This is a genomic window from Youngiibacter multivorans (genome assembly GCF_017873395.1).
Classification (GTDB): domain Bacteria; phylum Bacillota; class Clostridia; order Clostridiales; family Clostridiaceae; genus Youngiibacter; species Youngiibacter multivorans.
In genome coordinates this window covers 1-57,671 of sequence record NZ_JAGGKC010000003.1, presented here as the reverse complement: position 1 = coordinate 57,671, position 57,671 = coordinate 1, and the positions used below count along the sequence as shown (strand labels likewise).

General features: G+C 46.2%; 57 protein-coding genes and 1 other RNA gene (1 of these 58 running past the window's edge). 11 read left to right on the top strand and 47 right to left on the bottom strand.

Annotated features, from left to right (window positions below; translation table 11 throughout):
- The 17 genes from J2Z34_RS02840 to J2Z34_RS02760 all read right to left on the bottom strand — a co-directional run.
- Window positions 1-630, bottom strand: the 5' portion of a protein-coding gene (locus tag J2Z34_RS02840; RefSeq protein ID WP_209458344.1) for an amino acid ABC transporter ATP-binding protein. 111 nt of this gene lie to the left of the window's left edge; 630 of the gene's 741 nt are visible here — the first part of the coding sequence; the start codon lies at window positions 628-630; its stop codon lies beyond the left edge, outside the window.
- Between the two features lie 14 nt (window positions 631-644).
- Window positions 645-1,412, bottom strand: coding sequence for an amino acid ABC transporter permease (locus tag J2Z34_RS02835; RefSeq protein WP_209458343.1), 768 nt, complete (start codon window positions 1,410-1,412; stop codon window positions 645-647).
- 63 nt (window positions 1,413-1,475) lie between these two features.
- The gene (locus J2Z34_RS02830) at window positions 1,476-2,294 is read right to left on the bottom strand and encodes a transporter substrate-binding domain-containing protein (RefSeq protein WP_209458342.1); all 819 of its coding nucleotides are present in this window, start codon (window positions 2,292-2,294) and stop codon (window positions 1,476-1,478) included.
- A gap of 220 nt (window positions 2,295-2,514) precedes the next feature.
- An RNA gene (gene rnpB / locus J2Z34_RS02825) (RNase P RNA component class A) lies at window positions 2,515-2,856 on the bottom strand.
- A 23-nt stretch (window positions 2,857-2,879) separates the two neighbouring features.
- Window positions 2,880-3,692: a Nif3-like dinuclear metal center hexameric protein gene (locus J2Z34_RS02820; protein WP_209458341.1), complete on the bottom strand. Its 813-nt coding sequence runs from the start codon at window positions 3,690-3,692 to the stop codon at window positions 2,880-2,882.
- Entirely contained in the window at window positions 3,683-4,381 is a 699-nt protein-coding gene (locus J2Z34_RS02815) for a tRNA (adenine(22)-N(1))-methyltransferase (RefSeq protein ID WP_209458340.1), read from the bottom strand. The genes J2Z34_RS02820 and J2Z34_RS02815 overlap by 10 nt, the downstream gene beginning before the upstream one ends.
- 32 nt (window positions 4,382-4,413) lie before the next feature.
- On the bottom strand, window positions 4,414-5,301 hold the full coding sequence (locus J2Z34_RS02810) for a PH domain-containing protein (protein ID WP_209458339.1): 888 nt from the start codon (window positions 5,299-5,301) through the stop codon (window positions 4,414-4,416).
- 81 nt (window positions 5,302-5,382) lie between these two features.
- The gene (rpoD, locus tag J2Z34_RS02805; RefSeq protein WP_425348033.1) at window positions 5,383-6,612 is read right to left on the bottom strand and encodes an RNA polymerase sigma factor RpoD; all 1,230 of its coding nucleotides are present in this window, start codon (window positions 6,610-6,612) and stop codon (window positions 5,383-5,385) included.
- 4 nt (window positions 6,613-6,616) lie between these two features.
- A complete protein-coding gene (gene dnaG, locus J2Z34_RS02800; protein WP_209458338.1) occupies window positions 6,617-8,356 on the bottom strand; it encodes a DNA primase in 1,740 nt (579 codons plus the stop codon).
- A 51-nt stretch (window positions 8,357-8,407) separates the two neighbouring features.
- Entirely contained in the window at window positions 8,408-9,433 is a 1,026-nt protein-coding gene (locus J2Z34_RS02795) for a deoxyguanosinetriphosphate triphosphohydrolase (protein WP_209458337.1), read from the bottom strand.
- 217 nt (window positions 9,434-9,650) lie between these two features.
- A complete protein-coding gene (locus J2Z34_RS02790; protein WP_209458336.1) occupies window positions 9,651-9,860 on the bottom strand; it encodes a hypothetical protein in 210 nt (69 codons plus the stop codon).
- Window positions 9,861-9,879: 19 nt separating this feature from the next.
- A complete protein-coding gene (locus J2Z34_RS02785; protein ID WP_209458335.1) occupies window positions 9,880-10,128 on the bottom strand; it encodes a hypothetical protein in 249 nt (82 codons plus the stop codon).
- Window positions 10,125-11,141: an ABC transporter ATP-binding protein gene (locus J2Z34_RS02780; RefSeq protein WP_209458334.1), complete on the bottom strand. Its 1,017-nt coding sequence runs from the start codon at window positions 11,139-11,141 to the stop codon at window positions 10,125-10,127. Before J2Z34_RS02780 ends, J2Z34_RS02785 begins: the two co-directional genes overlap by 4 nt.
- Window positions 11,134-12,147, bottom strand: a complete 1,014-nt coding sequence (locus J2Z34_RS02775) for an ABC transporter ATP-binding protein (RefSeq protein ID WP_342453083.1) — start codon at window positions 12,145-12,147, stop codon at window positions 11,134-11,136. The genes J2Z34_RS02780 and J2Z34_RS02775 overlap by 8 nt, the downstream gene beginning before the upstream one ends.
- Window positions 12,148-12,343: 196 nt before the next feature.
- Window positions 12,344-14,134 (bottom strand): ABC transporter permease, encoded by a 1,791-nt coding sequence (locus tag J2Z34_RS02770; RefSeq protein ID WP_209458332.1) that lies wholly within the window; start codon window positions 14,132-14,134, stop codon window positions 12,344-12,346.
- Between the two features lie 18 nt (window positions 14,135-14,152).
- Window positions 14,153-15,139 (bottom strand): ABC transporter permease, encoded by a 987-nt coding sequence (locus J2Z34_RS02765; protein WP_209458331.1) that lies wholly within the window; start codon window positions 15,137-15,139, stop codon window positions 14,153-14,155.
- A 128-nt stretch (window positions 15,140-15,267) separates the two neighbouring features.
- On the bottom strand, window positions 15,268-17,592 hold the full coding sequence (locus tag J2Z34_RS02760; RefSeq protein ID WP_209458330.1) for an ABC transporter substrate-binding protein: 2,325 nt from the start codon (window positions 17,590-17,592) through the stop codon (window positions 15,268-15,270).
- A 536-nt stretch (window positions 17,593-18,128) separates the two neighbouring features.
- Between J2Z34_RS02760 and J2Z34_RS02755 the strand changes: the two genes are divergently transcribed.
- A complete protein-coding gene (locus J2Z34_RS02755) occupies window positions 18,129-18,407 on the top strand; it encodes a DUF1294 domain-containing protein (protein WP_245250484.1) in 279 nt (92 codons plus the stop codon).
- 58 nt (window positions 18,408-18,465) lie between these two features.
- On the opposite strand, the gene ppdK is transcribed toward J2Z34_RS02755, so the two are convergent.
- From ppdK to prmA, 16 genes are all read right to left on the bottom strand, one after another.
- Window positions 18,466-21,102, bottom strand: a complete 2,637-nt coding sequence (ppdK, locus tag J2Z34_RS02750) for a pyruvate, phosphate dikinase (protein WP_209458329.1) — start codon at window positions 21,100-21,102, stop codon at window positions 18,466-18,468.
- A 226-nt stretch (window positions 21,103-21,328) separates the two neighbouring features.
- Window positions 21,329-21,628, bottom strand: a complete 300-nt coding sequence (locus J2Z34_RS02745) for a hypothetical protein (protein WP_209458328.1) — start codon at window positions 21,626-21,628, stop codon at window positions 21,329-21,331.
- A gap of 11 nt (window positions 21,629-21,639) precedes the next feature.
- A complete protein-coding gene (gene recO, locus J2Z34_RS02740; protein ID WP_209458327.1) occupies window positions 21,640-22,284 on the bottom strand; it encodes a DNA repair protein RecO in 645 nt (214 codons plus the stop codon).
- Entirely contained in the window at window positions 22,285-23,169 is an 885-nt protein-coding gene (gene era / locus J2Z34_RS02735) for a GTPase Era (protein ID WP_209458326.1), read from the bottom strand. It abuts the gene before it with no gap.
- Window positions 23,162-23,584 (bottom strand): cytidine deaminase, encoded by a 423-nt coding sequence (locus tag J2Z34_RS02730; protein WP_209458325.1) that lies wholly within the window; start codon window positions 23,582-23,584, stop codon window positions 23,162-23,164. The genes era and J2Z34_RS02730 overlap by 8 nt, the downstream gene beginning before the upstream one ends.
- Before the next feature lie 11 nt (window positions 23,585-23,595).
- Window positions 23,596-24,297, bottom strand: a complete 702-nt coding sequence (locus J2Z34_RS02725) for a diacylglycerol kinase (protein ID WP_209458324.1) — start codon at window positions 24,295-24,297, stop codon at window positions 23,596-23,598.
- Between the two features lie 5 nt (window positions 24,298-24,302).
- Complete coding sequence (gene ybeY / locus J2Z34_RS02720) at window positions 24,303-24,806, bottom strand: rRNA maturation RNase YbeY (protein ID WP_209458323.1); 504 nt, start codon at window positions 24,804-24,806, stop codon at window positions 24,303-24,305.
- Window positions 24,803-26,866, bottom strand: coding sequence for an HD family phosphohydrolase (locus J2Z34_RS02715; protein ID WP_209458322.1), 2,064 nt, complete (start codon window positions 26,864-26,866; stop codon window positions 24,803-24,805). The genes ybeY and J2Z34_RS02715 overlap by 4 nt, the downstream gene beginning before the upstream one ends.
- Before the next feature lie 64 nt (window positions 26,867-26,930).
- Window positions 26,931-27,911 (bottom strand): acrylyl-CoA reductase family protein, encoded by a 981-nt coding sequence (locus J2Z34_RS02710; RefSeq protein WP_209458321.1) that lies wholly within the window; start codon window positions 27,909-27,911, stop codon window positions 26,931-26,933.
- Between the two features lie 134 nt (window positions 27,912-28,045).
- Window positions 28,046-29,974: a flavocytochrome c gene (locus tag J2Z34_RS02705; RefSeq protein WP_209458320.1), complete on the bottom strand. Its 1,929-nt coding sequence runs from the start codon at window positions 29,972-29,974 to the stop codon at window positions 28,046-28,048.
- A 193-nt stretch (window positions 29,975-30,167) separates the two neighbouring features.
- Window positions 30,168-30,623, bottom strand: coding sequence for a GatB/YqeY domain-containing protein (locus J2Z34_RS02700; RefSeq protein ID WP_209458319.1), 456 nt, complete (start codon window positions 30,621-30,623; stop codon window positions 30,168-30,170).
- A 21-nt stretch (window positions 30,624-30,644) separates the two neighbouring features.
- Window positions 30,645-30,821 carry a 30S ribosomal protein S21 gene (gene rpsU / locus J2Z34_RS02695; protein ID WP_003357777.1) on the bottom strand — a complete coding sequence of 59 codons (177 nt, stop codon included), beginning with the start codon at window positions 30,819-30,821 and terminating at the stop codon, window positions 30,645-30,647.
- Window positions 30,822-30,937: 116 nt separating this feature from the next.
- Window positions 30,938-31,279, bottom strand: a complete 342-nt coding sequence (locus J2Z34_RS02690; protein ID WP_209458318.1) for a histidine triad nucleotide-binding protein — start codon at window positions 31,277-31,279, stop codon at window positions 30,938-30,940.
- Window positions 31,280-31,295: 16 nt separating this feature from the next.
- A complete protein-coding gene (gene mtaB / locus J2Z34_RS02685) occupies window positions 31,296-32,594 on the bottom strand; it encodes a tRNA (N(6)-L-threonylcarbamoyladenosine(37)-C(2))-methylthiotransferase MtaB (RefSeq protein ID WP_209458317.1) in 1,299 nt (432 codons plus the stop codon).
- On the bottom strand, window positions 32,595-33,329 hold the full coding sequence (locus tag J2Z34_RS02680) for an RsmE family RNA methyltransferase (protein WP_209458316.1): 735 nt from the start codon (window positions 33,327-33,329) through the stop codon (window positions 32,595-32,597).
- Window positions 33,322-34,266: a 50S ribosomal protein L11 methyltransferase gene (prmA, locus tag J2Z34_RS02675; RefSeq protein ID WP_209458315.1), complete on the bottom strand. Its 945-nt coding sequence runs from the start codon at window positions 34,264-34,266 to the stop codon at window positions 33,322-33,324. Before prmA ends, J2Z34_RS02680 begins: the two co-directional genes overlap by 8 nt.
- A 176-nt stretch (window positions 34,267-34,442) precedes the next feature.
- Between prmA and J2Z34_RS02670 the strand changes: the two genes are divergently transcribed.
- A complete protein-coding gene (locus tag J2Z34_RS02670) occupies window positions 34,443-35,342 on the top strand; it encodes a hypothetical protein (RefSeq protein WP_209458314.1) in 900 nt (299 codons plus the stop codon).
- Window positions 35,343-35,439: 97 nt separating this feature from the next.
- On the opposite strand, the gene dnaJ is transcribed toward J2Z34_RS02670, so the two are convergent.
- The 9 genes from dnaJ to pgmB all read right to left on the bottom strand — a co-directional run bounded on the left by dnaJ (window position 35,440) and on the right by pgmB (window position 44,560).
- Complete coding sequence (gene dnaJ, locus J2Z34_RS02665; RefSeq protein WP_209458313.1) at window positions 35,440-36,582, bottom strand: molecular chaperone DnaJ; 1,143 nt, start codon at window positions 36,580-36,582, stop codon at window positions 35,440-35,442.
- Between the two features lie 84 nt (window positions 36,583-36,666).
- The gene (gene dnaK / locus J2Z34_RS02660; RefSeq protein WP_209458312.1) at window positions 36,667-38,511 is read right to left on the bottom strand and encodes a molecular chaperone DnaK; all 1,845 of its coding nucleotides are present in this window, start codon (window positions 38,509-38,511) and stop codon (window positions 36,667-36,669) included.
- A 17-nt stretch (window positions 38,512-38,528) separates the two neighbouring features.
- A complete protein-coding gene (gene grpE, locus J2Z34_RS02655; protein ID WP_209458311.1) occupies window positions 38,529-39,143 on the bottom strand; it encodes a nucleotide exchange factor GrpE in 615 nt (204 codons plus the stop codon).
- Entirely contained in the window at window positions 39,136-40,191 is a 1,056-nt protein-coding gene (gene hrcA / locus J2Z34_RS02650; RefSeq protein WP_209458310.1) for a heat-inducible transcriptional repressor HrcA, read from the bottom strand. Before hrcA ends, grpE begins: the two co-directional genes overlap by 8 nt.
- A 192-nt stretch (window positions 40,192-40,383) precedes the next feature.
- Window positions 40,384-41,457, bottom strand: coding sequence for a DUF4236 domain-containing protein (locus J2Z34_RS02645; RefSeq protein WP_209458309.1), 1,074 nt, complete (start codon window positions 41,455-41,457; stop codon window positions 40,384-40,386).
- A gap of 100 nt (window positions 41,458-41,557) precedes the next feature.
- On the bottom strand, window positions 41,558-42,250 hold the full coding sequence (locus J2Z34_RS02640; protein ID WP_209458308.1) for a FadR/GntR family transcriptional regulator: 693 nt from the start codon (window positions 42,248-42,250) through the stop codon (window positions 41,558-41,560).
- Window positions 42,251-42,355: 105 nt separating this feature from the next.
- Complete coding sequence (locus tag J2Z34_RS02635) at window positions 42,356-43,153, bottom strand: ribonuclease H-like domain-containing protein (protein ID WP_342453074.1); 798 nt, start codon at window positions 43,151-43,153, stop codon at window positions 42,356-42,358.
- Between the two features lie 18 nt (window positions 43,154-43,171).
- Window positions 43,172-43,900 carry an HAD-IB family hydrolase gene (locus J2Z34_RS02630; protein WP_209458307.1) on the bottom strand — a complete coding sequence of 243 codons (729 nt, stop codon included), beginning with the start codon at window positions 43,898-43,900 and terminating at the stop codon, window positions 43,172-43,174.
- Window positions 43,901-43,915: 15 nt separating this feature from the next.
- Window positions 43,916-44,560 (bottom strand): beta-phosphoglucomutase, encoded by a 645-nt coding sequence (pgmB, locus tag J2Z34_RS02625; protein ID WP_209458306.1) that lies wholly within the window; start codon window positions 44,558-44,560, stop codon window positions 43,916-43,918.
- A 232-nt stretch (window positions 44,561-44,792) separates the two neighbouring features.
- Between pgmB and J2Z34_RS02620 the strand changes: the two genes are divergently transcribed.
- From J2Z34_RS02620 to J2Z34_RS02610, 3 genes are read left to right on the top strand one after another with little or no spacing between them, the layout of a single operon-like run.
- Window positions 44,793-45,020 carry a FeoA family protein gene (locus tag J2Z34_RS02620; RefSeq protein ID WP_209458305.1) on the top strand — a complete coding sequence of 76 codons (228 nt, stop codon included), beginning with the start codon at window positions 44,793-44,795 and terminating at the stop codon, window positions 45,018-45,020.
- Window positions 45,017-46,765 carry a ferrous iron transport protein B gene (feoB, locus tag J2Z34_RS02615; RefSeq protein WP_209458304.1) on the top strand — a complete coding sequence of 583 codons (1,749 nt, stop codon included), beginning with the start codon at window positions 45,017-45,019 and terminating at the stop codon, window positions 46,763-46,765. Before J2Z34_RS02620 ends, feoB begins: the two co-directional genes overlap by 4 nt.
- 9 nt (window positions 46,766-46,774) lie before the next feature.
- On the top strand, window positions 46,775-46,936 hold the full coding sequence (locus J2Z34_RS02610; RefSeq protein ID WP_209458303.1) for a FeoB-associated Cys-rich membrane protein: 162 nt from the start codon (window positions 46,775-46,777) through the stop codon (window positions 46,934-46,936).
- A 39-nt stretch (window positions 46,937-46,975) separates the two neighbouring features.
- Here J2Z34_RS02610 and J2Z34_RS02605 read toward each other — a convergent pair whose 3' ends face one another.
- Both J2Z34_RS02605 and argS read right to left on the bottom strand, forming a co-directional pair.
- A complete protein-coding gene (locus J2Z34_RS02605; RefSeq protein WP_209458302.1) occupies window positions 46,976-47,209 on the bottom strand; it encodes a DUF1653 domain-containing protein in 234 nt (77 codons plus the stop codon).
- A complete protein-coding gene (gene argS, locus J2Z34_RS02600) occupies window positions 47,209-48,894 on the bottom strand; it encodes an arginine--tRNA ligase (RefSeq protein ID WP_209458301.1) in 1,686 nt (561 codons plus the stop codon). Before argS ends, J2Z34_RS02605 begins: the two co-directional genes overlap by 1 nt.
- A gap of 215 nt (window positions 48,895-49,109) precedes the next feature.
- Here argS and J2Z34_RS02595 point away from each other — a divergent pair, with 215 nt between their 5' ends.
- From J2Z34_RS02595 to J2Z34_RS02580, 4 genes are all read left to right on the top strand, one after another.
- The gene (locus J2Z34_RS02595) at window positions 49,110-50,666 is read left to right on the top strand and encodes a Ppx/GppA phosphatase family protein (protein WP_209458300.1); all 1,557 of its coding nucleotides are present in this window, start codon (window positions 49,110-49,112) and stop codon (window positions 50,664-50,666) included.
- A 113-nt stretch (window positions 50,667-50,779) separates the two neighbouring features.
- Window positions 50,780-51,685 (top strand): DUF2156 domain-containing protein, encoded by a 906-nt coding sequence (locus J2Z34_RS02590; protein ID WP_209458299.1) that lies wholly within the window; start codon window positions 50,780-50,782, stop codon window positions 51,683-51,685.
- A gap of 24 nt (window positions 51,686-51,709) precedes the next feature.
- Window positions 51,710-52,204, top strand: coding sequence for a thiol peroxidase (gene tpx / locus J2Z34_RS02585; protein WP_209458298.1), 495 nt, complete (start codon window positions 51,710-51,712; stop codon window positions 52,202-52,204).
- Between the two features lie 151 nt (window positions 52,205-52,355).
- Window positions 52,356-52,700 carry a DsrE family protein gene (locus J2Z34_RS02580; protein WP_209458297.1) on the top strand — a complete coding sequence of 115 codons (345 nt, stop codon included), beginning with the start codon at window positions 52,356-52,358 and terminating at the stop codon, window positions 52,698-52,700.
- A 25-nt stretch (window positions 52,701-52,725) separates the two neighbouring features.
- On the opposite strand, the gene J2Z34_RS02575 is transcribed toward J2Z34_RS02580, so the two are convergent.
- The 3 genes from J2Z34_RS02575 to hcp form a co-directional block, all read right to left on the bottom strand.
- The gene (locus J2Z34_RS02575) at window positions 52,726-53,115 is read right to left on the bottom strand and encodes a hypothetical protein (protein ID WP_209458296.1); all 390 of its coding nucleotides are present in this window, start codon (window positions 53,113-53,115) and stop codon (window positions 52,726-52,728) included.
- 4 nt (window positions 53,116-53,119) lie between these two features.
- The gene (trmB, locus tag J2Z34_RS02570) at window positions 53,120-53,752 is read right to left on the bottom strand and encodes a tRNA (guanosine(46)-N7)-methyltransferase TrmB (RefSeq protein ID WP_209458295.1); all 633 of its coding nucleotides are present in this window, start codon (window positions 53,750-53,752) and stop codon (window positions 53,120-53,122) included.
- Between the two features lie 232 nt (window positions 53,753-53,984).
- A complete protein-coding gene (hcp, locus tag J2Z34_RS02565) occupies window positions 53,985-55,616 on the bottom strand; it encodes a hydroxylamine reductase (RefSeq protein ID WP_209458294.1) in 1,632 nt (543 codons plus the stop codon).
- A gap of 147 nt (window positions 55,617-55,763) precedes the next feature.
- Between hcp and J2Z34_RS02560 the strand changes: the two genes are divergently transcribed.
- Window positions 55,764-56,411 carry a hypothetical protein gene (locus tag J2Z34_RS02560; protein ID WP_209458293.1) on the top strand — a complete coding sequence of 216 codons (648 nt, stop codon included), beginning with the start codon at window positions 55,764-55,766 and terminating at the stop codon, window positions 56,409-56,411.
- Window positions 56,412-56,636: 225 nt separating this feature from the next.
- The gene (gene rocF / locus J2Z34_RS02555; protein WP_209458292.1) at window positions 56,637-57,578 is read left to right on the top strand and encodes an arginase; all 942 of its coding nucleotides are present in this window, start codon (window positions 56,637-56,639) and stop codon (window positions 57,576-57,578) included.
- Window positions 57,579-57,671: the final 93 nt, after the last annotated feature.

Sequence of the window (57,671 nt, the reverse complement as noted above, 5' to 3'; positions counted from 1 at the left end):
TACCACCCTGTCGGCAACCTCCTTGGCAAACCCCATCTCATGGGTTACCACCAGCATTGTGAGCCCTGATTCAGCAAGCTCCTTCATGACCTTCAGGACCTCTCCGACCATTTCAGGGTCAAGCGCTGAAGTTGGCTCATCAAAAAGCATGACATCAGGCTCCATTGACAGTGCCCTTGCGATTGCAACCCTCTGCTTCTGTCCGCCTGAAAGCTGTCTCGGTTTCGCATTCACATATGCATCCATTCCAACAACAGAGAGATATTTGAGAGCGACCTTTTCAGCCTCCTCCTTGCTTCTCTTGAGGACCTTCATCTGGCCTACCGTGCAGTTAGCCAACACGTTATGGTTGTTGAATAGATTGAACTGCTGGAATACCATTCCAAGCCTCGTTCTGTACATGTATATGTCGTGCTTGTCATCGAGGATATTCTCCCCGTTGTATATTATTTCTCCTCCCGAGGGCTTCTCCAGGAGGTTTACGCATCTTAGAAGAGTTGACTTCCCTGAACCTGAAGCTCCAATTATACATACGACCTCTCCTTTGTTAACCGAGAAGTCGATGTCCTTCAGTACTTCATTGGCACCGAAGCTCTTCCTGAGATGCTGTATCTCTATGACTTTAGTCATCTGATTTTCCTCCCTTACTGTCCATGGCTTTTTCTTGCCATATCCTCGGGTCTTTCGACCTGCATCTGGTTACCGCTGAGGTTAAAGTTCTCCGGACCATCCATAAGCCTCTCGAGGAACCTCAGTATCCTTGTGACAGAGAAGGTCATTATGAAATATAGTACGCAGGCTACTGCAAATGACTCAAAGTATCTGAAGTTATTTCCTGCAACTGACTTCGTCTGGAAGAACAGCTCGGATACAGCGATGACATTAAGGACTGATGTATCCTTTATGTTTATGACAAACTCATTTCCGGTGGCAGGCAGGATATTCCTTATTACCTGCGGAAGGACTACATTCATCATTGTCTGCACATGCGTCATTCCCACTGCGCTGGCAGCTTCGAACTGGCCCTTGTCAATTGAGACTATGCCTCCTCTGACGATCTCCGCCATATATGCTCCGGTATTTATAGACACTATGAATATGCCTGCGGCAAGCTTGTCCATGTCGATTCCGAAAGCCTGGGCTGATCCATAGTATATGACCATTGCCTGCACGATCATCGGGGTTCCCCTGAAAAACTCGATGTACCCGGACAGCAGTCCGTTTGTAACCTTCAAGGCTGCTCGCCTTGCACCCCTCTCTGGTATAGGTATGGTTCTGATTATTCCTATCAGAAGTCCTATAAGGGTGCCAAGTATCGTTCCGATTATTGAAATGTACAGGGTAACCCCTGCTCCTCTTAAAAACATGGGGCCATTAGAGACTATTATTTTTTGCACCCATTCAAGACTCATATCCATTCTCCTTATTGCATGGGAAAACCGACTGGCTCATAAGCCGTCGGTCTTCAAGATTTGTTATTTTGCAGATGGCTGGTTCTTTATTGCAGCATCCATGATGCTGATTCTTTCGTCCTCTGAAATCTTTGCCAGTATCTCATTTATTTTCGAGGTGAGGTCGTATCCTTTTCTTACTCCAACTGCTATTGCAGTGTCGTCCTCTGATGTAACGAAGCCTTCAGTGAAATCCACGAATGCGAAGTTCTCATTTGCTGAGCTTGCACTTACGCCTTCAGGTCTTTCCGATACATATCCATCGATTATTCCTGATTCAAGGGCAACCCTCATCGCCGGGAAATCGCTCATTGCAGTTTCCTTGCTTACTCCAGGTATCTGGTCGATTACGCTGTAGTGGAATGTGTTCAGCTGTGCGGTTACCTTGGCTCCTGTGAAATCCTTGAGAGTCTTTGCATTCTCATATGCTCCGCCCTTCTTCACCACCATGATGAGATCCGATTTGTAGTAGTTAGCTGAGAAATCTATGGTTTTCTTTCTCTCTTCGGTAGGAGACATTCCAGCTATTATGGCGTCTATCTTGTTTGATGTCAGCATCTGGACAAGTCCATCCCACTCAACCTTCACAATAACAAGCTCCTTGCCAAGCCCTGCTGCCAGCTTCTTTGCAATTTCAACATCATAGCCGCCGGCATACTCGGAAGCTCCATCTATCTTTACAGCTCCGTTTTTATCATCCATCTGGGTCCAGTTGAAAGGTGCATACCCTGCCTCCATTCCAACCCTGAACTGTTTTGAAGTGTCAGTCTTCGAAGCGCATCCGGCAAGCACAGAAACAGCAAGAACAAGAGTCATCAGGATTGAACCTATTTTTCTTCCCATATCAACAAATCTCTCCTCTATCTTTACATTAGGCATCAAGCTTTCCCGGCAAAATACCCATATTAATGTGTAATTTTAACATTAATATAGCTATTTTTCAAGTGCTATTGTATAACTATCAAATTATCTGAAGATTTATGCATTTTAAGTTCATCAATAATATCATTGTCCCTATATTATTCTCTCTTCGCGCAAAAAGCACCGGCAATGCGGTGCTTTTTGCGCGAGTAAGTCTGTAAGCCGAGTTCTGTATTAAACAGTCATCTATCTAGGCCGTATATTTCTATACGGCTCAAGCGGCGCACCCGGGGACGGAACGGGCAGCTCCAAAAGTCCCTCTATTCGGCCTTGCTCCAGGTGGGGTTTACATAGCCACAAAGTCGCCAATGTGCTGGTGAGCTCTTACCTCGCCTTTCCACCCTTGCCCCGCTTTCGCGTGGCGGTATCTCTCTGTTGCACTTTCCTTAAGGTCACCCTCACTGGGAGTTACCCAGCACCCTGCCCTATGGAGCTCGGACTTTCCTCTCCTGACAAAGTCAGCAGCGACTGTCTGGCTTACTCGCTTTGTCATGATAGCAGATAAAATCATTTTTGTCCAGTGAATATGGTGTAAGGGTCCTTCTCGGTTTCACTGAAGAAGATGGGTACGTTCTTCTTGGCTGTTATTTCTGATGACAGCTCCTTCATGATAAGGTTGAATACCGCCCTCTCTGAAGCAAAATGCCCTGGATCTACAACACATACATCCATCTCCTCAAGCTCCAGCACTTCATGGTAGCTTGTATCTCCTGTAAGTATGCAGTCTGCCCTCATTTCGATGGCTTGTTTGAAAAAGCTCTGGCCGCTTCCGTTTATGATTGCAATCCTCTTTAGTTTCTTGTTAAGCCTTCCCGAAAACCTTATGGTATCCGTACCGAGAATTTCAGCAGTCTTCTTAAGGAAGCCTTCAAGCGTGATGATGCTTCTCACATACACCAGTCTTCCGATGCCACTGTCGTAGTCGAACTCGCATTGCTCCATGATGTCCACTTCCTTGAATCCGAACATCTTTACCAATCTGTCGTTCATCCCGTTCTTAACCGAATCCAGGTTGGTATGAGCGGAGTATACGCTTATCCCGTGCTTAACAAGGTCAATTACCTTTTTACCCTGTACAGTTCCTGTGGTTATGCTGGATGGCTTGTTGAACATCATCGGGTGATGGGAAATTATCAGGTTCGCTCCCTTTTCACGGGCTTCCTCTATCACCTTCAGTGTGGTATCCAACGAAAACAGGATACCCTTTACCTCTGCAGCCTCATCGCCAACCATCAGACCTACGTTGTCGTAACCTTCCCTGTACAGGACAGGAGCATGGGATTCCATGATTCCAATGACATCTTTGACAGTCAAAGCCATTTCTCAATCTCCTTCAACTTGAATATTTTTTCCTCCAGGGCTGTTTTTTTCGCCCTTGCGTTGTCCGAATTCAAATCTAGCTTCAATATTATGCCTTCTGCCTCTCTAAGCTTTTCCCCGATAAATCCGGAAAGAAGCGGATGTCCATTCTTCAGAAGAAAAGGGCTCACCTCGTATCCCAGAGGAGCCTCCATCTGTTCAGATACCTTGCCTGTATGCCTGACCATGATGTATTCGTAGTATCTTCCGTCATCTTCCATGACCAGATCCTCTGAAATTATCTCATATGGTCCGTTATACAGATATTCCCTTATGACCTCAGGGTTCTGAGCCGGCTGGATAATCAGGAAACCAAGGGATCTTACCACATCCATGGAATCTATGAGGATATCCTTGACAAGGTTTCCACCCATCCCTGCTATTACCGCCCCATCTACTTCATGAGGCCTTACTGTTGTAAGCCCGCTTCCCATCGCTATGCTTATCCTGTCAGAGAGTCCTTCCTCAAGGATATTCATTTCAGCTATCTTCAAGGGCCCCTTTCTGACATCGGAAGCAATTGCCCTTTCAGCTTTCCCTGCTTTAATGACACCAATTGGCACATAGCCATGGTCCGTGCCCACATCAACCATAGAAACGCACTTGGGTACCATTTCTATGAGCCTCATTATTCTCTTGCTTGTTTCCATATAAATCCTCGCATTGTGACTTTGACTATATTTTACCATACCAGAACAGGAATTAGCACATTAACCATCAAAACCATTATCGCAAGCGTCATCACCAAAGGCGCATAAAGAAGCCTGTAATAGTAAATGGTATCCACCTTCATATAGTACCTGGAGGTGGCTGCTGCTGCAGCCAGAATTACCGCATTAATACCGCAGAATAAAATATGGTCTCTTAGATATGCTTCTGTCGGCATGAATGATGCACGGGCTCCCCCGGAAAAAATCTCCGGTACGTAAGGAGGAAGAAAACCGGCACTTCGTGCCAGAAATGGCAGAGCAGAAGCCAAAGCAAGGACTATGCATACGTACCTTAGCAACTGGCGGAACCGCCTTTCGCTCCAGGCATGGTCAGAATTGCTGCTGTACTCCAGCTTTTCGACAAGCGGAATCTTCAGGTCATCCATATGCGCAGAGAATGCCAGCGGCGCTTCAGGAGAGATACCGAATATACCGAAGTCCGTACCGATATAAATGGAGGTTTTGGAGCTTGTAATATACATCTTGACGTTTCCAACTCCATCTACGAAGGAGGACCCGATGTAGTATTTGCGTACAATATATCCCATGAGACCGTTCTTGCTTATAAGAGTGATCCTTCGTGTATACCCTCTTATGCTGGCAGCAGGTATCTCCTCATGGACAAGTCCAAACAGACCTTCAATATGGAGAGTGTCATTTGTAAACCTGTACTGCAGCGTCCTTATAAGGGTCACATAATATGTGCCCATCATTGCGGAAACAAGCATCAGCATGGCAAACACAGTCTTTAGGACTGCAATCTGGGAAATGTTGAAGAGAACAGAAAATAGTGCCAAAGCAGCAATTGATGCAATAAGCATCGAGTCTCCCATGCTGCTGTTTTCAGCCTTGTATACCATAAATCAGTCCTCCCTTCTCCTCAAATTGATTATACAACAAAAAAAGGGCGGTGAAGCATACGATATGCCTCACCGCTCATTTCAATCGAGATAATCCTTGAGCTTTTTGCTTCTTGAAGGATGTCTGAGCTTTCTCAGTGCTTTTGCTTCAATCTGCCTTATTCTTTCCCTGGTGACATTGAATTCCTTGCCAACTTCCTCGAGAGTCCTCGCCCTTCCGTCGTCAAGACCGAACCTGAGTCTCAGGACCTTCTCTTCCCGTGGGGTCAGGGTATCAAGGACGCTTATGAGCTGTTCCTTCAGCATCGTGAATGCTGCGGCTTCGGCTGGCGCAAGAGCATCGTCATCCGGAATGAAGTCTCCGAGATGACTGTCCTCTTCCTCTCCTATTGGAGTCTCAAGGGATACAGGCTCCTGGGCGATCTTCATGATCTCCCTTACCTTTTCAGGCGGCATCTCCATCTGCTCTGCAATCTCTTCAGGCTGAGGCGCTCTTCCGAGTTCCTGCAGCAGCTGTCTCTCAATCCTAATCAGCTTATTAATTGTCTCAACCATATGGACTGGAATTCTAATGGTCCTTGCCTGGTCTGCTATGGCCCTTGTAATAGCCTGTCTTATCCACCAGGTCGCATAGGTTGAGAACTTGAAGCCTTTGGTGAAGTCGAATTTTTCGACTGCCTTGATAAGGCCAAGATTTCCTTCCTGGATCAGGTCAAGGAAAAGCATTCCTCTTCCCACGTACCTCTTCGCGATAGATACGACTAGTCGCAGGTTAGCTTCAGCAAGCTGCTTCTTTGCCTGCTCGTCTCCCTGTTCTATCCTCTTCGCAAGTTCAACCTCCTGCTCTGATGACAGAAGAGGCACCTTTCCTATCTCCTTGAGATACATCCTTACAGGATCATCTATCGCAATTCCTTCAGGGACGGTAAGGTCTACTTCGGTCTCTTCAGCATCTGCATCGGAGATATCTCCCATGATTTCTATGCTGAATCCTTCAAGTGTCTCATAAATCTTGTCGATCTGTTCTGGATTCAGGTCGATCTCCTGAAGCTCGTCAAGAACTTCCTTCTCAGTTAGCGTACCTGACTTTCTTCCTCTTTCAATAAGCCTTCTTACAATTACAAGCTGGCTTTCCCTTTCCGTTAGCTTTGGCTGAACCACTTTGTCCTCAGTGATTTCGACGGACTCCATGCTGATTTCAAGTGAAGAACCTTGTTCCTCCTTGTTTTCCTCGTTAGCCGCCTTTGCTGCCTTGGTGGATTTTGATGATTTAACTGTCCTTGTTGGTTTTTTCTTATCTGATTCTGCCATACCGCTACCTCCCTGAAGCCTTCTGCAACTCGATTAGTTCCTTTGCGAGTTCCAGCGACTCCTTCAATAATCCTTTTTCTTCAAATTCCTTGATTTTCTTTTGCATTGCCCTTTTCTTCGATTCCATTTCATAATGTCTTATTGTCTTAAGGTAATCCTCGGCTAGTATTTCCTTGTCTATGTCCGAAGGCACCTCAACCTGACTTGTTATTATAGCCCATTCCTTGCTTGACTCAACATCAGTGCAGCCTGATTCGACATGCTTCCAGATTCCTTCTTTCGGTCCCTGGTAACCTTCTACAAGCGACCATATGCGCTTGTGGCTGGGAAGCACCATGTCGCTCTCAGTCAGCCTTTCACGAAGTATCAGGTCTCCCTCGGCCAGCAGCCTCAGAAGATTCCTTTCAGCCTTGACATGGGCCTGTTCAATGAAGGATTGCATCTCATTGCCTGGGGTTGCCTCTGATTGCTCCCTGCCTTTGTTACCCTTAAGCATGTCCATGAGGGCATTCTCTGATATCCCTGAATCTTCACTGACCTTCCTGATATATACATCCTTTTCAATGGGATCAAGCTCTTTAAGTATTTCCGTCGCTCTCCTGGCATATGCTATCCTGTCCTCTTCCTTCGACATGCTGAGATTACCTTTTGCATTCTCAAGCCTGTAATCTATAAGAGGCAGCGCATCCGCCGCAATATTCCGGAATCCCGCTTCGCCATGCTTCCTTACATAATCATCCGGGTCCTTACCATCAGGGACCCTTATGACCTTCACGTCAAAACCCTCTTCCCTTAAAATTTCAAGTCCCCTGAGCGTCGCAGCCTGACCTGCCGTATCTGCATCATACGAGATAAGTATCTCCTCACAATATCTTCTCAGAAGCTTTGCCTGCACCTTTGTAAGTGCGGTTCCGAGTGATGCCACCACATTTGTTATCCCAGCCTGGTGAAGGCTGATGAGGTCCATATAGCCTTCGACTATTATGTACTGTCTTTCCTTGCCTGCCTTCAGAGCGAAATTAAGCCCGTAAAGGTTCGTACCCTTGTGGAAAATAGGTGTCTCAGGCGAATTCAGATACTTGGGTTTTGAATCATCAAGAACCCTGCCTCCAAAGCCAATTACGCGTCCTCTTGCATCGAAAACAGGAAACATCAGTCTGTTCCTGAAGCGGTCATAGACCCTTCCCTCCTTGCTCTTCAAGGCAAGGCCGTTTTCAACTATATCATCCTGTTTGAAATTCATAGCCTTCAGGTATTTGAGGAGCGAATCCCAGGAATCCTGGGAATAGCCAAGGCCGAAATGCCTTATGGTCTTCTCCGAAATTCCTCTTCTGTAGAGGTACTCCCTGACATTTTTGTTCAGGGTAAGGTTTCTGAAATAGAACCTGGCAGCTTCTGTATTCATCCTGTAGAAGACTTCCCTCTTCTCTGTCTCGTTCTTTCTGCCTTCATCCTCGCCGATATCGATGTTAGCTCGGTCTGCAAGGTATTTCAAGGCCTCATGAAAAGGAAGGTTTCTGGTCTTCATTACAAATGTTATTACGTTTCCGCCCTCACCACAGCCAAAGCACTTATAAAACTGCTTGTCCGAGGACACATTGAAGGACGGTGTCTTCTCACTATGGAACGGACAGAGTCCTGTCCAGCTCCTGCCAGCTCTCTTGAGCTTTACTCTCTCTGAGATGACATCAACTATGTCGTTGGATTCCTTCACTTTTTCTATGATATCCTCTGAAAATGCCACTGGTTTTACCACCTCAAAAAGTCGTACCAAAATTGAATTATATCATACCTGCTAGAAGAATACAAACTTCGGAACATAAATCCTGTGGAAAGAAGCAATGGCATAATCATCAGTCATTCCTGCCAAAAAGTCGGCAACCGCTCTCGTCACTCCCTCTTCTTCGGCAATCTTTCTGTATAGCTCAGGCATATCCTCCACCTTTTCCTCGTAATGGTCGAAAAGCCTGTGAAGGACGAACTTTGCTTTGTCCCTTTCAGCTCTTAGCTGCTCTCCAGTATAGATATCACGGAACATGAAATCCCTGAGACCTGACATTGCCTTGCCCACAGCTCCTGAGAGTGATACCTTCCTGACGCCATCTGCAAGATTCGCATTGGTCGTTTCAACTATGTCCCGCACCAGAGTATCTATCCTCCTGGAATGCGTCTCCCCAAGCACGTCCGTGAATTCCCTTGGTATCATATCAGTACTCAGGATCCCTGCCCGAATTGAATCATCGATGTCATGGTTCACATAGGCTATCTTGTCTGAATACCTTGCTATCTGCCCTTCGATCGTCGAAGCTGAATCCGTTGCATCAGAGAATCCGCTGTGGTGAAGCACGCCATCCAGCACTTCCCATGTAAGGTTGAGACCGAGACCGTCCTTCTCAAGCTTCTTAAGCACCCTGATAGACTGCTCATTATGCCTGAATGCACCGAGCCTTTCCTCCAGCACCTCTTCGCCATTATGGGCAAAAGCCACATGTCCGATGTCATGCCCCAGAGTGATCGCCTCAATCAGGTCTTCATTGACTGACAGTCCCCTGCCGATGGTCCTTGCTATCTGCGAAACTTCAAGGGTGTGTGTAAGCCTTGTCCTGTAATGGTCTCCGGAGGTCCTTATGTATACCTGTGTCTTGTGCTTGAGCCGTCTGAAGGATTTGGAGTGAATTATCCGGTCCCTGTCATGCATGAAGCATGTCCTGTAGGTGTCCGGCTCCTCATACCTTTCCCTCCCTCTCGAGTCTCTTGAAAAAAAGGCTTCCCTGATGAATACCTTGTCTTCGTTTGACTCGATCATTTCCCTGATGTTCATGGAAAACACCTCCGTATTATTGATTATTCCACACAGATTCATTTAATCCTTTATTTGCTGCTCCAATTATTAAAATGTTGTGAAGAATTGTGTATATTGTACAGAATTCTCTGCTATAAGCACATAAAACAAGTGCCCTAAAGTATTGTGCTGAAATCGGGATGAAAAAAACATCTCCGGACCGATGAATCGTTCCGGAGACTGATAATTTGATCTGTCAAAGATTTGTTGCTATGAATATTATGGCTGCCAAAGCAAGTATTACGATTGTTGCTATCATCCTTATCCTTCTGACCTTATCCGGATCAAGAGGTTTATAGGAATAGCCCTCTAGCTCGCCGTGGCAGAACGGGCATTCAGTCATGTGGTCGAGAACGTCCTTTCCGCAATGCGGACACCTGACCATGTGCCTTTTGAATTTTGACATATCGCTGTCACTCATTATATTACCTGAACCAGATCAAGAGCGAGAACAATATGAACAGGAAAAATGCCAGTATGAAAACAAGAGCAATTGCAAGGCCCGCAAGTGTAGCGTACTTCATCATGCGAAAGGTTTCCCTTGGATCTGCCGGAGAGCCGTCCCCGATAAAAACATCCTGCTTCCTTTTTTTCTTCTCATACCATGGAGCACCTTCGAAATTCATATCGGCAACAACTCTGCCGTCATCCTCGAACGATCTGTCCTTCTTCATTTTTTCTCTCCTGTATATAGATGGCAGGCCACATGATGGCCTTCTTCGATCATCAGCATCTCAGGAACTACAGTCTTGCATACTTCCATGCAGTATCTGCACCTTGTATGGAACTTGCAGCCTGAAGGCGGATTAGCCGGAGATGGTATGCTGCCCTCAAGTATAATCCTCTCAGTCTTCACATCAGGATCCGGTATCGGAATCGCACTGAAGAGCGCAGAGGTATATGGATGCAGCGGGTTCTTGAAAATGGAATCCTTGTCCGCATATTCGACCAGGTTTCCAAGATACATTACTCCAACCGTGTCTGAAATATGCTCGACAACCGAAAGGTCATGAGATATGAACAGGTAGGTCAGCTTGTACTTGTCCTGAAGGTCGTTTAAAAGGTTTATTATCTGCGCCTGAATTGAAACATCGAGTGCTGATACCGGTTCGTCGCAGACAATGAATTCCGGATTGAGTGCGAGAGCTCTCGCAATGCAGATCCTCTGCCTCTGTCCGCCTGAAAACTCATGCGGATACCTGTCCTTGTGGTATACCTGGAGTCCGCAGTCTAGCATAATCTGGGAAATGTAGTCATCAAACTGGTCCTCTGGTACGAGCTTCCTCTCCCTTACTGCCTCTCCGATGATCTCACCGACAGGCATCCTTGGAGAAAGGCTCGAATATGGGTCCTGGAAAATTATCTGAATCCTTGGTCTCAGGGCTCTCAGGTCCTTTTTGCTAAGGGCATGGATATCTATACCTTCAAACTTGACTGATCCGCTTGTTATCTCATTAAGCCTCAGGATCGTCTTGCCAATGGTTGTCTTGCCGCAGCCGGATTCTCCGACCAGCCCCATAGTAGTGCCTCGCTTTATGCTGAAGCTGACGTCATCCACAGCCTTGACATATCCCTTGACCTTTGAAAACATTCCACCTGAAATCGGGAAGTATTTCTTAAGGTTCTTTACCTCTAAGAGGATGTCTTCATCCGCTAATTCATCTGGTTTCCTTATTGCTTCAGACATCTTGACCCTCCTTCCCGTTCATGTAATGATAGCAGGCTACCTTATGGGTATCCGAGATTGAAAAAGTCCGCGGGTAAGCACCGTTGCAGGCTTCGAATGCCCTGTTGCATCTGTCCTTGAAATAACAGTAATTAGGCATGTTTACTGGATTTGGAACTGATCCGGGTATGCTGTAAAGCCTTTCCACCCTTCTGTTGCTGCTCGGTTTGCTTTGCATCAGACCGACCGTATACGGGTGAAGAGGATTGTGGAATATCTCATCCGCAGTACCCTTCTCTACTACTCTGCCTGCATACATTACGACCACGTAGTCTGCCATCTCTGCAATGACGCCAAGGTCATGGGTTATCAGCATTATGCTGCTGTTTATCTTGTCCTTGAGCTGTCTCAGAAGGTCCATTATCTGTGCCTGTATGGTAACATCCAGGGCCGTTGTAGGTTCATCAGCTATTATCAGCTTAGGTGTGCATGCAAGCGCCATGGCTATCATGGCCCTCTGTCTCATACCGCCTGAAAGCTCGTGGGGATACATCTCATAGACGCCTTCGGCGTTGGCGATCCCGACCATTTTTATCATCTCAATTGTTCTTGCCTTAACCTCTTCCTTGGTCATGTCCTCATTGTGAAGTTCAATGACCTCATCAATCTGCATGCCTACCTTGAATACAGGATTCAGGCTTGTCATAGGCTCCTGGAAAATCATGGAGATTTCGTTCCCTCTGATCTTCTGCATGTACTCTGTCGGAGTCTTGGCGATATCGTAAACGAAGTCATCTGTATTGAACCTGATCTCACCCTTTACGACCTGCCCCTGCGGCCTCTGGACCAGCTGCATTATGGACAGGGCAGTGACTGACTTGCCGCAGCCCGACTCTCCGACTACGCCTACCGTCTTTCCCTTAGGCACGTCGAAGGATACACCGTCAACCGCCTTCACAGTTCCGATGTCAGTAAAGAAGTATGTATTGAGGTCATCGATCTCAAGTACGTTCTCCGGGTTCTTCATCTTTGTCTTATATTCCGATTCCGGAACATCCTCGCGGTTTCTAAGCCTCTCGAATTCATCAGTCACCCTGCGGTTCTCCTTTGAAATCGCCCTCAGCTCTTTGGCCGATATATAGTTGATGTTCTTTATGGATGCGTTCTTGTTGCCTTTTTTTAGAAGCTTATTGAAAAAGCCTTTTTTATCTTCCATTGTCTACCTACCGTTTCATCTTTGGGTCGAAGGCATCACGAAGCCCGTCGCCCACGAAATTGAATCCCAGAACAGTCAGGAGTATGAGCGTTCCTGCCGGAATCCAAACAAACCAGAAGTTTGTCATCTCATATGCTGTAGATACGCCGCTTATTATGTTTCCCCATGAAGCAAGAGGGAACTTTACCCCGAGACCGAGGAAGCTCAGTGTTGATTCATAGAGTATGACGCCGCCGAGTCCCATGGTTGCAAATACTATTAGCTGCGGTATTACATTCGGTACCAGGTGCTTGAAGATCCTTCTTGAGACTGATATTCCTGTCGCTTCTGCAGCCACCATGAATTCCTGCTCCCTTAAGGAAAGTATCTGCCCCCTGACCATACGTGCAATGCCTGGCCAGCTCATTACTCCAAGTATGAACATGAGATAGTATATTCTGAGCTGAGGATCGACCTCAAGCGCATCCATCACCGATCCGAGTATTATAAGGAGCGGCATGAAAGGGATACAGTTGAACACGTCGACAATACGCATGATGAGCATATCTACCCACTTGCCGAAGTAGCCTGCTATACCTCCCATGATTACACCGAGTATAGACTCAAGAAGGACAACAATGAAGCCTATGGTAAGAGAAATCCTTCCTCCATACATAAGTCTAGTTATGACGTCCATTCCATGCTTGTCGGTACCAAGCCAATGAGCAGTCGACGGAGCCTCGTGAATAGATATGAGGTGAGTCAGCGTATCAGCCTTAACAGTATATACATTGTTAAGTCTTGATACAGCATACTCGACGTCTGTGCCAGCAGCATCCTTGAACATGAATGTTGTCTTGCCTTCAGTAATGGTATCGCTTAAAAGCCTCTTGAAGTCAAGGCTCAGGAAAATATCAGGCGATTTGGGCTGTATTGCGAGCTTTGAGAAAAGCGCATACTCTTCCCTACCTGAAGCTGTCCTGGCATAAATCACCGCCCTGTTGTCCTCCTCCTCAATCTCATACTCCTGACCGCCAACTGTAAAAGTGCTTGTTGTCTCATCTGTGACTGCCTTTTCGACAGCGTATGCGAACTCATAGCTTATTTTGGTTGACTGGACTGCAGGGTCGATTATGAATTTGGATTCTATGGCAGCGTCTCCTGATTTTCCGAGGACATATTCCCTGCCACTCTGGACAATCGTATAGAGATCGCCTTCTGAGGTGAACTGAGTAGCTCCTCCGTTAATCGCTTCAGTTGCTGCCGCCCTGACAGCATCGGACAATATTGCTCCATCCAAAGGATTTATAGCAACTACTCCCCTGAAGTTGGTTATCTTTGCGACAGGATCTGATGTGACTATCCTGTAGAACTCATTTCCTTCCTGAACAATATGGTACTCCATATCCCCGGAGGTAAATGTGGTCTTGCCGCTGTTCCTTGCCAGGATGAACTTCGAGTGGGCTACTCCGCTGTAATTCATTCCATCCGCAACGGTATATCTGTAATCATCATTTTGAGTTATGCTTGCATATTCCTTGGACATGGTTCCAACATACTTGAAGACTTCTGTTTCACCGTATGGGGAAATGATCCCTCCAAGGAACGAGAAGAGGAACATGAAGGCTATTATCACAAAGCCGATTATGGCAAGCCTGTTCCTTAGGAATCGTTTTATTACAAGCATTCCAGGGGACAGCACCTTTACCCTCTGTTCGTCGCCAAGTTCATGCGATGAGCTGAGATGTTCCTTAAGAGCTTCCTCACTCTCATCATGATCTTCAAACTGGTCTTGATTTTTCATTTTATTGTCTAGCATAGCCTACCTCCACCTTCATCAACTGATCCTGACACGAGGATCTACCACAGCGTACAATATGTCCGCTATCAAAGTTCCCAGCAAAGTAAGCACGGCCATGAACACCATGTAGAACATCGTGAACGGTATGTCGCCGCTTACCATCGCTGTATATGCAGTAAATCCAATGCCTGGTATCTGGAATAGGGTTTCAGTGATAAGCGCTCCGGCAAAAAGACCCGGGAGCGAACCACCCAGAATAGTTACTATGGGTATGAGCGTATTTCTGAAGGCATGGAAATTGATGACTCTCTTTTCAGAAAGTCCCTTTGCTCTTGCAGTTCGGATGAAATCTGAATTCAATACCTCGAGCATGTTCGTTCTTGTATACCTCATGAGGCTTCCTATTCCGATAATTGTAAGAGTCATTATAGGCAGAACGAAATGTCTTGCGACATCGAAGAACTGTCCGAATGCATCGAGCTGCATGTAGTTCCTTCCAACCTTTCCATAAAGGTCGAACCAGCCAAGCCAGACTGAAAATATCAGTTTAAGCACGGTAGCGAAGAAGAAGGTTGGCAGGGATATTCCAAGGAGAGCGACTACTGTTATGGTATAGTCAGCCCTGCTGTACTGCCTCCTGGCTGCAAGGATTCCAAGTGGTATGGCTATTATTACCTGAAGCACGAAAGCAATTGACCCCAGTATGAAGGAGTCCCAGATTACTGAAGCGAACTTCTGAGTAACAGGAACGTTAAATGCCCATGAATCGCCAAAGTTACCCCTAACAGCATTGGACACCCATCGGAAGAATCCCGGTACGATTCCAACATCAAGGCCATATGATTCCTGAAGCTGCCTCAGCCATTCCGTGTAGCTCTTTGCACCTGGTCTCATTGACAGCATCCTCGCCTGTGATTCGACGTAGGATGTAGGGATGCTTCGCATAATTGCATATATTATCATCGATACGAAAAACAATAGTACTGCCGATATCAAAAGTCTTTTCAGAACGTATTTTCGCATTTTACCCCTCTTTTTGTACCTATAGTGTGGCCTCAGTTTCAACTCAGCCATCACATCCGTTTTGGCAGAAGAGTCTGAAGATGAGATGAGCCCACATAAGTGGGCTCATACATCCAATGGCCTGTTTGTTATTTCATTTCAAGAAGTTCGAGGTCATTCATCCAACCCCAGTATGTTGTTATGTCAGGAGTAACAGTCTCCATCTTGATTCTCTCAGGGCTGAATATGACCAGGTTCTGTCTCTGGTAGTTCGGGACCTCTACGCCCCAGTCAAGTATTATGTCAAGAGCAGTCTTGTATGTAGCTTTTCTGAAGGCCTGGTCAGGACTCTGCCTAGCCTCGATTATAAGCTCATCAAGCTCTGTGTCTGCGATGTTGTAGCTGTTGCTGTCAGTTCCGCCAAGGCCCTTGCCGTTCTTGCTGTAATATACCTGGTACATGTCAGGATCTATGGTTGACTGCCATGCAGCTGTCCACATCTCGTGAGTGTTCGCATCAAGAGTATCCCAGAGTACATTAGCATCAGCTGGGTCATTGATTGTAAGTGTTATGCCTATCTTCTCGAGTGCTGCCTTTGTATCTGCGAGTATCGCGAATGCAGGATGTTCTCCTGTTCCGTCTCCAGGTACTATGACTTCGTACTCAAGGCTTGCACCTTCAGGCGCTGCTGTGAACTTTCCGCTTGCATCGTTATATGTGTAGCCTGCTGCCTTGAAGAAGCCCTTAGCTGCTTCGAGAGCTGCCGCATACTTTGCATCAGCGACCATGTTCTCAGTATATATTGCCTTTCCGTCTACATCCTTGGAATATGCTACAGAATAGTCAGGATCTGACTTCTGCGGTGCCGCCCAAGATGTGTTGGAAATCGGGTAGTTGATAACAGCCGCTGCATCTCCGTAGTAGCTGTCAATTGCTACGTCTCTGTATACTGCATATACAGTCGCAAAGCCCTTTCTCAGGTTTCTGCTGGCTTCAGATCCTGGCTCGCCCTTGACATTGACTGTCTTGGAGTTGATGCCTATGTATCCATAACCCAGATTGTCGACTGAGACTGCAGCTATCTTGTCTCCTACTGCTTCCTTGTTGGAATTGTAGGATTTGAGCTCTTCGAACTTAGCCTTGGATCCTGATGGATTTCCAGCGTCTACTACTCCAGTTCCAACTCCGGCAATCATTTCTCCATCTGTAGTTTCCTTCAGCTGAAGGAACTTTGTCTTAGGAGCGCCCTTGTAGTAGTTCTCGTTCGCTTCGAAGTAAACGACCTTGTCCTTATACTCTACAAACTTGTAAGGTCCTGCTCCCATTGGAGTGGTTGTCTTCGCTTCAACAATTGAGAGGTCCCCTCTGGTGAATCCAAACTTATTGGCAGCGTAGTCATACTTAGCAACATCGCCATAGTAATGAAGAGGCGCTACCTGGATTCCGCAGATGCTGTAAACTGCAGGCGCTTCAAAGCCCTTTACCTTTACTTCAACCTCAGTCTGGCTGAGCTTCTTTATGCCTTCTATATTAGGTACTTCTTTACCGTCAGCCTTGGCAAGCTTGTCCTTGAGGACCATGCTGCTTACTTCACCTTCGATATCAGCTTTGAAATAGCCTTCGCTTCCTCCATAGTTTGCTCCGAGTGTCTTCCAGTCTGGTCCGTACTGTGCTATGACATCCTCAAGAACCTTCGCCTCATCGGCAACCTTTGTTGAGTCATACGCTTCATCTTTCCCATAGAAATATGCGAAAAGGTCCTTTACGACCGGATACTTGTCAACATATGACTTGTAGTTTGGATCAGTCATTATGCTCTTTACCCAGTCAAGCTCGTCAGTTAGAACGCCCTTAACGAAATCGGTCATGAATGCCTTCATTTCGTCAGTTGGGTTCTCCAGAGCTGCCGCAAGTTCCTCAGGAGTAACTGCAAGCTCTTCAGCCTTTGAGTTGTTCTCCCTGTAATTGACCATTCCTATTATTGGGTAGGAATAAATCGTTGAAGATCCTGTGTAGGTCGAGTCTGACAGTACATAAAAATTAAATATTATGTCGTCAGCATCCATTACCTCACCATCGCTGAACTTAATGTCATCTCTGATTTTCATGTAATAAGTGGTTACATCTGCAGCTTCATCATATGTTACCTTTATGTCTGCAGGTCCTGTGTACTTGTAGTCCTTGCCTTCATAAGGAACAGTCTCGCCTGCAATGGCGTTGTAAATTATTCCTCCAACTCTGTCAGTCGTCAGCAGCGACACCTGAGTAAGGCCCTGTGCGTCCATGTCATACCCTGTTGTTGCAAAGAAAGGGCTGAACTTCTGGCTGAATGCTTGGTAACCAACCACCAGAGGGGTTGTGCTTACAGGAGTAGTTGGTGCCGTTGTCGGAGTTGTCGGTTCCTTAGTGGTACATCCTGCAGCAAGTGAAGCAACGATAGTTAGTGAGAGCAGTAATCCCAATACTTTTTTCATGACTTTCCTCCTTTTTGTTAAAGATGCGCACTCTGAGGTACAGAAGTGATGCTTAAGATGGTGTATCGGCTTATAGGTTTCCAATTCATTCCCAATCATCATCGCCATGACCCGCAGTGTTTTACCAGGCTGTGCATCTCTGTACAATCCATAGCACTATTTTAGCATATTTTTGAATTTTAGTAACTACTGGTCTATAGATAATTCATATCTCTATTCTTTTATTGCCAATCTGAAAATAATACATCCTTAATACATGAAACATGAAATTTTTTCATTCAATATGTTGATAAAAAATCACACGAATATTGTAATCGTTTTTTGTGGAATATGTAACAATGACAAAACTATAAGATTTTCAATTATTTTTTACAGCATTCCGATAGAATTTTCGACATTTTTTGAATTTCAAAGCATCTGTTAGCACCAAGAATTGATGCAGCCAGACAGTATACCTTTATACGCAAGTTTATGTCCGTGGTTTACAAATGCACAAGCTATGGTAAAATCAAGTGAATAATAAAGGTGGTGTTCATTTGGATTTTACTACAATATTAAGGGTCGCATTCCTTGCAATCAATGCAATCGGCCTTATCGTGATGTTCTGGGATAAGCGAAAGGCGCGCAGAAGAGAATGGAGAATACCTGAAAATACCCTGTTCCTCATAGCAGGTATTGGAGGAGCTTTCGGAGTGCTCTTCGGCATGAGCCTCGCAAGGCACAAGACAAGGCACCTGAAGTTCCAGCTTGGAATACCTGTCCTTGCTTTTGCATGGGCATTGATACTTATGAAAACAGGACTATTCAAAATTTAGCAAGCAAGAAAAAGACGCTCAGGGAATGTTTCCCTGAGCGTCTTTGCTCTTTGGCTTATTACTTCTTGTGTCTTGGGTTCCTTACTTCAGCCTGTGCAGCTGCAAGCCTTGCAACCGGCACTCTGTATGGTGAGCAGGATACATAGTCAAGTCCAACGTTATGGAAGAAGTTGACTGATGACGGGTCTCCGCCATGCTCTCCGCATACTCCGAGCTTAAGGTTCTCCTTGACGCTTCTTCCCTTCTCGCAAGCCATCTTGACAAGCTGGCCTACGCCTTCCTGGTCAAGCTTAGCAAACGGGTCGAAGTCATATACCTTCTTCTCATAGTAATGCTTCAGGAACGTTCCCGCATCATCCCTTGAGAATCCGAAGGTCATCTGGGTAAGGTCGTTTGTTCCGAAGGAGAAGAAGTCTGCTTCCTTCGCTATCTCGTCTGCAGTGACGGCAGCTCTTGGTATCTCGATCATAGTACCTACGAGATACTTGAGTTCTACGCCAGCTTCAGCGATTATCGCATCTGCAGTCTTTACAACTACATTCTTGACATACTTGAGCTCCTTGACATCTCCAACAAGTGGTATCATGATCTCAGGAACTATCTTCCAGCCCATTTCCTTGTTTACTTCGATAGCAGCTTCTATAACGGCCCTTGTCTGCATCTCAGCTATTTCAGGATATGAGACTGTAAGTCTGCAGCCTCTGTGACCCATCATAGGGTTGAACTCGTGAAGGTCTGCGATTACTCCCTTGAGCTCGTCAGCAGTCATTTCAAGTGCTACAGCAAGCTCTTCTATCTGCTCGTCTTCCTGTGGAAGGAACTCATGAAGCGGCGGATCCAGGAACCTAATTGTTACCGGGAATCCCTGCATTGCTTCGTATATTCCCTTGAAGTCGCTCTTCTGCATCGGAAGAAGCTTCTCCAAAGCCTTTCTTCTGTCAGCCTCGGTCCTTGCGACTATCATCTGTCTCATGATGAAAATCCTGTCCTCAGCGAAGAACATATGCTCTGTCCTTGTAAGGCCTATGCCTTCTGCACCGAACTTGATTGCAGTTGCTGCATCATGTGGTGTATCAGCATTAGTTCTTACTTTCAGTGTCCTTATTTCATCAGCCCATCCCATGAATGTTCCGAAGTGTCCGCTTATCTCAGGCTCAACTGTCTTAATCTGTCCTGAGTACACGGTTCCTGTGGATCCGTCAAGGGATATGTAATCCTGGTCGGTATAAACCTTGCCAGCTAGAGTAACGGTCCTTGCATCCTCGTCTACCTTGAGGGCTCCGGCTCCGGCTACGCAGCATGTTCCCATACCTCTTGCAACAACTGCTGCATGAGATGTCATTCCGCCTCTTACTGTAAGTATTCCTTCAGCTGCGATCATTCCTTCGATGTCCTCAGGTGATGTCTCGAGCCTTACAAGTACGACGGCCTCGCCTGCTGCAGCCCTTTCCTTGGCTTCAGCTGCTGTGAACGCTATCTTACCAGTTGCTGCTCCAGGTGATGCAGGAAGTCCTGTAGTCATCACTGGTGCGGCCTTCAGTCCCTCTGCATCGAATGCAGGGTGAAGGAGTGTATCAAGCTGCTTAGGGTCTATCATAAGCACTGCCTGCTTCTCTGTTACAAGACCTTCCTTGACCATGTCAACAGCTATCTTGAGAGCAGCCTGAGCAGTTCTCTTTCCGTTTCTTGTCTGAAGGAAGTACAGAGTTCCGTCCTCGATGGTGAACTCCATGTCCTGCATGTCCCTGTAGTGGGCTTCAAGCTTGTTTACTATATCGATGAACTGCTTGTATGTCTCAGGCATCTGAACTGCAAGATCTTCGATTGGCTGAGGTGTCCTGATACCAGCAACAACATCTTCGCCCTGTGCGTTCATGAGGTACTCTGCGAATACCTTCTTCTCGCCAGTTGCAGGATTTCTTGAGAATGCAACTCCAGTTCCCGAAGTCTCTCCCTTGTTTCCAAATACCATTGACTGCACGTTTACGGCAGTTCCCCAGCTTGAAGGTATGTCATTGAGCCTTCTGTAAACATTGGCTCTTGGGTTGTCCCAGCTTCTGAATACGGCTGTTACTGACTCTATAAGCTGCTCCTTGGGATCCTCAGGGAATTCCTCTCCAAGCTGCTCCTTGTAGTACTGCTTGAACTGAACGACCAGCTTCTTGAGGTCATCTGCTGTAAGCTCGGTGTCAAGATGAACACCCTTCTCTTCCTTCATTGCTTCAAGGATCTTGTCAAAGTTCTTCTTGCTGAGCTCTTTAACAACGTCAGCGAACATCATTATGAATCTTCTGTAGGAGTCGTATGCGAATCTCTCGTTTCCGGTCTCATTAGCAAGAACTTCAACTGTCTTGTCAGTAAGTCCGAGGTTGAGGATCGTATCCATCATTCCAGGCATTGAAGCCCTTGCTCCGGACCTTACAGATACAAGAAGCGGGTTCTTGTCGCCATTGAAGGTCTTTCCTGTTTCTTTCTCAAGGACGGCAAGCTTCTCATTGATCTCAGCGATTATCTCCTCTGCGATTACCTTTCCGTCGTCATAATATTTATTGCAGGCTTCCGTTGTGACAATGAAGCCCTTAGGTATTGGAATACCCAGGTTTGTCATTTCTGCAAGATTGGAGCCTTTTCCTCCGAGGAGGTTCTTCATCGATGCATCACCTTCATTAAAAAGGTAAACATACTTTTTTGACATTAGATTTCCCTCTCTTTCAAAATATATGATTTCAAATCCCTTTCCGGGATTCGATGGCTTTGATTCCCCACAGGGCACCAAAACCTAATATATTATAGCACAAGAAGCATGTGATTTACACTTTAAATGCATTCAGGATTTGGAATTAACGGCCAAATTGATATTAATTTTCCGTTAACTTAATGATGAAAAAGGATGCCCTAAAGCATCCTTTATGTCAGAAATCCTATTTCCTGTCAGTTACCGTTTTCCTCAAGCTGCTTATCGCCTGATCAGCCTTTTCTGCTGTCTTTGATGCAATCTCCCTGGCTTTCTCACTCAGATCAATTCTTCTTCCTGAAGGCAGATCGAGCTCCGCCTTTGAACCAGACACAAGAAACGCAGCAACTGAAGCAATAAGAAGCTTCGGCTTCTTCATGAGAAGCAGCCCGGCCACCGCGGCGACTTCAACCGGTATCTTCACCGGTTCTTTCCCCTTGAGTGTAATATCAAGGGTTCCGTTGCCTTTTTTCCTGTTTTCTTCCATTTTCCTACCTCCTACAGATATTTCAGCATCATAAGGCTCTTTGGCTGCCTCTGAAAGCTTGCTGAGATGATGAATGAAGTAAGCTCGCCGATTTCATCGACGACGTCCTTTGAAACGCTTAGAACGTGGATCTTCTGCAGATCCGTCCTCTGCAGGAATTCACAAGCTTTTCTTGCTCCCTGTGAAATCCTGACCTGTGACATGCCGTCATCGGCAGATACACCTGACGACCTTATGACCTTAAGCTCAAAGGCTCGTGCGACATACTCCGGTTCCAAAGCCTTCGATTCAAGGATGTACAGAGCTGTAATAAGGTCCCTGTAAAGCTCCCGGTCCGGCTCGCTGTCCATTGAGACAATATCGCAAAGCTCCAGAAAATAGGACCCGTAGGTCAAAAGCACCAGGTCCTCCTTCAACCCCTTGAAAGTGGTGATAACGGAACCTTCGTTGAGGGTGTGCATGGATTTACCCTTATATAGCATGAATTCGCCAAGGAGGAGAGGCATTGCGAGTGACTGCATCCTGCTCTTCTGGTTTCTTACACCTTTGCAGAGGACGGAAACCTTCCCCAATTCCTCCGTGAATATCCACATGAGCTTGTCCTTTTCCTTGAAATCCATTGTCTTCAGGACTATGCCCTTTACCTTTTCCTGCATCTAGTCCTTGTAACCCAGATCCTTCAGGATAGTTGAATTATCCCTCCAGTCTTTCCTTACTTTGACGAAGGTTTTGAGGTCGACCTTGCCTCCAAGGAATTTCTCGATATCCTCTCTTGCCCATTGACCTATCTTTTTAAGTGTCTGTCCTTCCTTGCCGATTATTATCCCCTTATGGCTGTCCTTTTCGCAGATGATATCAGCCTCTATGGTGAAATTTCCATTTTCCTTTTCCTTGAATGTCACGATCTCGACGGCTATGCCATGAGGTATCTCCTGGTTCAGGAGCTTCAGCGCCTTCTCCCTAATGGTTTCTGCGACGATGAACTTCTCCTGCACATCGGCAAGCATGTCCTCAGGATAATACATTGGCCCCTCCGGAATATACTTCTTCATGAGGTTTATGAGTTCCTCTGTATTCTTTCCCCTAAGCGCTGAAATCGGGAGTATCTCGGCAAAATCCATGAATGCTGAATAGTTCTTTAGTGTTTCAGCAACCTTGCCGGATGTGCTTTCATCGGTTTTGTTCACGAGAAGGAACACCGGTATGGAAACCCCCTTGAGGCTTTCAAGTATATGTGTGTCAGCTGTGCTTATCAAGCCTTCTGCAGTAGTCATGAATACGACTATATCAACCTGATTGAATGTGTCCTTGGCAGATGATACCATGTATTCCCCAAGCTTGTGCCTTGGCTTATGGATTCCAGGCGTATCTACGAATACTATCTGGCATTCCTTGTCTGTATATATTGCCTGAAGGTTTTTTCTGGTTGTCTGTGGCTTGTTTGACACTATAGATATCTTCTCACCCATGAGATGGTTGAGAAGAGTTGATTTACCGACATTGGGCCTTCCTACTATTGTTACGAATCCTGACTTAAACATCATGTTTCTCCTTTGCATCTGACAGCGCATCCTTTGTGAACGCGCCTGGAAGTATCTCTTCCAAGGTCTTTACCATATATTCATTCTCATTCTTGGCGATTATTACAGGAATATCGCTGTTTTCAGCGAATTCCACCATGACCTGCCTGCATATCCCGCACGGATATGTATAGGAGTTCAGGTCGCCTACCACGGCGATTGCCTTCAGTTTCTTCTTTCCCATTGCCACAGCTGTAAATATTGCCGTCCTTTCAGCGCAGTTCGTAGCCCCATACGAGGCATTCTCAACGTTGCAGCCTGAGACTATTTCACCATCCTCAGTGAGGACTGCTGCCCCCACCTTGAAATGGGAGTATGGCACATAAGCATTTTCCCTTGCTGACAGTGCAGCCTCTATAAGTTTCCCGTAATCCAAAACAAAACCTCCTAATAACCGAACAGCCTGAAAATGAGGATCGTGGCCAAAAATCCAAGCAGGCCACCGACAACGACTTCCTTTGTGCTGTGGACCTTGGAGTCCACCCTGGATTGCGCTACAATAAGTGCCAGAAGATACGAAAGTGTCATCACTATCGCGGATTCTGACAGATAGCTGACCATCGTGGCTATTGAAAAGGCTATGGCCGCATGTCCAGAAGGCATGCCTCCCTTGAGCGGGGTACCTTCACCGATTACCGCTTTCGTTAGTATAACAGCCAGCGAAACCAGTATGAACACAACAAGCACAAGATACGGACTGGAGTGCTTCACCAATTGGATGCCATTGTAGGTCATCGAAGTTATTTCATTCCAGAAAAGGAAATACCCTACAACCACAGCATTGATCGTAGTCAGGAGCACCGCCGCCGCTGCCGTGTTCTTGGCCACCTTGGCCAGCGGATGGTAGTGGTTCGTAGTCAGGTCAATGGTCGCTTCAACTGCTGTGTTGAACAGTTCCGCTGACATTACCATCGTTATCGTAAGGCACAGCACCAGGAGCTCAACCTTGGTTATCCTGGTGAAAAGCGCCATAACAAGGACCATGATAGATGTTACTACATGAATTTTCATGTTACGTTGTGTTCGGACGGCATATATCAGACCTTCAATCGCATAGTTGAAGCTGTCGAGCAGCCCCTTCATCTTCATATCAGTCACTCCCTGCTTATCTCAAGCTGACCTAGGATTTCTTCTTCACGTTCTCTCATCCTGGCCTTGTCTTCTTCCTCCATATGATCATATCCAAGCAGATGGAGCATCGAATGAACCACAAGATAGCAGAATTCCCTCTTGAGCGAATGTCCGAAATCAACCGCCTGCTCTGATGCCCTTTCCAAAGATACCACAATATCTCCCAGCATCAGTTCCTCACCGTTATAATATTGGGCAGGAAATCTCTTTCCTGAGTGCTCATCCTTGAAGACTGAGCCTTCCCCATATTCAATCATCGGGAAAGAAAGCACATCAGTCACCTCATCCTTATTCCTTGTGTCACTGTTGATTTCCCTGATTCCTTCGTTGTCGACAACCAGGATGTCCACCTCAAAGCTTCCTGTCACTCCCTCTTCCTTTGCCGCAAGCTCTATGGCGCTTACCGCAGCAGCCTTGATTTCATCTGAAAGCACCAGCTTTTCCTGTTCATCGCTGAAATTTATCATACCTGCACCTGCCTGTCCTGTAATTTTTTTCTCTTGTCTTCAGGATATTCTATCCTCTCATGATACATGGATGAAAGCGTCTTGAGGAAGCTGTTCCTTATGAGGCTGACCTCCCTGTATGTAAGGTCGCACTCATCAAGCTGCCCGTCATCCTGTTTGTCCTTAATGACCTTGTACACCATCGCCTGGACCTTTCCTTCAGTCGGCTCCTGAAGGCTCCTGACAGATGCTTCCACACTGTCCGCAAGCATCATTATACCAGCTTCCTTGGATTTAGGCTTGGGACCAGGATACCTGAAGTCATCCTCGCTTATCTCATCCGGCTTGTCAGAACTGTTTTTCTGTGTAAGGAAGAAGTATTTGACAAGTGTCGTGCCATGGTGCTGAGTTATCATTTCCCTAAGCTCCAGCGGCAGCTTGGCCTTTTCAGCCATCTCAAGGCCAACCTTTACATGGCTTGTTATTATGAGTGTCGAGAGGTTAGGCGTGATTTCATTGTGCGGATTGCCGCAGCCGATCTGGTTCTCCTTGAAGAACTTCGGCCTTGAAAGCTTTCCTATGTCGTGATAGTAGGCGCCGACCCTCAGAAGTATGGTATTTGCTCCGACGATCTCGCCTGCAGCTTCAGCAAGGTTTCCCACCATTATGCTGTGCTGGTATGTTCCCGGAGCCTCCATCTGAAGCCTCTTGAGCAGAGGATTATTTGGGTTTGAAAGCTCAAGGAGCTTGATTTCTGTCACGATATTGAAAAGATTCTCAAGTATCGGCAGAACACCTATGACAAGCACTCCTGAAACTATGCAGGCCGCTCCCGCTATAGCTCCGTTTATGATTATCTCCCTGGATGCACCTGAGACGATGAATCCCATCCCGCTTGATACGAGGAATGCCATGACTCCAACAAGACTTGAAGATTTGACAATGTCATTCCTCTCCTCGACTCTCTTGAGAAGTATGATGCTAAGAACCGAAGTAAGCATCATAAGAACCATTACCTGAGGGTCAAAGCCAGTCATCGTGCTTATAAGAATGCTGTTAAGGATCGACATTGTCTGCCCTATCCTCTTCTTTGTAAGTATCATGAGAAGCATGGGTGAAAACGTGTAGGGCAGCGCAAAGGGACTTATTATTATCATCGCCCTTGAAATTGCAGTTGAAAGGAGCAGTATGACAAATATCAGCAGTACTGACTTCCTGTTTGTCGCGAGGTCCCTGTAATACTTGTTGAGATAGAAAAGAATTATGCCATATATGGCTATGACTCCCATGCCCAACCCGAAGAAAGGAAGAAAATCAGCTCCGCCACTGGAAAGATATCCGAAATCATCAAGTAGCGCCAGCTGATATTCCCTGACGGGCTCCCCTTCCTTGACTATGGTCTGGTTTGCCTTTATGACCACCGGATTGACCTTACCCGCTGCATCCGTTTTTAGCTCCTCAGTCAGAGTTTCATCGAATATGTAGTTCGGTTTGATTAGAGGCAGCATTATCTTCCAAATTGCCGCTTCAACGGCATCAACCTCTGAGATCGCTTCCACAGAGGATTTGAGCCTCTCGGTAGCCTTGTCCAGCTCACTCTGGTCATCCTCTTCTATTACCGAAGAATATACCTCCGCAACCGTCTCATTGATGTCAGTCACCATGCTTCTAAGGATCTCGTTGCTCATGGAAAGCAGAGCCATATATTCTTCCACTGAAATACCTGGCCCTGATTTCGATGCAAGCGACTGTGCCCTCTCTTCATCTGTGGTAAATGAAGCTTTCTCAGAAATAACCGTATTGAAAAAGTCGCTTACAGCCTTCTGCATCGCACGTCTGACCTCTACGTCCTCACTGTACTGAGCCTGAATGCTGTCTCTGGCATCCTCAGTCAAAGCTTCCGTAGTCACCTTATCAATAGTATCATATGCAGCCTTGAAATCCACAGGTGAGATATCCCCCACTTTGAGCTCATATTTCTTGCTTACAAGCGTAGTGCTGAGAATTCCGAAGCTTATTGCGGCTGCTGCAAAAGCTGCAAGTATCATCCATATTATGTCTTTTCTATTCAAATCATTCATCGGAGCATCCTTTACTTTAGAATAATACCAATTTTACCATATATTGGCCGAATTGGCATTTCTGCTAAAACACAACTATGTCTCTGCCGCTTCCGGTCTGCCTGGTTGTGAGATTTTCCTTAAGTTCACCGAACGGAACCTTTCTTCTTACAAGGAGACTGAGTACATCCGATTTCCACTCACCAGCGAGCTTCTCCCAGATATGCTCCCTCTTTTCCTGACTTACGATCACTGAGTTGATTCCAGCCAGAACCACTCCTCTAAGTATAAATGGAAATACTGTCGATTCAAACTTGACTCCTGAAGCATTTCCGCTGATTGCAGCAATTCCGTCATTATCGATTTCACTGAGAATCGAGGCTACAGATGCCCCTCCGGTTGCATCAATGCATGCAGCCCATTTGATGGGAGATAGGGGCTTCTTTGGAGGCATAACCTCACTGAACGGGATTATTTCACTTGCTCCAAGCTTCTTGAGCCATGGAGCACTTTCCATATCTCTCACTGCTGCAGTCACGTTGTATCCAAGCCTCGCAAGGATAGCTATCGCATGGGATCCTACGCCACCTGTCGCCCCGGTAACAAGAATCCTGCCCTTTTCAGGCTTTATGCCTTTCTGAAGTATGGCATCAACGGACAATGCTGCAGTGAAGCCTGCAGTACCATATATCATGGCCTCTTCAAGAGTCATACCCGGATTCAGCTTCACCAGCATATCCCTTTTCACCTCAGCGTATTCCCTGAAGCCGCCATTGAAGTCCGTACCGAAGCCATAGCCTGTCACAACTACCGCATCCCCTTCCTCAAGCCCCTCAGCATTGCTCTCAGCGATGACACCGGCAAAATCGATCCCCGGAACCATCGGGAACGACCTTATCACCTTTGTCTCCGGATCTACCGCCAGCCTGTCCTTGTAATTGACCGACGAATAGTGGATGCGCACACGCACCTCTCCATCAGCCAGCTCCCTGAATTCCATATCCTTGTAGCCAAGCTCAAAGCCTGCCTCGTTCCTGTCCATAACCAGTGCCTTGTATTCAACCATTCTATCTACCTCCTGAATAAACATATATTCCATATTGAAACTATAACATAACGGGATAAGGATATTTTGAATAACCGGTTAATTTTATGGACATGGGAAAGGAGAGGTCACGTATGACCTCCCCTGAAGTTTTTCTATTTCATTGTTGCTGCGTTCTTTCCTGCTATCTTTCCGAATACGTTGATATCCGCAAGCGCATTTCCACCAAGTCTGTTGGTTCCATGCAGTCCTCCGGTTACTTCACCGGCTGCATAAAGACCCTTGATGACATTGCCGTTTGCATCTATAACCTGTGCATTGGCATTTATGCTTACTCCGCCCATTGTGTGGTGGACAGTCGGAACTCTCGCTCCTGCATAGAAAGGAGCTGTATCTAACTTCTTGTCGAACAGTGTCCTTCCAAACTCATCCTTTGCAGTGCCATCGACAGCCTTGTTGAAAGTCTCAACTGACTTGACGAAAGCAACCGGATCAACTCCTATCTGCTTTGCAAGGTCTTCAAGGGTATCGGCCTTGAAAGCCCTTCCTGCTTTAACAAGATCATCAATTGACTCGTTGAAGTTGTTCTTTGTATCGCCAGTCGGGTACGAGTTCTTGTCTACTATTACCCACATGTATGAATCAGTCTGCTCCATGAGAGCCTTTGTCATTACGTCTCTTCTTGCGCCTTCATCAACAAATCTTTCGCCTTCCTTGTTGACGAATATCCTGTTCTGCACACCCTGCTCAATGTTTCCGCTGAGGCTTCCAGTTACCGGGTCTCCCATTGGAAGAAGCTGGATGTATTCCATTCCTACAAGCTTGGCATTTACTGCTTCAGCCATGACGATACCGTCTCCGGTAGCACCAGTATGGTTCGTTGTCTTTACGGTTGTGAGGTCAGGCCACAAAACAGTGTTGTACTTGTTCCTCATTTCAACGTTAGCTCCGAATCCGCCTGTAGCAAGTACTACGCCCTTCGAAGCATTGAGTGTGACCTTGCCGTTCTTTCCTTCTGCAACTACTCCAACTACAGCACCGTCCTTGACGATGAATTCCTTGGCAGTAGTATCAAGTATAACCTCAATGTCAGCCTTGTTCTTCTCGAGGTAGTTTTCATAGGTCTCCATGAATCCGGTTCCAAGTGGCTTCACAGGCTTGTGAGCCCTGTTCCAGAGTCCACCGAGAACTGTGAAAACATAGTCCTTGAACTCCATGCCCAATGACTCGAGCCATTCTACTGCCGGATATGCATTGTCTGCAAATACGTCTATAAGCTCAGGCGTTCCCTTCTTATCTCCGCCAAGGTATGTCTGCAGCTTGTGAAGTGAAGGTGAATCGAAAAGTGTAGTCTTGCCTGATGCAAGGTACTCTGTCCATTCCTTCTTAAGCGTTTCCTGCCATGTCTTTACGAGTGCATCCTCGTATGTTCCTGCAATGATATTCTCCACTGTCTGCTTTTCAGGAGCTGTCATTGTAATTGCGCTCTGCCTTTTAGAGTCCGCTGCATTGTATGCGGATCCCGAAATCATGGTGTTTCCGCCGAGTCTCGACATCTTTTCAACCACGATTACCTTGGCGCCGTTCTGGTGTGCTGAAACTGCCGCAGCAAGTCCAGCTCCGCCACCGCCGATTATTATTACATCAGCCGTCTTAACTACATCGCCCTTAGTCTCGCCTGAAGCAATTTCCTTTGCCTTAAGCTTCTCTACATCCGCGCCTGCAGCCTTAAGCGCTGCTGTTATAGCTTCAAGAATTCCCTTGCTTGAATAGGTTGCTCCTGTTACAGCATCAACCTTGAGTGAGGTATTGGTCTTGACCATCTCAACGATCTCTTCAACCGCTTTGTCGCCAAGTCCTTCTGTCTCAGTATGTTCTACCTTGATATCTGTGATCGCGGTAGCAGTGACAGTCACCTTAACCTTTATCTTGCCGTGGAAACCGTCTGCTTCTCCATCATAGGTCCCCGCCTTGAAGGTTGCAGTTTCGGTTGGTGTGGTAGGTGCCTTTGTTCCGCAGGCTGCGAGTCCTGCGACCATGAGTCCTACAAGTGCCAGACTCAGGATCTTCCTGAACTTTTTCATATGATTCCCTCCATTTACATTTCAGTGAATTGATTCACCGAATCCGAATATTATTATAATACATTGTTACCTAATTATCAATAAAATTATAACAATCAGTTAAGAAATAGTTAATAATTATACAATTAAGTGGCAATTCCCCCAGAGTCAGGTCTTATATGAATAAATCCTGAACAAGCAAAAGACAGGGAAACTAGTTTCCCTGTCTGTTCAGATAATCTTTAACTATGCTGCTTACAAGCTTGCCATCGGCTTTTCCTGTTGTTGCAGGCTTTAGAGCCGCCATAAGCTTGCCCATGTCCTTTGTGCTGTTTGCCCCGATTTCCTTAGCTGTGTCTTCTACAAGTCTTATGATATCTTTTTCTTCCAACTGCTTCGGAAGGTAACCCAATATTGTTTCGATTTCGAAATTGTTCTTGTCAACAAGATCTTGCCTGTTGCCTTTTTCGAATTCGACGTTGGCATCCCTTCGCATCTTGACTTCCCTTGCAAGGATCTCAATTGCTTTCGCATCCTCTACCTTGATGTTGTCCGTTTTCTCCACATGGAGTATAGCGGCTTTAGCCATGGAAAGTATCTCAGCCTTCGGTTTGTCCTTGCTCTTCAAGGCCTGCTTCCAGTCTTCCTGAAGCTGCTCCTTAATGGTCACAAAATCACCTTCTTACAAGAACTATTTGAACTTTCTCTTTCTTGCAGCTTCTGATTTCTTCTTTTTCTTAACGCTTGGTTTCTCGTAGTGTTCTCTCTTTCTTACTTCGCTGAGGACACCCGCTCTCGCGCACTTCTTCTTGAATCTTCTGAGTGCGTTCTCGAGGCTCTCATTCTCTCCAACCTTGATCTCTGACATTCTTTATCCCTCCCTCCGCTAGTCGAAAATAAAAACTTCAGCTATTCGGGCAAAATAACACATACACTATTATAGTACAGTTTTGAAACTCAGTCAATCATTTTAACCCGGAGGTTTTAACCCGGAGGCCACGCCAAAGTTCTGCCCCCAAGCAAATGGAAATGCAGGTGGTCGACACTCTGCTGTCCATCCCTGCCAGTATTTATAACAACCCTGTAACCTGATTCCGCAATACCTTCCCTCTTTGCGAGGTCCCTTATTGCCACAAGTGCCTTAGAAGCAATGGATGCACTTTCCTCATCCAGCTCATTTATTCCGCTTACGTGAAGCTTAGGCACTACCAGAATATGGACAGGCGCCTGTGGTGCTATATCCCTGAATGCGTATAGATATTCATCCTCATAAACCTTGCTGCTTGGAATCTCCCCGCTTATTATCCTGCAAAACAGACAATCCATGTTATCAATCCTCTCATTAGTCTTCAAGTTTTCCGAATGCAGTGTCCTTAACCGAACCGGTGATGAGCACACTGCGTATATGACCCTCAAGGTCCTGTAGAGACTCCGTCCTTACCCGGATGTATTCCGGTGTGTAACCATAGTAAACTCCATCCTTGCCTTCTTCAAAAAGAACTGTTGCCTTCTTTCCGACAATTCCTGAAACATGTTGTTCTTCAAACATGTCCGATAGCTTGATCACAAGGTTGCTTCTTACATCCTTTATACCGGGCTCCACCTTACCGGTCATCCTGGCGGCAGGCGTTCCCTTCCGCTCGCTGTACTTGAACGTGTGTATCTTGTCGAGCCTGACCTTTTCAAGGAAATCCATGGTCTCTTTGAATTCCTCGTCAGTTTCCTGTGGGAAACCCACAATCACATCTGTTGTAATAGATACATCAGGCAGCCTGTCCCTTAGCTTCAGGACAACTCCCAGGTATTCCTCAGTAGTATATCTTCTGTTCATCCTTTTAAGTGTAGCATCAGAGCCTGATTGAAGTGACAAGTGGAAATGCGGACACAATTTCCTGAGGGACAATACCCTTTCCATGGCTTCACCCTTGAAGAACATGGGCTCAATTGAGCCTATCCTTACTCTTTCAATGCCCTCTATTACATCCAGTTCCTCAAGGAGGTCAATGAGGCCGTACCCTTCCTTGAAGTCCTGTCCGTATGATGCAATGTGGATCCCTGAAAGTATGATCTCCTTGAATCCCTCAGCGGCAAGAAGCCTTACCTCATCTATCACCTTTGCAGGATCCTTGCTGGAGACTCCGCCTCTTGCATAGGGTATTATGCAATATGAACAGAACCTGTTGCATCCGTCCTGGATCTTCATGAACGCCCTTGTCTTTCCTTCATAGCCTTTGATGCTCAGCTCCTCGAAACGGGCACCCATCATAATGTTTTCAGAAACATGGACCACCTGCTTCTTTTCAGCGATCGCCTTGTTCACATAGAACACTATCTCTGATTTGTTCCTTGAACCAAGGACCACATCGACACCTTCTATTGATGCTACTTCCTCCTTGTTCACCTGGGAATAGCAGCCTACTACAGCAACTACCGCATCAGGATTCTGACGCTTCGCCCGGTGGATATGCTGCCTGGATTTCTTGTCGCCCATATTTGTTACAGTGCAGGTATTTATAACATAAACATCCGCTTTGTCGGCAAAACCAACAACCTCGAAGCCGTCTCTTTCAAACAGCTCCATCATCGCCTCCGAATCATAGGTATTGACTCTGCACCCTAGAGTCTCTACAGCCACTCTCAATCAATCGCCTCCCATGTCTCCATATGCCATCTGCAGTATTGCAATTGCTGCCATTCCTGCAGTTTCAGTCCTTAATATCCTTTTCCCAAGTGTCACTGTCTTTGCTCCAAGTTCTTCAAGCAATCTGATTTCCTCAGCCTCGAAGCCGCCTTCAGGACCAATTACAACGGCGATGTCACTTGCTTCCTGTATCTCTTTTCGTAGCCTTCTTATTCCATAACCTTCAGCATTCTCGTATGGAACAACTATGATGTCATGCTTTCCCAAAGTATCCGCAATTTCAGCAAGTTCACGCGGTTCAGTGACTTCAGGTATGATCGTCCTCTTTGATTGCTTGGATGCTTCAAGTGCTATTCTCCTAAGCCTGTCGAGCTTCCTGTACTCTCCCTTGCTTGCCGACTCAACCCTTGCGGTAATGACTGGGACTATCCTTACAGCGCCAAGTTCAGTGGACTTCTGGACAATCAGGTCCATCTTGCCTGCCTTAGGCATACCCTGGTAGAGGGTAATCCTTACCGGGCTTTCATTTGTACCTTCGATTTCCCTGATTATGCTGATTACGGTGTGGTCTTTCAGGACATCTTTTACAGTCCCTTCAAAGTCATGTCCCATAAGGTCATTAACGGTCAACATCTCGCCTGGCTTTACTCTCAGGACTCTTGACAGATGCTTGTGGTCGTCGCCTCTCACGATTGCCTCGCCAGAAGCTATCTCACCTGTAAAGACCTTATGCATTGCTTTTCACTGCTGTAATTGCTACCCACTCGCCCTGTCTGTCCGTCTCGATTATGGTGAAGCCCGAAGACAAAAGCTTGTCAGCTACCAGCTTTTCCTTTTCCCTTATTATACCTGAAGATATGAACTTGCCGCCTGTCTTCAGCTTCAACCTGACATCATCAATAAGTACCACGACTATTTCAGCGATGATGTTCGCAACTATTACATCTGCCGTACCTTCAACCGTATCCATCAGGTTGCCAAGCCTTATACCTACATTGTCAAGCGCATTGAAGCCGACATTCTCTTTTGCAGAATCCACAGCAACAGGATCCAGGTCGACACCAATCACCTCTCCGGCTCCAAGAAGACTGGCTCCTATGGCAAGTATCCCGGATCCTGTCCCGATATCGAATACAGTATCACCCTTTGACATATGCCTTTCCAGGGCTTCAAGACACATTCTGGTGGTTTCATGCGTACCTGTGCCGAACGCCATTCCGGGATCCATGGATATGATTATCTCGTCTCCAGAAGCCTCATACTCCTCCCAGAGTGGTCTTACAACAAATCTCTCCCCGATCTTTGTTGGCTTATAGTACTTCTTCCAGTTGTTTGCCCAATCTTCCTCATTTACCTTCCTTGATGTGACCTCAAACTCACCGATTTCAAATCCGAAATCCCTGAGCCCTGATATCTTCCCTCTGATCTCTTCGCATATCCCTGTCGCATCGGCATCCTCGCTGAAGTATGCCTTTATGACAGCCTTGTCCTTAAATTCAAAAATGTTGATGTCGGCAAAGTCCCATGTAAGCGGGCCCTGGTCACGTCCCAGTATGTCCTTGGGGTCTTCAATTGCAAGGCCCTTGATATCCATTGTGTACAGGATGTTTTCAACCGCTTCGGCATCCTTTTCTTCAACTATGATTTTTATTTCACTCCATATTCCATTCATTTATCCCATCTCCATTCTGCTTTTGGCATACTAAATTATAGCAAATACAATGGCTTTATTCAAAAAAATACGACATGAGGAAAAATTCATCCTTCTGTGGATTGAAGACAAGAATTCATCTATAATGAAAACATATTCATATCCGGACTGATTTGTCCAAACTAAAGGAGCATCTGATGAAACTGACAACCAAGACTCTAACGAAACTTCGCCTCCTGCTGAAGTACACTGAAAGCGGGGCATCCATAATCGGACGGTCTGAAGGCTTCTGGTTCAGCATCTCACAGGCTGATGAAGGCAGACCGTTAACTGTAAGGACATCACTCTCAGGACTCGACGAAAGAAGGGAAGAGCTAAAGTCTTTGCTTGATTCAATAAAGGAGAGATACTACTTCAGGTCTTCTGAAATCAATGGTTCAGACCTGACTATCGAGCTATTCCAGAAACTGGGACCAGATAAGTCCTCAACTCTGACTGGTGAACTCATAGCTGAATTGACAAATGAATTCAATGCGCTCGGTCTCAGAAGCGCATGCGGATTTTGCGGCCTGGAGGGTTCGTTCAATGCTGTCAGGTCAGGTTCAGATGTTGCTGAAGCATGCCCTTCATGCATGTCTAAGCTTGAAACTGAAATGGGAGCAGCATCAAAAAACAGCCAGAATGGCAGCTATCTTAGAGGCGCATTTGGCGCTTCGATCGCTACAGTCATTACTGGCATTGCCTGGTCTATAGCAACTGCCATCGGTGCCTTCTCAGCACTGTTCGGTTTTGCCTTTGCTCTTGTTGCTAAAAAGGGTTACCTGCTTTTCAAGGGCAAGAAGGCTGCCCAGATGCCATTCATCATAGCAGGAGCAGCTTTTCTCGGACTTGTGGTTGCAATGATCGGAGACCTTTCGCTTGCAAACGTCTCTCCTGACGATATCTATACTCTTGAGGATGTTGCGAGCAACATGATGATTGGATTTGCATTTTCCCTGATCGGAACATACGCGACAATGTCAACAACGATAAGAGAGCTCGGCATGAGCTCAACTAAACTTGAGACTGTATATGGCGAAGAAGGTCCCCAGGACTGAAATCCCCTTTACTGGTCTGCATGCTGTAATAGACGAATATAAGGAAACTAAAAAGGAAGGCGCATCATTGCCTTCCTTTTTAGTTCGCTTTTTCACCCTAGAATATTCCGAACTTCTTCTTGTCCTTCTTATCCTGCTTAGGTGACCTGTCCACTGTTTCGCCTGAAGCTTCCTTATAAAGGAAGAGGGCTTCCTTCTGCTTTTCATTCAGCTTCTTCGGTATATCCACTATTACGTTGACATACTGGTCGCCTCTCGCATTATTTCTAGAATTGACGACAGGCACTCCCTTACCTCTAAGCCTGAACAGTGTCCCCGACTGTGTACCTTCAGGAACATCGTAGCTGACGTCCCCGTCCACTGTCGGTACCTTGATTTCCTTTCCAAGTGCAGCATCAGCAAAGCTTATGTGGGTATCCACATAAATGTCGTTTCCCTTTCTGATGAAGGTCTTGTGAGGCTTTACCCTGAGCACGATATGCAGGTCTCCTGCAGGTCCGCCCTTAGAGCCCTGATCACCCTGTCCCCTGAGAGGTATGACGTTATTTGTGTCAACACCTGCAGGAACGTTCACAGTGATCTTCCTTTTCTGCCTTACCTGGCCCTTTCCCTTGCATATGTCGCAAGGGTCCGATATGGTTTCACCAGATCCGTTGCATGTGGAACAGACTGTCTCCTGCACCATGTTGCCAAAAAGCGTCTGCCTCTGAACCCTTACAGTTCCTGATCCGTGGCAGGTCTTGCATGTCTCGGCCTTTGAACCCTTTTTAGCACCGCTTCCCGAGCAGTTATCACAAACCTCTGTCCTCATGACGCTGACTTCCTTCTCAGCACCAAAAACAGCCTCTTCGAAAGTCAGGTCCATTGCATATTCCAGGTCTGCTCCCCTTCTCGGACCGGTGCGCCTTCTCGACGCCCCGCCTGAAAAACCACCGCCACCGAAGAACGTCTCGAATATGTCCCCAAATCCACCGAAATCCGATGCATCGAAGCCGCCCGCTCCCTGACCGTATCCGTTGAAGTCCGTTGTGCCGAACTGGTCATACTGGGCTTTTTTCTGTGGGTCTGACAGCACCTGGTAGGCTTCGTTGATTTCCTTGAACTTCTCCTCAGCCTCTTTGTTTCCCGGATTCTTGTCCGGATGGTACTTTATGGCCAGCTTTCTGAAAGCCTTCTTTATCTCTTCCTCACTGGCACCCTTTTGAAGTCCCAGGACTTCATAATAGTCTCTTGTTGCCATTTCACACCACCTGTTTCCTTTTGAAGGGGCTTAACCCCAATTAGGGAAAGGATAACCTTTCCCTAACCATGCATCATCTTGGGTTTATTTGTCGTCCTCGACTGTAAAGTCAGCGTCTACAACATTGTCCTTGTCCGGTCCCGGCTGAGCGCCCTGGTCCTCATACTGACCCGCTTCCGGTCCAGCCTGCTGTGAGCTCTGTGAGTAGAGCTTTGAGGAGACCTTGTAGAACTCGTTTGTAAGGTCATCGGTAGCTTTCTTTATTTCATCGTCAGAGCCTGTGTCCTTGATCTTCTTGACTGCCTCAAGCTTCTCTTCGATCAGCTTCTTGTCAGCATCATCCATCTTGTCCTTCAGCTCATCCATTGTTGTTTCAGTCTGGTATACCACCTGCTCAGCATTGTTCCTGATTTCGATGGACTCCTTCTTCTTCTTGTCCTCTTCAGCGAACCTTTCGGCTTCCTTTACTGCAGCTTCTACTTCAGAATCAGTGAGGTTGGTTGAAGCGGTGATTGTTATGTTCGCTTCCTTACCGGTAGCCTTGTCGACTGCTGTTACCTTTACTATGCCGTTGGCATCGATGTCGAAGGTAACCTCGATCTGTGGTATTCCTCTTCTTGCCGGTGCTATACCTGAGAGAGTGAATCTTCCAAGGGTCTTGTTGTCAGCAGCCATCTGCCTCTCACCCTGTACTATGTGGACCTCGACAGAAGTCTGTCCGTCTGCAGCAGTGGTGAATATCTGGCTCTTCCTTGTAGGTATTGTAGTATTCCTCTCGATTATCTTCGTAGCCACTCCGCCATATGTCTCAAGTCCAAGTGTAAGCGGTGTTACATCAAGAAGCAGTATGTCCTTGACTTCACCAGTAAGTACTCCGGCCTGTATCGCTGCGCCAAGTGCGACAACTTCGTCAGGATTTACTCCCTTGAAAGGCTCCTTGCCTGTGAAATCCTTGACTGCATCGACTACTGCAGGAGTCCTTGTGGATCCGCCTACAAGAACTACCTTGTCGATGTCGTTCATTGTAAGTCCGGCGTCAGAAAGAGCTTTTCTCATTGGCTCTATTGTTGACTTTACCAGGTCAGCAGTAAGTTCATTGAACTTTGACCTTGAAAGTGTCATGTCTATGTGCTTTGGTCCTGTTGCATCTGCAGTGATGAACGGAAGGTTGATCATTGTCTGCATGGATGAAGAGAGCTCTATTTTAGCTTTCTCCGCAGCTTCCTTGAGTCTCTGGAGAGCCATTTTGTCCTTCTTAAGGTCGATTCCGGTGTCCTTTCTAAACTCATCTGCGATATGGTTTATGACCCTTTCATCAAAGTCATCTCCACCAAGCCTTGTGTTGCCGTTAGTCGATTTTACCTCGAACACTCCGTCTCCGAGCTCAAGGATTGAAACGTCGAATGTTCCGCCTCCAAGGTCGTAAACAAGTATCTTGTGGGCATCATCCAGCTTGTCTATTCCATATGCAAGTGAAGCGGCTGTAGGCTCGTTTATGATTCTCAGGACTTCAAGTCCTGCTATCTTTCCGGCATCCTTTGTCGCCTGTCTCTGTGAATCGTTGAAGTATGCAGGAACTGTAATTACAGCCTGTGTTACCTTCTCACCAAGGTATGCCTCTGCATCAGTCTTGAGCTTCTGAAGTATCATTGCAGAAATTTCCTGCGGAGTATAATCCTTGCCGTCTATTGTAACCTTGTGGTTTGTTCCCATTTCCCTCTTTATGGACGCAACTGTCCTGTCGGAATTGGTTATTGCCTGCCTTCTTGCTACCTGGCCAACCAGCCTTTCACCATTCTGCTGGAATGCCACAACTGACGGGGTGGTCCTAGCACCTTCAGCATTTGGGATTACTATAGCGTCTCCGCCTTCCATTACCGCTACACATGAGTTTGTCGTTCCAAGGTCTATTCCAATTACTTTTGCCATTTTATTTCTCCTCCTGATCAGTTGGCTACTTTTACCACACTGTACCTTATAATTTTTTCGTTTCTTCTATATCCCTTCATGAAAACATCAACTACCTGATTTGTACCTACTGACTCGTCCTGAACGTGCATCACAGCCTCGTGCATGGATGGGTCAAATCCTTCATCAGTCCTGATTTCTTCAACACCAAGCTTCTCGAGGGCATTCCTGAAAAGTCCCAGTGTCAGTTCGACACCCTTGTTGATCCCATTTTCACTTTCCTTTTCAAAATCCAGGGCTTTTTCAAGGCTGTCAAGCACCGGGAGAATTTCCTTAACAACATCGGCGACGCTGTCGGTGTAGATGCCTTCCTTTTCCTTCTGGGACCTTTTCCTGAAATTGTCATATTCGGCAGATATCCTCTGAAGCCTGTCTTTCAATGCATCAGACTCGTTTCTAAGCTTCTTGGCCTCGTCTTCGAGCTTTTTCCTGGCACCGAGCAAGTTCTTCAAATCAAATACCCTGCCTTCCTCTTCATCAGGCACGCCTTCGGCTGCCTCAGCCCTCACTTCAGACTCATCATCAGTAGTGTCGGCTGTTACGGTCTCGCCCTTTTCAAGTTCGAGATCCTTATCACCATTTCCTTCAACCATCAGTAATCAAATCCTCCTCGCTGAGCTTTTTGTTAAGCTCGCTTGTCACGTTGTTAATTATTGAGACCACCTTGGAATAATCCAGTCTGGTCGGTCCTATCAGATTCAGGGTACCCACATTTTTCCCGTTTATCCTGTAGTGGGCTGAAATGACGCTTACATCCTTTGCCTCCGGTATGTCGAGCTCCTCACCAATCTTGATTACAAGACCATCTGTTTCGCTGCCATCATCGGAATCCTTGAATATTGCGTCAGGATTGTCCAGAAGGCTGAGGAATTCCCTTACCTTGCCGACATCAGCAAATTCATGGTACTTGAGCATGTTGGAGGTGCCTTCAATGATGTAGTCATCCCCCATGTCGCTTTTCAGGCTCTCATATACCGCGCCAACCACCTCTGAGAACAGCTCGTCATGTCCCTGAAGTCCGTTCTTTATGGTGTTGAGCACCTCAAGGTTTATAGCCTCCATGGTCATGTCCCTTAGCTTCAGGGTCAGTAGATTCGATATCGCCATGAGCTCTTCAGGATTCGGTATTGACCTTAACCTGATGTGCTTGTTCTTCACAGAACCCGTATCGAGCATGATAACTGCAATTATGGCATTTTGGTCGATCTGGACCAGCTGCACTGTCTTGATATGGCACTTGTTAATGTTCGGCTTCTTGAGGACAACCGCAAGGTTCGTCAGCTCTGACAGCATCATCGAGGCCTGCTTCATTACCCTTTCTATTTCGTAGGCAGCCATTGTGATTATCCTGTTCTCTATGAATTTGATCTCATCGACTGAAAGGTTGTCCAAAGTCATAAGCTTGTCAACATAGAGCCTGTATCCCTTGGATGAAGGTATCCTGCCAGCTGATGAATGTGGCTGCTCCAGCAATCCCATGTCTTCCAGGTCAGCCATTTCATTCCTGATGGTCGCACTGCTTACACCAAGCTCATACTTCTTGGCCAGGGTCCTTGAGCCCACAGGATCACCTGTGGTCACATAGTCGACAACTATGGCTTTCAGTATTTCAAGTTTCCTTCTGTCAATTTCGTTTGGCATTTGTCATCACCTTTTTGTTAGCACTCTCATCTGTCGAGTGCTAAAGCCTACGATAATAAAATAACACCGCTTTCTTTTTTTGTAAATACTAAAATGGCACTTTTAAGTCATTTTAATCATCTTTTAACCTTTTGAGCCCATTCCAGGAAAGTAGCAAGCGCACCTCCATTATGGAAATGCGCCTCAGTAATCCTATACTGTTACTTTGCTTATCTTGCCGAATCCCTTTGTCTTGCCGAAGTCAACTTCGTGGTGGAAATTGACAAGAGCATCGAATGGATCAACATTCTCCAGGTCGATCCGGTCAAGCTCGGATCTCTCTATCTTAACTGAAAGAATGAGCTCTTGGTCCTTCTTGCCTGTATAAGGGTTCTTGTCTTCCTCTGTTATGTTGATATAGCAGTCCGCAATAGGGAAAAGGTTGAACAAGTCCCTTGATATCCTGAAGGCTATTCCGGATACGAATTGCGATGCTATAGACCAGTAGTCGGTCTTGGTATATTTCTTGATTGACAGCTTGCCTGTCGGTGTAAGCGTCTTGTATTCTTCGGGTATGAAATCGGTTATCGAAAGCACTGCGTCCACATTTATGGTATCAGCATCAGTGAAGCTCATGTCCAGAGATTTCAGGAAGCTTCCAAGCTCCTCGGAAATCTTGAGGCTTTCAAGCGCCATCATGAAACCTTCCGTGTCCTTCGACAGTACCTTGGATGCTATGACCTTGTTCATCTTCCATTGCTTTATCAGCTCCTGGTCAAGCACCTTCGCTTCCTCAACATTCTTTTCTAAAAGTGCGGTATCCCCGCCTCCACCGAAAAGCTTCTTCAGGAATCCAGGCTTGTTTTCATCAAGAAGTTTCTTTGCTGCCACTGTATTAGGGCCATCCTCACCTTCAGCGAAAGGTGGCTCCTCGTCAAGCACTTCATTCCAGTCTATTCCGGATGGGTAATCAGCTTCACGATGAAGGCCGGTAATCGCCGCAATGTCTTCAGTGAACTCAGTGATCTCCTGTTCAGGAGTCAGTCCGCTGTCTTCGGATACCTTCTTGAACAGCTGGTCCTTCTTCCCGATCAGCTTGCCTGGATTGAAGGTCTTGCTGTAGGAAAGCCCTGTACCAGGTACGCCGAATGTGGTGGTAGCCTTGCCGGTAGTGCTGATGCTCTGCCTGAAGCCCTTTCCTCCGAAGGAAATGCTCCCGCTTCCCTTTCCGACATTCACTCTGAATCCCTTTCCCAGATTTATGCTTTTTCTGAACCGAAATCCCATTGAATACACCTCACCTTGTTATCCTTATACTAATACTACCCCAATAAGCCTCCGTTTGATACACATGGCTGCAAATGAGATCCCATAAGTCTTTCTTAATCTAGTGCCTTATGTTCTTCGCGACAAAATCCAGATGCCTTTCCATTGCGTCAGCCGCTTTTGAAGAGTCATGGGACCTGAGAGCTACTGCTATGTCCTCATGCGTTTCTACGAGCTTCTCATCATTCTCAGGATTCACGAGAAGTTCTTCCCTGGTCTCCTTTATGAATGTGTCCATAAGCGATGATACAGCCCTGAGTATGCTTTCCATCAGCTTGTTTCCAGATGCCCTGGCGATAAGGTAATGGAAATCTGCATCAAGCCTCACACTTTCAGCCTCTGAAGGATTCTTTTTCATTTTTTTGATGATCCCCTCGAGTTCGCCTAGCTCAGTATCCGTGACCTTATCGGCCGCAAGAGCCGCCATCTGGACTTCAATGCTTTTCCTGAGCTCAATCAGTTCCAGGTTCCTTGAGTTCTGAAGAACAAACATGAGAGAAAGGGGTTCGATGAGGTTATCCTCGAAGCTTTCCCTGATGAAGTTGCCTCCACCCTGACGGCATTCCACCAGGCCGATTATTTGAAGAGCCCTTAGCGCTTCCCTGATCGATGTCCTGCTCACATTCAAAGTATCGACCAGGTCCCTCTCAGGAGGAAGCCTGTCGCCCTTCTTTAGCTCACCGCTTATTATCATGTCCTTTATCTGGTCAATGACTGTTTCATAGACCTTCTTGTTCTTCAAGCCTGATTCCATATGCTGCACCTCACATTAGTTACCTCTAAAGCCATTATACTCTTGCAATATGAAAGTCTCAATGAAACCAAAAAGCAAAACCTGCGATTTCTCGCAGGTTTTGCTTCAGCCCCCGGAGGGCACGATATGCTCGGTCTCAATCGACACATTTTCAATTTCAGAGTTCGCCATCAGGCTCTGCCGGTACTCTTCCTCAAGCCTTATTCTTTCAAGCTTTACAGCCTTCTCCTCGAGAAGTATGCCTTCCAGGTTTTCCACATCGCTCATGGATACTTCCTGCCATTGGTTCATGATCCTTGCCAGGTTCACCACATCCTGCTCATTGTATACGAGTATCCTTTCAACCTTGTCCGCAGGCATCCTGTGAATGTAGTCCCTGTCCTTCATTATCCTGGAGAACGTCTTTGCAAGGGTTGCACCTGACATGACTTCGCCTTCCCTTTCTATAGAGAAAAGCCTTTCAAGGTTCTTAAGCCCTATGTTCTTCTTGAACCTTCTCTCATATTCCTTCTGGATATCTACCTTCCTGAAGTGTTCGTCAAAGGTAAGGTCAATCGAATGCTTGTTGAACAGGTGGTTGATTACGGTAAAGTCATTGTTTCCTGAAAATGTCACAATATTGTCTCTTCCCTGCTCCTTCATCCTGAGAAAGTAGTCTTCTGCAAGATAAAGTATCTCTTCAGCATCACGTTTGTTCTCGATCATGTATTGTGTCGAATGTATCATCCCGCTCCAGCCATCGTATACTGCAGCTCCGAATACGCCTATGCATATGGGTTTCTTGTACAGGTAATGCTCCAGATCGAAGTAGATGCTCCTTTCCATGATGTCCTGTCCATCCACCATGAGGATCATTTCATTCTTGCCCTTCTCCATAGGAATGGTCTGCTCTTTCCTCAACAAATTATCACGCTTCTTCCACTATAAGAGTTTTAGTTCATCAAAGGAGATGCCGTAGATGACATCCTTCCTCTCCACTACTATCCTTGCCTTTTTCCTTACCTCTTCGCAATCTGTGACAAGGTGTATCAGTTCCCTTGTCGGATTGACGAGAATCGGATTTCCTACCAGCTCCAACATGGAAAAGTCTCCGGCAGTGTCACCATATGCCCAGCATTTTGAGAGGTCCAGCCCATAAAGCTCAGCCATGTGCTTCACAGCTACCTTCTTCGACCTTGAGTCCCACATCGGTATGACATCCCCGGTATAAAGGTCATTCTCGTCTATCTCATAGTTAGTGCCCATGTAGTCATCAAATCCGTAAAGCTCTGCCATATCCCTGACCAGCTCTACCGGACTTCCGGAAATTGTAATAAGCTTGTGGCCCTTCTCCCTATGCCACTTTATCCTTTCCCTGGTATAGACGTAAGCCCTTGCACCCTTCTCGGCCACAACTTTCCTCACGATGTGCTCGATATAGGCCTTGTGGTGACCCTTGATCGCCTGGGTATAGATCTCAGCCATCTTTCCAAGATAGGTGTCATATGTTCCGATTCTCCTGTCCCATTTGACGAATTCAGGCTTGACCTCGGAATACCACTTTTCCTCTTCGATTATCTCGCTTTTTATGAATTTCTTGAAAAGGTCAGCCATGAAGCCTTCCCTGTAAATGGTCCCGTCAATGTCAAAGAATGCGGCAATATCTCCCATAAGCTCCCCCCTATATCAAAAATCCAGTATCTTTTCATCGAGTCCGGCAAATGTCGTTATAACCCTGTCGGCTCCTTCCAGCTTTCCGGTCTTGGATACACCAATGACCTTCATTCGGGCGGTCTTAGCCGAATTAACCCCGGCTACTGCATCCTCGAACACAACGCACTCTGAAGGTTCCAGCTGAAGCTCTTTAGCCCCAACAAGATACACTTCAGGATCAGGCTTGGGTCTGCTTACCTTGTAGCCGTCTATTATCACGTCAAAAAACCTTGTGAGCCCTGTGCATTCAAGTATCAGGCTTGAATTGTCACTTGTAGAGCCTATTGCAGTCTTGTAACCCAGACTCTTCACTAGGTCGAGAAATTCCAGGACACCTTCAAAAACCGCACTCTCATCGATATCCATGATGTACTCAAGATACCAGGAGTTCTTCTTGTTGAGAGCCCTCAGCTTCTCCACCCCGCTCATGCTAATACCGGTCAGGTCAAGCAGTATGTCCAGGGCATCCTTCCTTGAAACACCCTTCAGCGGTTCGGCATATCCATCGTTCAAATCGATCCCATGTTCCTTCGCCAGTCTTTTCCATGCCATGAAATGATATTTGGCAGTATCGACAAGGACGCCATCCAGATCGAATATAAGTCCCTTAACACTCATTGTTCCAGGTCCCCCTCTACGGCAACAGCATAACAACCAATATTTCCGACCACAGGTAGCAGCCTGAGGTCATCGGTTCCTTGATACAACTATCCACTTTCCATTGTAATATAATGATGGGGTATATTCTACAACGTTAACAAAATAACAATTTCCGGGCACTCTTGACTGAACATGTGCATGGCATTATAATGTAAATGTAATTGATAATCATTTTCAATGAGGTGTAAAAATGTGTCTGACAGATATTAAACCAGGCGGAAAAGCAATGATAGAAGGAATAGGCGGCAATGAGAAGCTTGCGAAGAGGCTCCTTGCCCTTGGATGCACAGAAGGCTGTGAAATAGAAGTAGTTAGGAAAGCGCCCCTTGGCGACCCGCTGGTCCTCTCACTCAGAGGATTCCATATCGCCCTGAGAAAAGCTGATGCTAAAAATATTTTTGTGAGGGAGGCCATATGATAACAGTAGCTCTTATCGGCAATCCCAATGTTGGGAAGACAACCCTTTTCAACATTCTTACCGGTTCCAGCCAATATGTCGGAAATTGGCCTGGTGTCACAGTTGAAAAAAAATCCGGCTATTCGGATGGAATGGAGATTGTGGACCTTCCCGGCATTTATGCACTCGATACATTTTCAAATGAGGAGAAGGTATCCAAGGACTTTCTGGAGCAAGGCATTCCTAATGTAATTGTAAATATCGTAGATGCCTCCAATCTGGAGAGGAACCTGTATCTGACCTCACAGATCAACAAGTATGGAATTCCTATAATAATGGCTCTGAACATGATCGACATAGCAGACAAGAAAGGCATTGTCATAGATGCTGCCAAGCTCGAGGCAGAAACAGGAATCACAACCGTGCCGATTGTTGCTGCCAAGGGAAAAGGTATCAGCGAGCTTACAGAGATCATCAGGAGCGACCGCTATAGAAAGACTAACAGCCTGAAGTCTTTTGAAAACGAGAAGGAAGCATACGGCGAGATCAGCACCATAATAATGAAGGCATCCAGGAGAACCGAAGGTGTCGTAACCATGACCAGAGCAATAGACAACGTGGTGCTTAATCCATTTCTGGCATACCCCTTGTTCTTCGGAATGATGTTCCTTATTTTCAAGCTTACTTTCTCCTGGGTAGGAGACCCGCTTGCAGGAATATTTGAGGAATACCTGCTGGTTCCGTTCATGGCGCTGGTCAGCAGCCTGCTTTCCGGCTCATCGGAATGGTTCAGAAGTCTCATAGTTGATGGAATCATCGGAGGCGTTGGATCCATCGTCGTATTCCTGCCGGTAATACTTACACTGTTCTTCGGCATTTCAATTCTTGAGGACAGCGGGTACATGGCAAGGGCAGCCCTAATGATGGACAGGCTCATGAGAAAGATCGGACTTTCAGGAAAGGCCTTCATTCCCATGATCATCGGTTTCGGATGTACGGTGCCTGCGGTCATGGCAACTCGGTCCCTTGAATCAGAGAAGGACAGGAAGCTGACAGCACTCCTTACACCATTCATGTCCTGCAATGCCAAGCTTCCTGTATTCGTACTGTTCACTTCAGTATTCTTTTCAGGGAACCAGGACATTGTGGTATTTTCACTTTATTTATTGGGCGTTCTCGTATCATTCGCTCTCGGGCTTCTGTTCAAGCGAACAATATTCAAGAAGGACGAGGAGCCGTTCATAATCGAGCTGCCGGAGTACAAGCTGCCCTCCCTCAGGCATGTAGTCAAGAACACATGGGACAAGGGTGAGCATTTCCTCAGGAAAGCAGCAACTGTAATATTCGGAATGTCTGTAATCATCTGGTTTCTCTCAAACTTCAACCTAAGTGGACAGGCAGACATGGGTACCAGCTTCCTGGCATCAATCGGAGGAGCTATTTCCCCAATATTTGCTCCGCTTGGATTTGGTAACTGGCAGGCATCGGTAGCCCTGATCACAGGCATAATGGCCAAGGAAGTGGTCGTGTCCACCATGGGAGTCATATATGGAGGGAGCCTTTCATCAGTTCTTCCTACAGCCTTCACTGCTGCAACAGCACTAAGCTTCCTTGTATTCGTGCTTCTCTACACTCCCTGCATCTCAGCCCTGGCTACAATGAAGAAGGAGTTCGGAGGAAAGTTTGCAGTATTCGCCGCAGCCAACACATTCGCTGTGGCCTGGATTGTATCTTTTGCAGTTAAGCTTGTCGCACAGGCCATATAAGGAGAACCCATGGAAATTATAATAGCATTGGCAATCTTCGCAACAGCTGGCTATTTTGTGGTGAAGAGCCTCAGAAAATCCACAGCAGGCGACTGCGGTAGCTGCAGTTCCTGCAGTACCCGCTGTTCATCGTTCAAGGACGATGAAGGTATGAAGTTCATAGACAGATGAGAAAAATCCCTGGTCAGTAAAAAACTGACCAGGGATTTTTCATGTCTCATCTTCGTGCATGAATCTTCTTGCCTGTCCGGTTGGGTTTTCCTTATCTTCAGGTACGGCTTCAAGGAACATGGATAGAGGCCTGGCAAAAAGCCTTTTCTCCTTTCCCTCGGGGAAGTAAATGACAAGCATCTCTTCAGTCTCGGTATGGGTAGCAGTTCCCTCAACAACATACCAGTTGCCTTTGAAATGTCTGTACCTCCCAATTTTAATTTCCCCGTCCATTACATCCTCTCAACAGTATCTATGCCGAGGAGGTTCATTGCGGTCCTTATTACGACAGTTGTCGCTTCAACGAGAGCAAGCCTTGAGTTCTTGACTTCATCAGTCTCAGTTGATATAGGGCAGTTGTTGTAGAACTTGTTGAAGTCCTTGGCAACCTGGATAACATATCTTGATATCACAGAAGGCTCATATTTGTCTATGGCCATTGATATGGCATCCTTGAATGATGCAAGGGTCTTTGCAAGCTCGAATTCTTCCTTCGTCGTCACATACTTGCCTTCAAGGCTTAAACTTGTACCATTCTTCCTTATTATGCTCCTTGCCCTGGCATATGTGTACTGAACGTATGGTCCAGTCTCTCCGTCAAACGACAGCATCTCTTCCCAGTCGAATATTATGTCCTTTTCCCTGGAATTCTTGAGATATGTGAAGATTATGGCTCCTATTCCAACTTTCCTGGCTACATCCTCCTTATCAGGAAGACCTGGATTCTTTTCATCTATTACCTCAAGTGCCTTTTCAGTTGCCTCCCTAAGAAGATCCTCAAGAAGAATTATGTCACCTTTTCTTGTTGACATCTGCTTTCCTGGGAACTTTACCAGACCAAAGCCCACATGTACGCAATCCTTGGCCCATTCGAATCCGGCAAGCTCAAGGGTCTTGAATACCTGCTTGAAATGCAGGCTCTGAGGAATTCCAACCACATAGATGTTCTTGTGGAAATCATAGGTTTCCTTCCTGTATAGTGCAGCAGCAAGATCCCTTGTCGCGTATATGGTAGCTCCATCAGCTTTCTTTATTATTGTCGGAGGCATGTTGTATTCATCAAGAAGCACCACCTGAGCTCCCGATGACTGAGTAAGCAGACCCTTTTCACTGAGTATGTCAACTACCCTGTCCATTTTGTCCGAGTAAAAGCTCTCTCCAGCAAAGGACTTGAATGATATTCCCAGCTGGTCGTAGATTTTCCTGAACTCCTTCAGGGAAAGCTCCCTGAATTCCTTCCAGAGCGCAGTCTCGTATTCCTTTCCGTCCTCGAGGTTCTTGAAGTGCAGTCTTGCAACATCGTCCAGCGATGGATCCTTGTCAGCCTCCACATGGAACTTGACATAAATCCTGTTCAGCTCTTCAATCGGGTCTTTCACCAGAGCTTCCTTGTCAACCCACCAGCCATAGGCAGCAATCAGCTTTCCGAACTGTGTTCCCCAGTCTCCAAGATGGTTGACACTTACAGAGTCATACCCTTCGAAAGCAAAAATCCTGTCAAGTGAACTCCCTACGACCGTTGAGAACAGATGCCCAACATGGAATGGCTTCGCTATGTTTGGCGAGGAAAATTCCACAATAACCCTTTTTCCGGCACCAGTTCCCTGCGAACCATACGAGGATTCTTCAGAAATGATCTGCCTTACCACGTCTTCAACATATGTACCCTTCTTCAGGAAGAAATTGACATACGGACCAAGAGCCTCGACCTTCTCCACCTCGGGTATCGAAAGCTTCGACGAAAGCTCTGCCGCGATGGCGTTTGGAGCCTTCCTGAGAGTCTTAGCCAGCTGGAAACATGGAAAAGCATAGTCTCCCATCTCCGACCTTGGCGGCACCTCGAGCAGCCCCATGACGATGCCTTTCTCTAAACCCAGTTCTTCTTCTATCTTGGAAGATATGATAACCTTGTAATCCAAATTGCTACCTCCTGTGAGATTCCATAGCCACAATTAATGTGGATACTGTCTTGTTTTTATCCCTAATATTCTACTATAACAGGCTCGATTAGTCCATAGCATGCGTTCACCATAAACAACGCGGTGTTGAAATCCAAGCCATCTCAGACTATTATAGTCATATAGGGTGCAATAAGCACCAGAGGTGCCTATTAGCATCAAAGGGAGCTGTCTGTATGGAAAACATGGTAGAAGAAAAAAAAGCTGAAAAGTTGGGTGTAATAGACCTTGGTGCCAATACAATGAGACTTGTCATATGGGAAGTCACCGATGAAGGGGTAGTCAATCTTCTCGATGAGCTTAGGGAGACCGTCAGGATGGCTGAAGACATTGATATTCTCGGAATAGTCTCTGAGACAAAGATTGGGGAGATCCTTTCAGTCCTTAAGCGGTTCCAGGTCCTCATGAATGCCATGGAGGTCACAGAGACGATTGCTGTGGCTTCAGATACCTTAAGACGCGCTGATAACAGCGACGAAGTCGTGTCCAGGATAAAGGATGAGGTCGGTATAGATGTCAGGATACTCCTTGGCATCGAGGAAGCTTATCTCGACTATGAGGGCATTGTCAATTCGATGAAGGTCAGGAACTCACTTGTTGTTGACATCGGAGGTGCAAGCACTGAGCTTCTCTGGATCAAGAACGGAGAGATGAAGGAATCGACATCCATACCTGTAGGAACGCTGAACCTTACAAGGAAGTACGGACTTAATGATGTTGTATCCCCTAAGAACCATATCGACCTGGAGGATTATCTGGCTGAGGTAATATCAAAAGTGCCGTGGATCGGAACCAACTTCTTCAACGACATCATAGCTGTAGGCGGTTCAGCAAGAACTATAGCAAAGGTGGATATGAAGAAGAAGAGGTATCCTCTGTCCATACTCCACAACTATACCCTGTATGATTCGGATGTAACCAGCCTTTATGTAACCTGCATGGCCAAGAACCAGAAGCAGAGGCAGATGATAGAGGGCTTGTCTAAAGACCGTTCAGACATCATCCTGGGAGCCCTGGCGATAATGGCTTCCATACTCAAGTCCACTGGTATCCAGAACGTCAGGATAAGCGGAAAGGGCATAAGGGAAGGCGTGCTGTACGACTATGTAAGGACGAAGCACCTTCTTTATTCAGAGATGCTGGACAGGTCCATACAGAATATTATGAAAAAGCATGATGTTGACCAATCCCATGCCGAGGCTGTATATTACCTGACCGAGAAGATATTCGCGGGACTGAAGCCACTCCACAAGCTGGGCAAGGAATACGACGACATTCTCAAGACATCCTGCATGCTTCATGATGTTGGAATGTCCATAAGATACTACGACCATGAGAAGCACAGCTTCTATATAATAATAAATTCAGAAATCAACGGAATGAGCCACAAGGACGTTCTCCTCAGTGCCTTCGCAGCCGGATACCACCGAAATTTCAGCTATGAGATTTCCAACATAAACTTCGGACAGATCCTCAACAGGCTGGACATCAATTCTGTTGAAAAGCTGGGTGTATGCATATCAATTGCCGAGTGCCTTGACCGAAGCCTGTCCGGGCTTGTATATGACCTGTCGGTAGAAATCGATGAGGATACAGTGAGAATCATCCCATACTCAGAATTCGACCTCACTCTTGAAATTTTCGAAGCCATGCGTGTGGCAGAGAGGTTCAAGGGAATCTTCAAGAAAGACCTTTGCATAGTGCACAGGAACAGCCCCTGCAGTCAGGAATAGACCATTGGCCTGCTTCAATGAATGGACCTTTGGTCTATTCTCTTGCAAACCGAGGACAATATGATATAATTAAATTGAATACAATTAATAATAGCGACCCTAGGAGTGATAATTTGGAACTTAATGACCTTGACCTCGCGAGCCGGGCGATTTTCGACGGATATCTCAAACCGTTCAAATATACAGCCTCAACGTACAGCTTCACGAACCTCTATATGTGGAGAAGGATGCAGAATATCCGGTACCATGCAGACGATGATGCACTATACATTGTCAAGGGCAAGCAGAATCCTACTTTTCTACCGCCCGTAGTGAAGGATGGCAAAAGCGCAGCAAGGTCCTACGCTAAGCTTGTTTCACATCTTCAAGACAACGGAATGCCCCTAATGATAAGGGACGCCCGAAACGAAGATGTCGAGCTCATGCTTGGTATGGGGCTGGAGCTTGAAGCTGTTGAAGACATTGACAACAGCGAGTACGTATACCTCGTTGAGAAGCTAAGGACATTTTCAGGCAAGAAGCTTCATGGCAAAAAGAACCACTATAACAACTTCATCAAGAATTATGAGTTTGAAACAAGGCCACTGGAGGACTCACGTGAAGAAGCCAAGGAATTTGCCAGGAAATGGTTTTCAGAAAGTTCACAGAGTGAAAGCCTGCTTGAGGAATTGAATGGTATAATTGAGTTACTGGACAATATCAAGGACTTCAACATTGTCGGAATATCAGTCTTCATCGATGGTCACTGTCATGGCTTCACAATCATGGAGATACTGAACAAGGACTGCATACTGAATCACATAGAAAAAGCCGACCAGTCCATAAACGGGCTATATACGTTCATAATAAAGACAGTGCTGGACCAGTACGGCGAAGGTATTCTATACACCAACAGGGAGCAGGATCTGGGCATACCTGGTCTTCGGAAGTCAAAGCAATCCCTGCACCCTGAATTCATGGAGAAGAAGTTCCTTGTGAACTTGACCGGAGGGTTTGATAACCTGAAGGATCTGCAATAAACAAATACAGGAGAGGTGAATTGAATGAAAATCACATTTGGCGGAAATGAAGTTACTCTTTACGGTGACACTCTGAAGGTCGGGGATAACTTCCCTGATTTCACTCTTACCGACACGAAGCTTGCTGACGTAACAAATGAAGATATCAAGGGAGCAAAGGTTATCCTTACATTCCCTTCGGTTGATACCGCACCATGTTCACTTGAGCTTCTGACCTTCAACGACAGGCTCGAGGACTTCAAGAGCTACAAGGTCTTTGGAGTATCGATGGATCTGCCGTTCGCAATCGAAAGGTTTGTCAAGGTGAATGCCGGAGACAACATCAACATGCTTTCTGACCACAAGTACAGGATATTCGGCGAGAAGACCGGAACCTACATCGAAGAGCTGGCACTCCTTGCAAGGGCAGCATTCGTGGTTGACAAGAATGACAAGATCACCTATATCGAATTCGTTGCTGAAGTTGGAGACGAAGTCGATTACGACAAGGTCCTCGTAGAGGCAGCAAAGGTATTCTAACTCACAAGATTCATCGCTAACTTTGGTTTGAACAAAAACCATAAACATAAATACCGGTCACGTTGAGGCAAAATGCCAAAATGTGCCGGTATTTCTCTAATTAGATTGATTGTTGTGACTAAATACAGTCCCAGAAAAAGGAGCTTTTATAATGGATGATAAGAATAAGCTGCACATTTTATGGACAAACGCGGATATGGATACCTCCAGGCTAATGGTAATGATGTATGCAAAAAACAGCATGCTCCGCAGTTGGTGGGAAGAAGTCACTGTCATTGTGTGGGGAGCAACCGCCAGGCTCTCTGCTGAAAATGCTGCAATCCAGGAGGAGATACGTCTTGCGCAGCAGGCCGGAGTCAAGTTCTCAGCCTGCATTGCATGTGCAAGGGAGCTGGGGGTTGTATCCGAGCTCGAAGCCCTGGGAATCGAGGTCAAGTCATGGGGACCTCCTCTGACTGAATTGCTCAAGAACAATGAAAAGCTAATTACAATATGAAAAAAACGCCGTCACCGGCGTTTTTTCAGTTCAGGCTATAACCTTCCCTGTATTTTTCCATCATCTGTTCTATTCTGTCAGGAAAGCTGTTCAGGTAGCCTTCAAGTATGAAGAAGGCCGCAGCGCTGCAGGCGGTATAGTCGTAGGAGCTTCTTCCGAAATAAGTCCCTTCCTCATCGAACCTTATGCAGATATTGTCCATTTCAAGGACATCTTTCGCAGTGTCTGCATTTGCCTCGCTGAACATTTCCGGGTATTCTGACATGAATTCAAGAATCCTAAGCCTGTCCTCATGGTCAAGATTGAATTTGAATTCCACTTCCCCTAGCGGGACATCCAAATGTATTATCTCTGTCTTGTCATAATGTCTTCTGACCTCCTTCAGGAGGCCTGAATGAATCTCATTTATTGTCATATCTTCACTTCCTGAATATGCCGAATTTGATGTTCACTCCGAATGCTGTGAACTTCTCTTCGTATTCTGTCTTTATGTTCCCCTCAAAGCCGCTTACGGCAAGGTCTAACGACCTGTATCTCTCCTCGAAGCCTTCATCCCTGAAGTACTCCAGGCTATGCTCGAATAGCTCGTCATCGTCAGTCTTGAACCAAACTTCTCCTCCTGGCTTCAGGAATCCCTTGTACTTGGTCAGGAATCTGGGATGAGTAAGCCTCCTCTTGTTATGTGATGCCTTAGGCCATGGATTGCAGAAATTGATATAAATCCTTTCTACTTCATCCTCGCCGAATACTGTCTCTATGTTTTCGACAAGCATGGGAATTATCCTTACATTGTTGAGACCCAGCTCATTGATTTTCCTCAGTGCGAATACAAGCACTTCATCCTTCAGGTCTATCGCAACGTAATTCTTGTTCCTGTCCATAGATGCCAGCTCTGATATGAATCTTCCTTTTCCGCATCCAAGCTCCAAATGTATCGGATTGTCGTTGCCGAATTCTTCATGCCATCTGCCCTTCTTGCTTACAGGATCAAATATTGCCTTGCTGTCCTGTTCCATTTCAGGCCTTGCCCACCATTTTTTTCGAAGTCTCATCTGTTTTCCTCTCGTTTCCTCTATTTCACATTGAAAAATTATAACTCATTCCTGAGAATATTGCACTAATTTATAATAAGAGATTGTATGAGAAAATTGATTGATCATCAGACTGCAGGGCTGACAGTTCGGGCTGAGTAAAAACTTGTAATAAACCTTCCATATCCATTTTTAAACATGGAAAAGGCTGTCCTTTCGGTGCTTCCACCTTCAGGACAGCCATCTATGGGAATTAGTTGAGCATGAACAGTTTTACATCGTCTTCAACAGTTCCTACTCCTGCTATGCCGAATTTCTCAACGAGCACCTTGGCTACATTCGGTGAGAGGAATCCTGGAAGTGTAGGTCCGAGATGGATGTTCTTGACTCCAAGCGAGAGAAGCGCGAGAAGTACTATCACAGCCTTCTGCTCGTACCACGCTATGTTGTACGCTATCGGGAGTTTGTTGATGTCATCCAGCCCGAATACGTCCTTTAGTGTCAGAGCAATCATTGCAAGCGAATATGAGTCGTTGCACTGTCCAGCATCAAGCACCCTTGGTATTCCACCGATGTCTCCCAGAGGAAGCTTGTTGTAACGATACTTTGCGCAGCCAGCTGTAAGGATGACTGTATCCTCCGGAAGACTCTTTGCGAATTCAGTATAGTAGTCTCTCGACTTCATTCTGCCATCACAGCCTGCCATGACGAAGAATTTCTTTATCGCTCCGGACTTCACTGCATCAACAACCTTGTCAGCAAGAGCAACGACCTGGTTGTGTGCGAATCCTCCGACTATGCTTCCAGTCTCAATTTCCTTAGGTGACGGAAGAGTCTTTGCAAGGCTTATTACAGCTGAAAAGTCCTTCTTGCCGTCTGCACCAGCTATTATGTGGTTGCATCCTGGATAGCCTGCTGAACCTGTAGTGAATATTCTTCCTCTGACCTCTTCGCTCTTTGGAGGAACTATGCAGTTCGTTGTGAATAGTATCGCTCCGTTGAATGAGTCAAATTCCGTAACCTGCTTCCACCATGCATTTCCATAGTTTCCTACGAAATTGTCATATTTCTTGAATGCAGGATAGTAGTGGGCTGGAAGCATTTCGCTATGAGTATATACATCCACGCCGGTACCCTTTGTCTGCTCGAGCAGCTGCTCAAGGTCAGTCAGGTCATGACCGGAAATGAGGATTGCAGGATTGTTCCTGACACCTATGTTTACGGATGTGATCTCTGGATGTCCGTATTTCGAAGTATTCGCTTCATCGAGCAGTGCCATAGCCTTTACTCCATGTTCTCCTGTCTTTAAGGTAAGAGCTACAAGGGCGTTCGCATCAAGCGAATCATCAAGCGTTGCAGCCAATGCCTCATATGTGAATGAATAGATCTCATTGTTCTGCTTACCGATGTTGTACGCATGCTCTGTGTAAGCTGCCATACCCTTCAGTCCGTATATTATCATTTCACGCAGCGACCTGACGTCTTCATTCTCTGTAGCAAGAACGCCAACCTTGGCTGCCTTCTCAAGCATAGCCTCTCTTGTGTCCGCTTCAAATGTGGCTGCGTCATGCATACCTTCTGCAGTTACTGATGCCCTCAGTTCATTTCTTAAACCGATCATCTTCCTGATCTGCTGCTCTATTGCATCCTCATCGAAATTGGCGTTTGTAATCGTCATGAAAAGGCTGTTAAGCATCTGGTGATTTACCTCACCGATTCCGCTTATATCTACTCCGCCCTTGACTACAACTTCAGAAACTCCCTTTGCAGCATAAATCAGAAGGTCCTGAAGATTTGCTACAACCTCGTTCTTTCCGCAGACTCCGCGAACATCGCATCCAGTACCCTTAGCTGTCTCCTGACACTGATAACAAAACATGCTCATAAATTCCCTCCTATGGATTGTTTTACATTAAAATGATAGCAGATACGGACACGATAAGTAGGTAACATATGTTACACTTCTTACTTTGTTGACAGTGTTAACAAATCGGTTATAATTACAATGTACAATTCAAACACGGAGGTTCACATGGAGAATAATTTCACACCGGTACAGACCGTTCAGCTCGGAAGAATCAGGATACAGGAAAACCTGGAAAAAATGATCGCTGAAGCCCTCGACATGAAGAAGGACGGCCTTGGAACAACACTCATTGGTGAAGCACTGGATAAATTCGGAAGAACCACAGCAGACGATACTTTCTCACAGGACAGCGACCACATGAAGGGACACGAATGGCTTGAAAATGCAGTCATAAGCAGTGAAAAAAGGATAGCATACATGATCAAGGGCGCCCTTGATGCTAATCCCAAGTATCTAAGCGTAGTAAAGGAAGTTTACAGGGATTGCGCCTATACACTCGGATATCAGATCAAGTCGAAAAACACCATATCAAGACTTGAAGAAGCATATGCGGCACTTGATTCTGTGGTGCTCGATGGAATGCCTTGCGACAAGGTAAACCAGATTGAGTCAGTCACAGCAGACACCCTTGTATGGACAGGTTCAAAGGATGTTCACAGGGAGAATTTTGAAGCTGCGGGACTTTCATCAGACATATTCCCTTCTCTAAGGGAAACTTTCAACAGAGAACTTCTGAAGGCTCTCGGCAAATTCAGCTACAGCCTTGAAGTAAGGGAAACAGAACCGATTTTCCTCAACAAGATAACAAAGTAAATATGACACAAACGTCTTAAGCAAAGTCTTCATGCATGAAAAATGCATGGAGACTTTGCTGTTTATTGCAGCGGTTCGTTTTCGCAGTTTGAAGTTATATATATATTACTATTTTAGTATCTTTATGCATTTATGCACAAAATTTTTATAAAAGGCCTCCAACATATGGAAAACCACGGTATGTTGTCATATAATAAATTGACTAATCGTGGAGGTGATAATCGAATGGACATAGACCTTATCGGCGTACCCATGTTCTACGGGTGCGACAGGGAAGGAGTCGAACTGGGACCGGACAAGCTTCGCGAGCTCGGGCTCAAGGAGCTTCTTGAAAACAAAGGAAGCAACGTGAGAGATAAAGGAAATGTCGTCGTTCCTTTTGCGTCACCTGATATGAAATATGTTAGAAGCAGCAAGATGAAGTATCTTGATGAGATATTGACTACAGCGGAAAACCTGGCATCGGAAGTGGAGGATTCCCTGAAAAGAGGAAGGCTTCCCCTTGTAATCGGAGGAGACCACTCTCTGGCATTGGGGTCGCTTGCGGGTGTAGCAGGAGCTTTAGGCAACCGTCATGCTGTCATTTGGATAGATGCGCACACCGACATCAACACAGACCAGACCTCACCATCAGGGAACGTTCATGGAATGCCTTTGGCAGCCGCAATGGGAGTAGGTCCCACAGTGCTTCTGTCAGTGCATGGAAAAGAAAAGAAGGTACTTGACAGAAATGTCTACGTGGTCGGCGCAAGGAGCCTCGACAGGGGCGAGGAGAAACTGATAAGTGACAGCAGAATGACTGTATACAGGATTGGCGACATACACTCAAGCGGTATGCAGGCAGTTATTGACGACCTTCTCAGGAGACTCAGAGAAAGCAGGATTTCCGACATACATATATCATACGACATTGACTCTCTTGATAAAAGCCTGGTTCCAGGAACGGGTACACCCGTCAGGAACGGACTGAAGCTTGAAGAAAGCGCTCAGCTTGTCGAAGCCATAATGGATACAGGGCTCGTAAGGAGCATTGACTTCGTTGAATACAATCCAAAGCTTGACAAGGATGGCAGGACAGCAGAATCATGCTTGTACATGCTTGATGTATTTGCAGGCTGTCTTGGAAGACAAACAGGAAGAATGGATATTGGAAGGACCGGCTCATAATGATCTGCTCTCCGTCAAGAGGACAATGAAATAACATAAGATTTTGACAGTGCCTACGCACTGGATTAGCCGCAAATCAAGGGTGCTTTAGCT

Excerpts from the sequence above, each read along its gene's own strand:
- J2Z34_RS02670 (WP_209458314.1), top strand. The coding sequence starts at position 34,443 with ATGAAACTGACAACCAAGACTCTAACGAAACTTCGCCTCCTGCTGAAG.
- grpE (WP_209458311.1), bottom strand. The coding sequence starts at position 39,143 with ATGGTTGAAGGAAATGGTGATAAGGATCTCGAACTTGAAAAGGGCGAG.
- J2Z34_RS02815 (WP_209458340.1), bottom strand. The coding sequence starts at position 4,381 with ATGGAAACAAGCAAGAGAATAATGAGGCTCATAGAAATGGTACCCAAG.
- J2Z34_RS02640 (WP_209458308.1), bottom strand. The coding sequence starts at position 42,250 with ATGGAATCAGGCTTGAAGAACAAGAAGGTCTATGAAACAGTCATTGAC.
- J2Z34_RS02560 (WP_209458293.1), top strand. The coding sequence starts at position 55,764 with ATGGAGAATAATTTCACACCGGTACAGACCGTTCAGCTCGGAAGAATC.
- era (WP_209458326.1), bottom strand. The coding sequence starts at position 23,169 with ATGTTTAAGTCAGGATTCGTAACAATAGTAGGAAGGCCCAATGTCGGT.
- J2Z34_RS02820 (WP_209458341.1), bottom strand. The coding sequence starts at position 3,692 with ATGGCTTTGACTGTCAAAGATGTCATTGGAATCATGGAATCCCATGCT.
- ybeY (WP_209458323.1), bottom strand. The coding sequence starts at position 24,806 with ATGATAAATTTCAGCGATGAACAGGAAAAGCTGGTGCTTTCAGATGAA.
- J2Z34_RS02780 (WP_209458334.1), bottom strand. The coding sequence starts at position 11,141 with ATGTCTGAAGCAATAAGGAAACCAGATGAATTAGCGGATGAAGACATC.
- J2Z34_RS02705 (WP_209458320.1), bottom strand. The coding sequence starts at position 29,974 with ATGAAAAAGTTCAGGAAGATCCTGAGTCTGGCACTTGTAGGACTCATG.
- J2Z34_RS02745 (WP_209458328.1), bottom strand. The coding sequence starts at position 21,628 with ATGGAAGAAAACAGGAAAAAAGGCAACGGAACCCTTGATATTACACTC.
- hrcA (WP_209458310.1), bottom strand. The coding sequence starts at position 40,191 with ATGCCAAACGAAATTGACAGAAGGAAACTTGAAATACTGAAAGCCATA.
- trmB (WP_209458295.1), bottom strand. The coding sequence starts at position 53,752 with ATGAGACTTCGAAAAAAATGGTGGGCAAGGCCTGAAATGGAACAGGAC.
- J2Z34_RS02760 (WP_209458330.1), bottom strand. The coding sequence starts at position 17,592 with ATGAAAAAAGTATTGGGATTACTGCTCTCACTAACTATCGTTGCTTCA.
- rocF (WP_209458292.1), top strand. The coding sequence starts at position 56,637 with ATGGACATAGACCTTATCGGCGTACCCATGTTCTACGGGTGCGACAGG.
- rpoD (WP_425348033.1), bottom strand. The coding sequence starts at position 6,612 with ATGGCAGAATCAGATAAGAAAAAACCAACAAGGACAGTTAAATCATCA.
- rpsU (WP_003357777.1), bottom strand. The coding sequence starts at position 30,821 with ATGTCAGAGATCAAGGTTGGAGAGAATGAGAGCCTCGAGAACGCACTC.
- J2Z34_RS02830 (WP_209458342.1), bottom strand. The coding sequence starts at position 2,294 with ATGGGAAGAAAAATAGGTTCAATCCTGATGACTCTTGTTCTTGCTGTT.
- J2Z34_RS02715 (WP_209458322.1), bottom strand. The coding sequence starts at position 26,866 with ATGAATGATTTGAATAGAAAAGACATAATATGGATGATACTTGCAGCT.
- J2Z34_RS02610 (WP_209458303.1), top strand. The coding sequence starts at position 46,775 with ATGGAAATTATAATAGCATTGGCAATCTTCGCAACAGCTGGCTATTTT.
- J2Z34_RS02795 (WP_209458337.1), bottom strand. The coding sequence starts at position 9,433 with ATGAACATCAGGGAAATGATCGAGTCAAACGAAGACAAGGTATTCATC.
- J2Z34_RS02765 (WP_209458331.1), bottom strand. The coding sequence starts at position 15,139 with ATGCGAAAATACGTTCTGAAAAGACTTTTGATATCGGCAGTACTATTG.
- ppdK (WP_209458329.1), bottom strand. The coding sequence starts at position 21,102 with ATGTCAAAAAAGTATGTTTACCTTTTTAATGAAGGTGATGCATCGATG.
- J2Z34_RS02595 (WP_209458300.1), top strand. The coding sequence starts at position 49,110 with ATGGAAAACATGGTAGAAGAAAAAAAAGCTGAAAAGTTGGGTGTAATA.
- prmA (WP_209458315.1), bottom strand. The coding sequence starts at position 34,266 with ATGAATGGAATATGGAGTGAAATAAAAATCATAGTTGAAGAAAAGGAT.
- J2Z34_RS02645 (WP_209458309.1), bottom strand. The coding sequence starts at position 41,457 with ATGGGATTTCGGTTCAGAAAAAGCATAAATCTGGGAAAGGGATTCAGA.
- hcp (WP_209458294.1), bottom strand. The coding sequence starts at position 55,616 with ATGAGCATGTTTTGTTATCAGTGTCAGGAGACAGCTAAGGGTACTGGA.
- J2Z34_RS02835 (WP_209458343.1), bottom strand. The coding sequence starts at position 1,412 with ATGAGTCTTGAATGGGTGCAAAAAATAATAGTCTCTAATGGCCCCATG.
- J2Z34_RS02770 (WP_209458332.1), bottom strand. The coding sequence starts at position 14,134 with ATGCTAGACAATAAAATGAAAAATCAAGACCAGTTTGAAGATCATGAT.
- J2Z34_RS02775 (WP_342453083.1), bottom strand. The coding sequence starts at position 12,147 with ATGAAGAACCCGGAGAACGTACTTGAGATCGATGACCTCAATACATAC.
- J2Z34_RS02725 (WP_209458324.1), bottom strand. The coding sequence starts at position 24,297 with ATGAAGATGAAGGGGCTGCTCGACAGCTTCAACTATGCGATTGAAGGT.
- tpx (WP_209458298.1), top strand. The coding sequence starts at position 51,710 with ATGAAAATCACATTTGGCGGAAATGAAGTTACTCTTTACGGTGACACT.
- J2Z34_RS02680 (WP_209458316.1), bottom strand. The coding sequence starts at position 33,329 with ATGCATAAGGTCTTTACAGGTGAGATAGCTTCTGGCGAGGCAATCGTG.
- J2Z34_RS02580 (WP_209458297.1), top strand. The coding sequence starts at position 52,356 with ATGGATGATAAGAATAAGCTGCACATTTTATGGACAAACGCGGATATG.
- recO (WP_209458327.1), bottom strand. The coding sequence starts at position 22,284 with ATGCAGGAAAAGGTAAAGGGCATAGTCCTGAAGACAATGGATTTCAAG.
- J2Z34_RS02785 (WP_209458335.1), bottom strand. The coding sequence starts at position 10,128 with ATGAAGAAGGACAGATCGTTCGAGGATGACGGCAGAGTTGTTGCCGAT.
- feoB (WP_209458304.1), top strand. The coding sequence starts at position 45,017 with ATGATAACAGTAGCTCTTATCGGCAATCCCAATGTTGGGAAGACAACC.
- J2Z34_RS02575 (WP_209458296.1), bottom strand. The coding sequence starts at position 53,115 with ATGACAATAAATGAGATTCATTCAGGCCTCCTGAAGGAGGTCAGAAGA.
- J2Z34_RS02710 (WP_209458321.1), bottom strand. The coding sequence starts at position 27,911 with ATGGTTGAATACAAGGCACTGGTTATGGACAGGAACGAGGCAGGCTTT.
- dnaJ (WP_209458313.1), bottom strand. The coding sequence starts at position 36,582 with ATGGCAACAAGAGACTATTATGAAGTCCTGGGACTTCAAAAGGGTGCC.
- J2Z34_RS02790 (WP_209458336.1), bottom strand. The coding sequence starts at position 9,860 with ATGTCAAAATTCAAAAGGCACATGGTCAGGTGTCCGCATTGCGGAAAG.
- J2Z34_RS02690 (WP_209458318.1), bottom strand. The coding sequence starts at position 31,279 with ATGGATTGTCTGTTTTGCAGGATAATAAGCGGGGAGATTCCAAGCAGC.
- J2Z34_RS02630 (WP_209458307.1), bottom strand. The coding sequence starts at position 43,900 with ATGGGAGATATTGCCGCATTCTTTGACATTGACGGGACCATTTACAGG.
- J2Z34_RS02605 (WP_209458302.1), bottom strand. The coding sequence starts at position 47,209 with ATGGACGGGGAAATTAAAATTGGGAGGTACAGACATTTCAAAGGCAAC.
- J2Z34_RS02810 (WP_209458339.1), bottom strand. The coding sequence starts at position 5,301 with ATGGTATACAAGGCTGAAAACAGCAGCATGGGAGACTCGATGCTTATT.
- pgmB (WP_209458306.1), bottom strand. The coding sequence starts at position 44,560 with ATGAGTGTTAAGGGACTTATATTCGATCTGGATGGCGTCCTTGTCGAT.
- J2Z34_RS02620 (WP_209458305.1), top strand. The coding sequence starts at position 44,793 with ATGTGTCTGACAGATATTAAACCAGGCGGAAAAGCAATGATAGAAGGA.
- dnaK (WP_209458312.1), bottom strand. The coding sequence starts at position 38,511 with ATGGCAAAAGTAATTGGAATAGACCTTGGAACGACAAACTCATGTGTA.